Origin of the sequence: Gimibacter soli (assembly GCF_028463845.1) — a bacterium.
Taxonomy (GTDB): Bacteria; Pseudomonadota; Alphaproteobacteria; order Sphingomonadales; family Kordiimonadaceae; genus Gimibacter; species Gimibacter soli.
Genome location: NZ_CP116805.1, coordinates 3537502 through 3591784 on the forward strand (window position 1 = coordinate 3537502; position 54283 = coordinate 3591784).

The 54283-nt window shown below is 61.7% G+C and carries 39 protein-coding genes, 1 tRNA gene and 1 pseudogene (1 of these 41 cut by a window edge); 18 read left to right on the forward strand and 23 right to left on the reverse strand.

The window, feature by feature from the left end; genetic code table 11:
- The 6 genes and pseudogenes from PH603_RS16285 to PH603_RS16310 form a co-directional block, all read left to right on the forward strand.
- Positions 1-201: the final stretch of a glycosyltransferase family 2 protein gene (locus PH603_RS16285; protein WP_289503818.1), read on the forward strand. It extends 780 nt beyond the left edge of the window; 201 of the gene's 981 nt are visible here — the last part of the coding sequence; the start codon falls outside the window, past its left edge; its stop codon occupies positions 199-201.
- Between the two features lie 31 nt (positions 202-232).
- Positions 233-463 (forward strand): annotated as a pseudogene (locus PH603_RS16290) (acyl-CoA dehydrogenase C-terminal domain-containing protein); the annotation flags it as partial.
- 413 nt (positions 464-876) lie between these two features.
- On the forward strand, positions 877-1266 hold the full coding sequence (locus tag PH603_RS16295; protein WP_289503819.1) for a hypothetical protein: 390 nt from the start codon (positions 877-879) through the stop codon (positions 1264-1266).
- Between the two features lie 38 nt (positions 1267-1304).
- Positions 1305-2192, forward strand: coding sequence for a hypothetical protein (locus PH603_RS16300; protein ID WP_289503820.1), 888 nt, complete (start codon positions 1305-1307; stop codon positions 2190-2192).
- A gap of 101 nt (positions 2193-2293) precedes the next feature.
- Entirely contained in the window at positions 2294-2554 is a 261-nt protein-coding gene (locus PH603_RS16305; protein ID WP_289503821.1) for a DUF4212 domain-containing protein, read from the forward strand.
- Between the two features lie 4 nt (positions 2555-2558).
- Entirely contained in the window at positions 2559-4334 is a 1776-nt protein-coding gene (locus PH603_RS16310; RefSeq protein ID WP_289503822.1) for a sodium:solute symporter family protein, read from the forward strand.
- Between the two features lie 5 nt (positions 4335-4339).
- Here the strand turns inward: PH603_RS16310 and PH603_RS16315 are convergent, their stop codons facing one another.
- From PH603_RS16315 to PH603_RS16330, 4 genes are all read right to left on the reverse strand, one after another.
- Positions 4340-6931 carry a glycoside hydrolase family 3 protein gene (locus PH603_RS16315; RefSeq protein ID WP_289503823.1) on the reverse strand — a complete coding sequence of 864 codons (2592 nt, stop codon included), beginning with the start codon at positions 6929-6931 and terminating at the stop codon, positions 4340-4342.
- 92 nt (positions 6932-7023) lie between these two features.
- Entirely contained in the window at positions 7024-8040 is a 1017-nt protein-coding gene (locus PH603_RS16320; protein ID WP_289503824.1) for a LacI family DNA-binding transcriptional regulator, read from the reverse strand.
- 155 nt (positions 8041-8195) lie between these two features.
- Positions 8196-9494 carry a 4-aminobutyrate--2-oxoglutarate transaminase gene (gene gabT / locus PH603_RS16325; RefSeq protein ID WP_289503825.1) on the reverse strand — a complete coding sequence of 433 codons (1299 nt, stop codon included), beginning with the start codon at positions 9492-9494 and terminating at the stop codon, positions 8196-8198.
- Between the two features lie 136 nt (positions 9495-9630).
- A complete protein-coding gene (locus tag PH603_RS16330; protein WP_289503826.1) occupies positions 9631-11442 on the reverse strand; it encodes a tetratricopeptide repeat protein in 1812 nt (603 codons plus the stop codon).
- 189 nt (positions 11443-11631) lie between these two features.
- Here PH603_RS16330 and PH603_RS16335 point away from each other — a divergent pair, with 189 nt between their 5' ends.
- Together PH603_RS16335 and PH603_RS16340 are read left to right on the forward strand one after the other, a co-directional pair.
- The gene (locus tag PH603_RS16335) at positions 11632-12351 is read left to right on the forward strand and encodes a DUF502 domain-containing protein (protein ID WP_289503827.1); all 720 of its coding nucleotides are present in this window, start codon (positions 11632-11634) and stop codon (positions 12349-12351) included.
- Complete coding sequence (locus PH603_RS16340; RefSeq protein ID WP_289503828.1) at positions 12348-13748, forward strand: class II fumarate hydratase; 1401 nt, start codon at positions 12348-12350, stop codon at positions 13746-13748. Before PH603_RS16335 ends, PH603_RS16340 begins: the two co-directional genes overlap by 4 nt.
- Before the next feature lie 149 nt (positions 13749-13897).
- On the opposite strand, the gene PH603_RS16345 is transcribed toward PH603_RS16340, so the two are convergent.
- Both PH603_RS16345 and PH603_RS16350 read right to left on the reverse strand, forming a co-directional pair.
- A complete protein-coding gene (locus PH603_RS16345; protein ID WP_289503829.1) occupies positions 13898-14395 on the reverse strand; it encodes a DUF6998 domain-containing protein in 498 nt (165 codons plus the stop codon).
- A gap of 2 nt (positions 14396-14397) precedes the next feature.
- A complete protein-coding gene (locus tag PH603_RS16350; RefSeq protein WP_289503830.1) occupies positions 14398-15492 on the reverse strand; it encodes an aromatic ring-hydroxylating oxygenase subunit alpha in 1095 nt (364 codons plus the stop codon).
- 202 nt (positions 15493-15694) lie between these two features.
- Between PH603_RS16350 and PH603_RS16355 the strand changes: the two genes are divergently transcribed.
- The 3 genes from PH603_RS16355 to PH603_RS16365 all read left to right on the forward strand — a co-directional run bounded on the left by PH603_RS16355 (position 15695) and on the right by PH603_RS16365 (position 20090).
- Entirely contained in the window at positions 15695-16675 is a 981-nt protein-coding gene (locus PH603_RS16355) for a calcium/sodium antiporter (RefSeq protein ID WP_289503831.1), read from the forward strand.
- Between the two features lie 144 nt (positions 16676-16819).
- Positions 16820-18304, forward strand: a complete 1485-nt coding sequence (locus tag PH603_RS16360) for a high affinity choline transporter 1 (protein ID WP_289503832.1) — start codon at positions 16820-16822, stop codon at positions 18302-18304.
- A gap of 67 nt (positions 18305-18371) precedes the next feature.
- Positions 18372-20090, forward strand: coding sequence for a SulP family inorganic anion transporter (locus PH603_RS16365; protein WP_289503833.1), 1719 nt, complete (start codon positions 18372-18374; stop codon positions 20088-20090).
- Here PH603_RS16365 and PH603_RS16370 read toward each other — a convergent pair.
- On the reverse strand, positions 20080-21666 hold the full coding sequence (locus tag PH603_RS16370; protein WP_289503834.1) for an MBL fold metallo-hydrolase RNA specificity domain-containing protein: 1587 nt from the start codon (positions 21664-21666) through the stop codon (positions 20080-20082). The genes PH603_RS16365 and PH603_RS16370 overlap by 11 nt on opposite strands.
- Before the next feature lie 133 nt (positions 21667-21799).
- Here PH603_RS16370 and PH603_RS16375 point away from each other — a divergent pair, with 133 nt between their 5' ends.
- A complete protein-coding gene (locus tag PH603_RS16375; protein ID WP_289503835.1) occupies positions 21800-23338 on the forward strand; it encodes a Na/Pi cotransporter family protein in 1539 nt (512 codons plus the stop codon).
- Between the two features lie 70 nt (positions 23339-23408).
- Complete coding sequence (locus PH603_RS16380) at positions 23409-24251, forward strand: isopenicillin N synthase family dioxygenase (protein ID WP_289503836.1); 843 nt, start codon at positions 23409-23411, stop codon at positions 24249-24251.
- 46 nt (positions 24252-24297) lie between these two features.
- Here the strand turns inward: PH603_RS16380 and PH603_RS16385 are convergent, their stop codons facing one another.
- Complete coding sequence (locus PH603_RS16385) at positions 24298-26280, reverse strand: alpha/beta hydrolase family protein (protein WP_289503837.1); 1983 nt, start codon at positions 26278-26280, stop codon at positions 24298-24300.
- A gap of 256 nt (positions 26281-26536) precedes the next feature.
- Here PH603_RS16385 and PH603_RS16390 point away from each other — a divergent pair, with 256 nt between their 5' ends.
- Genes PH603_RS16390 through PH603_RS16400 form a run of 3 tightly spaced genes read left to right on the forward strand, consistent with a single transcriptional unit; the run spans position 26537 to position 30703 of the window.
- Positions 26537-28630: a TonB-dependent siderophore receptor gene (locus PH603_RS16390; RefSeq protein ID WP_289503838.1), complete on the forward strand. Its 2094-nt coding sequence runs from the start codon at positions 26537-26539 to the stop codon at positions 28628-28630.
- A 19-nt stretch (positions 28631-28649) separates the two neighbouring features.
- The gene (locus PH603_RS16395; protein WP_289503839.1) at positions 28650-29219 is read left to right on the forward strand and encodes a hypothetical protein; all 570 of its coding nucleotides are present in this window, start codon (positions 28650-28652) and stop codon (positions 29217-29219) included.
- Complete coding sequence (locus PH603_RS16400) at positions 29216-30703, forward strand: PepSY-associated TM helix domain-containing protein (protein WP_289503840.1); 1488 nt, start codon at positions 29216-29218, stop codon at positions 30701-30703. The genes PH603_RS16395 and PH603_RS16400 overlap by 4 nt, the downstream gene beginning before the upstream one ends.
- On the opposite strand, the gene PH603_RS16405 is transcribed toward PH603_RS16400, so the two are convergent.
- Positions 30687-32618 (reverse strand): ATP-binding protein, encoded by a 1932-nt coding sequence (locus PH603_RS16405; protein WP_289503841.1) that lies wholly within the window; start codon positions 32616-32618, stop codon positions 30687-30689. The genes PH603_RS16400 and PH603_RS16405 overlap by 17 nt on opposite strands.
- Positions 32619-32724: 106 nt before the next feature.
- Between PH603_RS16405 and PH603_RS16410 the strand changes: the two genes are divergently transcribed.
- Complete coding sequence (locus PH603_RS16410; protein WP_289503842.1) at positions 32725-33510, forward strand: type 2 periplasmic-binding domain-containing protein; 786 nt, start codon at positions 32725-32727, stop codon at positions 33508-33510.
- On the opposite strand, the gene PH603_RS16415 is transcribed toward PH603_RS16410, so the two are convergent.
- From PH603_RS16415 to PH603_RS16445, 7 genes are read right to left on the reverse strand one after another with little or no spacing between them, the layout of a single operon-like run.
- On the reverse strand, positions 33511-34689 hold the full coding sequence (locus tag PH603_RS16415) for an acyl-CoA dehydrogenase family protein (protein WP_289503843.1): 1179 nt from the start codon (positions 34687-34689) through the stop codon (positions 33511-33513).
- Between the two features lie 4 nt (positions 34690-34693).
- Entirely contained in the window at positions 34694-35569 is an 876-nt protein-coding gene (locus tag PH603_RS16420; RefSeq protein ID WP_289503844.1) for a beta-keto acid cleavage family enzyme, read from the reverse strand.
- 1 nt (position 35570) lies between these two features.
- Positions 35571-37487, reverse strand: a complete 1917-nt coding sequence (locus tag PH603_RS16425; RefSeq protein WP_289503845.1) for an acetyl/propionyl/methylcrotonyl-CoA carboxylase subunit alpha — start codon at positions 37485-37487, stop codon at positions 35571-35573.
- Positions 37484-38257, reverse strand: a complete 774-nt coding sequence (locus PH603_RS16430) for an enoyl-CoA hydratase-related protein (RefSeq protein ID WP_289503846.1) — start codon at positions 38255-38257, stop codon at positions 37484-37486. Before PH603_RS16430 ends, PH603_RS16425 begins: the two co-directional genes overlap by 4 nt.
- 4 nt (positions 38258-38261) lie before the next feature.
- On the reverse strand, positions 38262-39419 hold the full coding sequence (locus PH603_RS16435) for an acyl-CoA dehydrogenase family protein (protein ID WP_289503847.1): 1158 nt from the start codon (positions 39417-39419) through the stop codon (positions 38262-38264).
- Positions 39420-39435: 16 nt separating this feature from the next.
- On the reverse strand, positions 39436-41040 hold the full coding sequence (locus PH603_RS16440) for an acyl-CoA carboxylase subunit beta (protein ID WP_289503848.1): 1605 nt from the start codon (positions 41038-41040) through the stop codon (positions 39436-39438).
- A 4-nt stretch (positions 41041-41044) separates the two neighbouring features.
- Positions 41045-41911, reverse strand: a complete 867-nt coding sequence (locus PH603_RS16445) for an SDR family oxidoreductase (RefSeq protein ID WP_289503849.1) — start codon at positions 41909-41911, stop codon at positions 41045-41047.
- An 81-nt stretch (positions 41912-41992) separates the two neighbouring features.
- On the opposite strand from PH603_RS16445, the gene PH603_RS16450 reads away from it, so the two are divergent.
- Positions 41993-42604, forward strand: coding sequence for a TetR/AcrR family transcriptional regulator (locus PH603_RS16450; RefSeq protein ID WP_289503850.1), 612 nt, complete (start codon positions 41993-41995; stop codon positions 42602-42604).
- On the opposite strand, the gene PH603_RS16455 is transcribed toward PH603_RS16450, so the two are convergent.
- From PH603_RS16455 to PH603_RS16485, 7 genes are all read right to left on the reverse strand, one after another.
- The gene (locus PH603_RS16455; protein WP_289503851.1) at positions 42601-42948 is read right to left on the reverse strand and encodes a hypothetical protein; all 348 of its coding nucleotides are present in this window, start codon (positions 42946-42948) and stop codon (positions 42601-42603) included. The two genes, PH603_RS16450 and PH603_RS16455, sit on opposite strands and share 4 nt — an antisense overlap.
- Positions 42949-42951: 3 nt before the next feature.
- Complete coding sequence (locus tag PH603_RS16460) at positions 42952-43653, reverse strand: hypothetical protein (protein WP_289503852.1); 702 nt, start codon at positions 43651-43653, stop codon at positions 42952-42954.
- A 165-nt stretch (positions 43654-43818) separates the two neighbouring features.
- The gene (locus PH603_RS16465; protein ID WP_289503853.1) at positions 43819-50037 is read right to left on the reverse strand and encodes a DUF4347 domain-containing protein; all 6219 of its coding nucleotides are present in this window, start codon (positions 50035-50037) and stop codon (positions 43819-43821) included.
- 67 nt (positions 50038-50104) lie between these two features.
- Positions 50105-51013 (reverse strand): sulfotransferase family protein, encoded by a 909-nt coding sequence (locus PH603_RS16470; protein ID WP_289503854.1) that lies wholly within the window; start codon positions 51011-51013, stop codon positions 50105-50107.
- A gap of 175 nt (positions 51014-51188) precedes the next feature.
- Entirely contained in the window at positions 51189-53354 is a 2166-nt protein-coding gene (locus PH603_RS16475; RefSeq protein ID WP_289503855.1) for a xanthine dehydrogenase family protein molybdopterin-binding subunit, read from the reverse strand.
- 3 nt (positions 53355-53357) lie between these two features.
- The gene (locus tag PH603_RS16480) at positions 53358-53819 is read right to left on the reverse strand and encodes a (2Fe-2S)-binding protein (RefSeq protein WP_289503856.1); all 462 of its coding nucleotides are present in this window, start codon (positions 53817-53819) and stop codon (positions 53358-53360) included.
- A gap of 233 nt (positions 53820-54052) precedes the next feature.
- A tRNA-Met gene (locus PH603_RS16485) sits at positions 54053-54129 on the reverse strand.
- Between the last annotated feature and the right edge of the window lie 154 nt (positions 54130-54283).

Below are 54283 nucleotides of genomic sequence, written 5' to 3' on the forward strand. Positions count from 1 at the left end.
AATCGCGCAATCGAGCTTTGCGACGCGTTGGCCGATTGGGCGACAGAGCATCTTGGCGATGACAATGCTATTACCGCGTGCCTGCAGTCCGGGCTTGCTGATTGGGACGCCGGAGACCAGCGTGTGCTGGATGCCATGCGCGCCGGCATGCGCGGGCAGAGTTTACATACACTCGCGGTCGCCCGCAGAGGCGCCACCTGAATAGCCAAGACCCGACGTCGCCAACGCCAGCCTCTATCTCTATGCCCTTGGCCATATCACCGTCGGCTGGATCTGGCTGAAACAGGCACTGGTGGCGGAAAAAGCGTTGGCGGCCGGCGCCAGCGACGCCAGCTTCTACGAAGGCAGGCTCGCCGCCTGCCGCTATTTCTTCACCTACGAGCTGAACACCATCCCCGCCCAGTGCGACACACTGGCGATGGTGGACGATACGAACGTCGTGACGCAGGACGGGTGGTTCTGAGAACGAAATATCTAAATATAATATTCTATATTTTCATGATGTTATGATTTATTCATCATTTTAAATCATTGAAATATTGCGAAATATACAAAAATATCAAAGTCAATTCTTTAAATAAATTAAATAAACACGACCTTCATAACATCGGCATATTCATGTCGTTTTATGAAAGAAAAATAAATGACCTTCAAGGATCTGAATAAATCTACAAAATCATCGGGCAATCACGCCAGCAATGACACGGCACCGACGCCTGAGGCGCCTGCGGCACCGACGCCCGATACCCCCGAAGCCCCACCGGCAGAGACCTCTCCGTCGACAAAAAACTGACCGGGCATTTTGCCTGAACAATCGTCTTGAGGAAGGGCGACTGCCCTTCTTCTTCGCATCGCCCCTTGTCCAAGGAGGCAAGCATGACAACACGCACCATAACCCAAACAGTTTTTTTCCAGCGCCCCTTCACGCTGAAAGGGTATGCAAAAACCCTGGCCCCCGGGGTTTACGATATTGAGATCGAGGAACAGATTCTCGACACGATGACAGCTCGCGCTTACAGGCAAACGCAGGTCTCCATCCACCTGCCGCCGGACCCTGACCGCCCGGGCGTAGAGGAAACGCTCGTAATCGACCCTCAGGTTCTGGATGCCGCATTGCTTGACGATATTTCATCCCATCGTCCGCAACAGCGTGGTGGCAGAGACACGACCAAAAGGCGCACGGCCTCCGCAATAGAACGCGGAGAAAACGAGGGAATGGCGCTGGCAAATCAGCCAGGCTCGAACACTCTCAAGCTCCCTTTCTGAAACCCTGATGCTTAACCTGCACGGAAGAAAGCTCCACAATGAATGATACCTCATCCTTTACTGCTGCATTGCGGTGCTTCGCATTCCTTGCAGGCCTTGTTGTCGCGTCAACGGCTGTCGCAGCGCAGTCAAATGCAGCACCAATGCCGGACAACGCCCACCTCGACATCGAGACGCAAAGCTGGTCCTGCAACACCGGATTTCGGCGCGACGGCAACCGCTGCAACAAGATCTTCCTGCCCGAAAACGCCTATGCAACCGGTAAATCCTATGGAAATGGATGGGAGTGCAATCGCAATTATCGCAACGTCAACAACAGCTGTGTGCTGATTGTCGTACCGGTCAACGGCTATCTCAGCAGCGACATCCAGAACAAGGGCTGGGCCTGTAATCGCGGCTACCGGGCGACGGAAAATGACTGCGTTGCCATTGATGTGCCTGCCAATGCCTATCTGAGCGACAAGCATTTTGGCGACGGCTGGAAATGCGAGCGAGGCTACAAGGTAGCCGACAAGGCCTGTGTCGAAATCAAGGTCCCCGAGAATGGTTATCTTGTAGATGCAGAATTTGGCCCGGGATGGGAGTGCGACCGTGGATACCGTCCGGATGGTGATCGCTGCAGGGCAATCGCCGTACCCACCAACGGCTTTCTGATCAATTCAAGCTATGGCGACGGCTGGGAATGCAACCGGGGCTTCCGCCCGGACAATGGAAGCTGCGTGCAGATCAAGGTTCCCGCCAACGGCTACCTGACAAATGCGAATTATGGTTCAGGATGGAAATGCGAGCGCGGATATCTGCAAGAAGGTGACAGCTGTCGCCAGATTGAACTGCCTGAGAATGCCCATCTGGGCCGCAGCGGAACGGACTGGGACTGCACCGCACCCTACATCCGGCACGCGGACAAATGCGTCTTGGCTGACTGACACGCGTCTGCCCCTCGCACTGCAGCACTTTCCCCTTGCCGGAAAGGCGTCCCCTCCCCTAGCCTGAGGGCCAACCGGCCAGTCAACTCGGGGGAGGGATCATGGCAGCACAAAACGCGGGCAACGGCGCCTATTGGCGCGAGCATCTGAGGCTTCTGGGTGCCCTCCTTGTCATCTGGTTTGCGGTATCGTTCGGCGCCGGCATCCTGTTCGCCGAACAACTGAACGAATTCCATCTTTTCGGTTTCAAGCTCGGCTTCTGGTTCGCCCAGCAGGGCTCCATCTTCGTTTTCGTGGTGCTGATCTTTGTCTATGCGGCCCTCATGCGGCAGCTTGACCGCAAGCACGGCGTGGAGGACTGAGGCCGTGGACCAGCAATCGCTTACCTACCTTTTCGTCGGCCTTTCCTTCGCGCTTTATATCGGGATCGCCATCTGGTCCCGCGTGGGATCGACCCGCGAATTTTACGTGGCCGGGCGCGGCGTGCATCCGGTGCTGAATGGCATGGCGACCGCCGCCGACTGGATGAGTGCCGCGAGCTTCATCTCGATGGCCGGGATCATCGCCTTTGCGGGTTATGACGGCTCGGTTTACCTGATGGGATGGACGGGCGGTTTCGTGCTCCTCGCCCTCCTGCTTGCGCCGTATCTTCGCAAGTTCGGCAAGTTCACGGTGCCGGAATTCATCGGCGAACGCTATTATTCCGATGCCGCGCGGCTTGTGGCTGTGTTGTGCCTTGTTTTCATCAGCTTCACCTATGTGGCGGGGCAGATGCGGGGCGTGGGCATTGTCTTTTCGCGCTTTCTGGAAGTCGATATCGACACGGGCGTGCTGATCGGTATGGGGATCGTGTTCCTTTATGCCGTGATGGGCGGCATGAAGGGCATCACCTATACGCAGGTGGCGCAGTACTGCGTGCTCATTTTCGCCTACACCGTGCCCGCGCTGTTCATCTCGATGATGATGACCGGCAACCCTATCCCGCAGCTTGGCCTTGGCGCCACGCTCAGCGATGGCTCGGGGCTGAGTGTGCTTGAAAAGCTGGATGGCACGCTTGTCGATCTCGGCTTTGCCGCCTACACGGTCGGCGCCAAATCGACGATCGATGTGTTTGCCATCACCGCCGCGCTGATGCTGGGCACTGCCGGCCTGCCGCATGTGATCGTGCGCTTCTTCACGGTGCCGAAGGCATCGGACGCGCGCACCTCGGCCGGCTGGGCGCTTGTCTTCATCGCGCTTCTTTACACCACCGCCCCGGCGGTTGGTGCCTTCGCGCGGATGAACTATATCGACAGCCTGAACGAGAAGACCTACGCCGAAACGCCCGACTGGATGAAAAGCTGGGAAACGCTCGGCCTCATCGGCTGGGCGGACAAGAATGAAGATGGTCGCATCCAGGTACGTGCCGGTGCCCCGTTCGAGGGCGCACCCGCCTTTGACGACACGGCCCGTGGCCCCTCGGGCGAACGGACGGTGACAAACACGCCGACTGCCAACGGCGCCGAGCTTTATATCGACCGCGATATCATGGTGCTGGCGAACCCCGAAATCGCCGGCCTGCCGGACTGGGTAGTCGCCCTAGTTGCGGCCGGTTGCCTTGCAGCAGCACTTTCAACCGCTGCCGGGCTGTTACTCGTGATATCCACCGCCGTCAGCCATGACCTGCTGAAGCGCACGTGGATGCCCGACATCACCGATTATCAGGAACTTCGGGCCGCGCGGCTGGCGGCTGGCGTCGCCATCATCGTGGCCGGGTATCTTGGCATCAATCCGCCGGGCTTCGTGGCCGAGGTGGTGGCCTTCGCCTTTGGGCTCGCGGCCGCCTCCCTTTTCCCGGCGATCCTGATGGGCATTTTCGTGAAAAGCATGAACCGCGAAGGGGCGATTGCCGGCATGCTTGCCGGGCTTTTCTTCACCGCCGCCTATATCGTCTGGTTCAAGTTCATCGCGCCAGAGACAAACACTGCCGCCAACTGGCTGTTCGGGATCAGCCCCGAAGGCATCGGCTTTGTCGGCACGCTAGTGAATGTGGCGGTGGCCTTCACGGTTGCCCGCTTCACCGCCCAGCCGCCTGCCGAGGTTGGCGAACTGGTGGAAGCGATCCGGGTGCCGTCAGGCGCGGGGGGCGCCCACCATCATTGATGCCTTCAGGGGCATTCGAGTGTCGCCCCGGCTTCCGGCTTCACCAGCCGGACGTCGGCGAGCGACACGGCGAAGTCGCCGCTTGTCGATAGCATCAGGGGTGCGGTGAAGCGCGAAAGGTCGGCGCCTTTCTCAGCGAAGCAGGAAAGCGGCACCAGCGTGCGCTGCCATTCGCGCGCCGGAGCCTCAAGGAAGAAGCTGCTGATATCGACCCGGCCTGCGCACCCGACGCCGCAGCCAAGGCCGATTTCCACCTTGCCGAAGGGAATATTGTCGACCCGCCATTCAAACGCCATGGCATAGCCTGCGGCGAGTTCGCGGCTGAGGTCCACCGGCGTCGAAGAGGCCAGCATGATCGAGGTTGGCGACTGGCCGGAGAAGACGATGCCAAGCGCGTTGCCGTCGCCTTCTTCCTGATGGTCGGTCACGCGGGCAGAAATGCTGCCGTCGCGGCTGGCGACCCATTCCCCAATGAAGGGTGTACGCGTGCCGTCTGCGGCGAACAGGTCGAGGATATAAGGATAGGTCGGCCGCGCATCGAAGAAGACGCCGCGTGCCCCCGTGCCGCTCGCCGCCCCCACGCCTTCGTCCAGCAAGAGCACCGTGCGGCGCTCCTTGTAGCTGAGGCCGTAGCCGACAGGGAAAAGCGGATCATAGTCCGCATCAAACCGGTTCAGCCGGTACTGGTCCGCCCGTTTCGGCCACGAGAAAGTCAGCTTGCCACGGAAGTCATGCCGGATGCGGCTTTTCGGCCCCGCCACGATCACATCGGCGACCCCGGCCCCTTCCTGCCCCGGCAACCATGCCGCAACGAAAGCGTCGGACGCGTTGATTTCCGGGTTCACCCAAAGCGGACGACCAGACAGGAACACCGAGACTGTCGCAATGCCCCGCTGCCGCAGGCGGGCAAGCAGGTTGAGGATATGGTCGTCACCGGGGCTGTAATCGAGCGTCTCGATCTCGCCCTGGAACTCGGCATAGGGTTCCTCGCCGTAAACAACAATGGCCACATCGAACTTGCCAGTCGCACTGCCATCCACCGAGAGCGTCGCGGTACCGCCTGCAGCCTCGACCGCTGCCCTGATGCCTTCCCAGATGGTGGTGACGCCGGGGAGGTCGGCGCGGCTTGTTTCCATACCCTGCCACGTGCGGGTCCAGCCGCCCGTTTGCATGCGCGGATTGTTGGCGCCTTCACCGGCCACCAGCACCCGTGCACCGGCCCGAACAGGCAGGACAGCGCGGTTGTTTTTCAGAAGAACGAGCGATTTGCGGGCGGCTTCCCGCGCCAGTGCCCGATGTGCAGGGGCGCCGACGAGTGCGGGGTCCGCCCCGTCCCGTGCCGAAGGTTTGACGCCGGCCAAGAGCCCCGCCCGCGCCTTGACGGTGAGGATACGGCGCACGGCTTCATCGACCCGCGCTTCGGTGAGGCGGCCTTCAGCGTAGGCCGAGCGCATGTTGGCATAAAGCCGCCGCCAGTTATCGCCAGCCGCCAGCATATCGACACCCGCATTGATCGCGGTGACGCAGTCGTCCGCCATGCAGTTCGGTACGTCGGCAATCGCGTCCCAGTCACCCAGAAGGATGCCATCGAACCCGAGGCCCTGCCGCAACACGCCAGTCAGGAGCGGCGCAAAGCCATGCAGCGGAATACCCTGCCAGCGCGCGGGCGAGGCCAGCAACATCTGCGCCCCGTTGCCGACGCCGGAGGCAAAGCTCAGGCCGTCGCGGTCGATAAGCCCGTGCTCATCAAGGCTGATATTGCCGCGCTCCTGGCCCCCGTCCGCGAGCCCGTCGCCAAGGAAGGTGCGCGCCGCCGAAACGACACGGGGTCCCCGCAGGAATTCTCCGCTGCCCGGCTTGCCCTGCAGGCCGGTGACATAGGCCCCGCCAAGGCGGGCTGCAATTGCTGGCGCTTCGCTGAAGCTTTCATAGACCCGACCCGAACGGTCGTCTTCCGCCACATTGAGGCGCGGACTGATCACGCAGTCCGGTCCGCTGGCGCCTGTCTCTGCGGCCACCGCCATCGCAACGCGGCGCACCAGCACGGCTTCGCCCGCAGCCCCGAGCCCGATATTGTGCGGGAAGATCGTGCCGCCTTTCAGCGCCGTGTGGCCATGGGCCGTTTCAACGCACCAGAAAGCGGGTACGCGCCCGCCCCTGCCAGCCGGATCGGTTCCAGCCGCGTAAAAATCGTCAGCGAGCGACAGCCAGTCGACGACACCGGCGTTGCGGTCCCCGTTCGGATAGCTGCCGGCCTGCGCGCGGATCATCCCGAAAGGCACCTGCCGCAAATCGTCGGGCACGATATGGCGCATGTCGACCTGCAGCATCTGGGCAAGCTTGGCGTCCGGCGACATCCGGGCCAAGGCGGCATTCACCGCGCGCTCGACGGCCAGACTGTCCGCAGGACGGGCGGCGGGGGCCGGCCAGATATCCGGATGCAGCATCGGCGGCATCGGCGCCCCGCGCGCGCCAAACTGGCTGGCACTCGCTGCCGACTTGTCCTCGGGCAGCTTTTCCGGCCCCACGGGCTGCCAGTCGCACGCGGCAAGGCCGAAGGCGGCAGCAAGGATCGGCAGGGTCAGCAAACGGCGCATGGAGAAGCTTTTTCCCGGTTCAGGATCGGTCGTGTTGGACCGCGCCCCAAGAAAGCAAACCGGGCCCGAAAAGGGAAGCATCTTTATTGGCTTCAGGTGTCGCCAAGGCTCGATTGCCGCAGCCGCAATTCGTGCGGAAAGGCAAGATCGGCGGGATTGTCGGGCTCGGCTGCACCCGTCAGCCGGGCGATCACGCGGGCCGCTGCCTCGCGCGCCATATCGGCCACCGGCTGGCGCACGGTGGTGAGCGGCGGCCAGACCTGCCGCGACAGGGGGCTGTCATCGAACCCGACGATCACAAGATCGGTCGGGATATGCAGGCCCTTGTCATGCGCGACCTGCAGGGCGCCCGCCGCCATATCATCGTTCGCGGCGATGATGGAGGTGGGCGGATTAGAACGGGACAGCAGTTCCCGCGCCCCGTGGCGCCCGCTTTCGAAATCGAAATAACCCTGAACAACCATGGCCGGATCGATACCAAGCCCGTGCGTCCGCATGGCTGTTTCAAAACCGTCGCGGCGGCGGGCTGCCCCCTTGTGATCCGGGTGGCCGGCGATGAAGCCGATCCGCGTGTGACCAAGGCCGATCACATGCTCGGTCAGGTCTCGCATGGCGGCGCTTTCATCGATCGTCACGGCAAAGCCCGAGGGGCCGGCCTCATCGGAAATCACCGCGTAGGGTACGCCGCGCTCTTCCACCGCCGCCATCAGGGCCGGCACATTGCAGACGGGCGGCGTGATAATGAGACCATCGAGCCGCGCCTGCGCAAGCGCCGCCGAAACCGCCGCCGGCATGCCGGGGTCTTCATGGCGGCAGGGGTGCAGCGCGAGGCTATAATGGCTGGCTTCGCAGGCCTCCAGAAGGCCCGCCTGAATTTCGGCAAGATAAGCCGGGCTCGGGTTATCGTAAAGAAGCCCGATCAGATAGGAACGGCTGCCCGCCAGACCCCGCGCCGAAAGGCTCGGCCGGTAGTTCAGCTCCCGCGCGGCAGCAAGCACACGGTCGCGCGTGCGTTCGCTCACGTTCGGTTCGTTATTCATGACCCGCGAAACGGTCTTGATCGAAACCCCGGCGCGCGCCGCCACATCATCGATGATAACTTTGGACATCCAGCCCGTCCCCCGACCTCCAGAATGGTGCAGAGACTAGCCATTCTCTGACAGCGCTGTCAATCGAAGCTCGCGTCCAGCCCTCGAAAGCTGCGCTGAAAAAGGAAACGGCCGGGCAGTTACCCGGCCGCTCCGTTTCGTCGAATGCGGGTCTGTCAGGCCGCCTTGGCAGCCGCCGCCACATCCACGAGTGCTTTTTCCAGCATGTTGAGGCCTTCTTCCAGCTGCTCATCCGGCACGGTGACCGGGGCAAGCAGGCGGATCGTGTTCGCCCAGTAACCGCACGACAGGATGATCAGGCCGTGGCTCAGTGCCTTGGCGACGAGTGCCGATGTCGCCGCCGGGTTCGGCGTGTTGCCGCCCTTTTCGGTGACCAGCTCGAACGCCACCATGGCACCAAGGCCGCGGATGTCGCCGATGGGCGCGGTGTCGACACGGCCCTTCATGGCCTCGAGCCGTTCTTTCATGCGGGCACCGATCTTCTCGGCACGGGCACAGAGCTTTTCATCGGCGATCACATCCATAACGGCGTGGGCCGCTGCGATGCCGATGGGGCTGCCGCCATAGGTGCCCCCCATGCCGCCCGGCAGCGGCGTGTCGATGATCGACGCCTTGCCGATAAGGCCGGAAAGCGGGAAGCCACCGGCCAGCGCCTTGGCAACGGTGATGAGGTCGGGCTCGACATCATAATGTTCGGTCGCGAAAATCTTGCCGGTGCGGGCAAAGCCGGTCTGGATCTCGTCGCAGATGAGAAGGATGCCGTGGTCGTCACAGAGCTTCCTGAGGCGCACCATGAAATCCTTCGGCGCCACATAGAAGCCGCCTTCGCCCTGCACGGGTTCCACGATGATCGCGGCCACATCCTTGGCTTCGATTTCCACCTTGAAGATGGTCTCGAGGCCGTAGAAGGCGTCGTCAACACTCACCCCGTGGTGCGGCACCGGGAAGGGTGCGTGGTAGATTCCGGGCACAGCGGGGCCAGCGCCCATGCGGTAGGGCACAATCTTGCCGGTCAGCGCACCGGTCAGCGCGGTACGGCCGTGGAAGGCGCCACGGAAAGCGATCACGCCCTGACGGCCGGTTGCCACGCGGGCAACCTTGATGGCGTTTTCAACGGCTTCGGCGCCTGTGGTGAAGAAGATCGTCTTGGCGTCCTTGATGGGCGCCGCTTCATTCAGCCGTTCGGCAAGCGCAATATAGGGCTCATAAGCCGAAACCTGGAAGGCCGTGTGCGTGTAGCGCTTCAGCTGCTCTTCAACCGCACTGATCACCTTGGGGTGACGGTGGCCGGTGTTGCAGACCGCGATCCCGACCGCGAAATCAAGATAGCGGCGGCCGTCGGCGTCCCACAGTTCGGCATTTTCGGCGCGCTCGGTAAAGATCGGCGTGGCCGAGGCAACCCCGCGCGGCACGGCAGCCTGACGGCGAGCCAGAAGTTCGGCATTCTTCGACATGATACTCTCCATGAAAGCAGGCAAACGGCATGGCAGCCGGGCCCTGAGTCCCAGCCACCATAACCGTTCCGCGATTTCATCGCCAGCAAAATATGGAATTTAACTGGCGATAAATTTTACTTTTTGAGCATCAAGCCTAGAGTGTATCCAGCGGGATTTCCCCAAGCTGCCGGCTAGCTTTCGCAAGCAGGGCTTTGGTTTCAGCTGCTTCAGCTGCCTTGCCCATTGCTTCCTGCGCTTTCATCAGGCCGTAAAGCGACCAGGCGCTGTTCGGATGCTGCACAAGGCTTGCCATGAAGGCATCGGCCGCCTTGTCGGCATCCCCTGCCATCAGATGCACGGCACCGATCGTCTGGTCCACCGCCTGATACCAGAAGGGTGGCTCCATATAGGGGATCGATGCCTGCACCTTGCGGGCTTCTTCAAGGGTCGCAAGCGCGGCCTTGTAGTCGCCCGCCTTTGCAGCAGCGAGGCCCCGTACCATACGCGACGCGATGTCGAGAACTGCCCCGGCAGGCATGCCGCCGGCTTCAAGTGCCGGAATGCTGGCATGGCCGCGGGCAGCCTCAATCGCCGCCGCCTCGTCAGCCGCACGGGGGTCACCTGCGCGGGCGAGCGCCATGCCGCGTGCATAATGCCAGTGGGCGCGCACAAACGGCCCGACCGCGTCACCCGGATCGGGCAATGCCATGACTTCATCAAGCGACCCGAAATGCGCCCATGCGAAATAATGGGCCGCCTTCACGGGGGCGATCATCGGTGAAACGGCAAGCGTTTCGGGCGGCAGGATCGCGTCGAGCTTCTGGCCATACTCAAGCGCGGTTTTGCGGTCCGCTGCCATCTGCGCGGAGACGAGGACGAAATGGACGTTATGGGGATAATAGCCATAACGGTACATCGGGCTCGCATCCTTGTTGGTCTGCAGATAGGCCTCGTCCACCGCGGTCGCCTGCACATTGAGATCGAGCGAATCGAGATAGCGTCCGATGCGGAAATAGATGTGCGCCGGCATATGCACAAGGTGCCCCGAGCCCGGCACGAGCGCCGCGAGCTTGTCAGCAAACGGCTCGGCATTTCTCACCATCGGTGTCGCTTCCACCAGGTGGATGTAAAGATGGATCGCACCATAATGGTCGGGGCTGCGGGCGAGAACGTTTTCGATGGTCGCAACCGCCTTCTCGATACCCGGTCGCGGCGTGGTGAAATCGCGCTCCCAATAATACCAGGGGCTCAGGTCCATCACCGATTCCGCATAATGGGCGGCGATATCGTCGTCATCGGGGTAAGCCTTGTGAACCGCTTCCATCGCAGCCGAGTAGGCGGCATCAAGCGCGGCGCGGTCCGCATCCGGATCGGGGCTATAGCGCTTGGCCGCTGCGTCGATCAGGGCTGCTTCCTTCTCGTTCGCGTTCGATTTCAGGGCGAGCGCCTTTGAAATAGCAGCGAAAGCGGGTGCGACTGCCTCGGGCGGCATCGGCATGTTGATGTTCGGCCCCCAGGCCACTGCCTCGCCCCAGTAACACATGGCGCAATTGGGATCGAGCTCCTGCGCCTTCCGGAAGGCACGGATCGCCTCGCCGTGGTTGAAGCCATAAAGGAGCGCGTGGCCCTGATTGAAATAGGTTTGCGCGTTGCCGTTCTTGGTGCTGATCGGGAACTTGCGCTGGTCGAGCCCCGGATAGATCGGCACTTCAAGCCTCGGCTCGGCTGCCTGAACCGAGCTCGATAGCGCGTGCTGCAGGTCGGGCCGGAAGAAGAGGCCGCGCTGCTGCCCGGCCTTGCCGCAAAGGGTGCCGGTGATACGGCTCGGGTCTGTCAGCTCGTCAAGCTGGCGGAGGCCAGCCATACGGGCCTCTTTGGCCGGATCAACGACCGGGCCTGACAAGGCGGCGAGGGAAAGAAGGGCGGTCCCGCCGAAAAGGATCGCTGTGCGTCTATAGTTTTTCATGGGTTATCCAACCGGTCGCGTTGGCCTGATGAATGAAGGGAGGGCGCCATAGACGCCATAAAGGAACGCAAAACTGGGCTGACCGGTGGCTGCACCATATCAGAAAAGCTTTCGCATTTGAACCAAGCAGACTGGTAGCGCGTGCAGCTTTTCGCTAGGCTTGCCGCAAAACACATAAGGAGTAATCCCTTGACCGAGACGGCAGCCTCCCGCCCGCCTTTCCCGCAACGTGCCCGGCGCTATATCATCGTTGGCCTTTTCACGCTGGTGCCCCTGTGGCTGACCTTCTGGGCGCTTGGCTTCATCCTTGATTTCGTGCGCGATCTTGCCCAGCCGATGTTGAACCAGATTGTGGTCCATGTGCCGGCTGACAGCAGCATCATGGGCATGGTGACCCACCCCTGGTTCCAGACGGCGCTTTCGGTCGCGGTGCTCCTGTCGCTTTTCTATTTCACCGGCTGGCTGGCCTCGCGCTGGGTGGGGCAGAAGGCGATCCTTCTGGTCGATGGCATCATGGCCCGTATCCCGGTCGCCAAATCCATCTATAATGCCGTGAAGCGCCTGACCGACGCGATGAACATGACCCCGTCCGATTTCCAGCGCGTTGTGCTGATCGAGTTTCCGAACCCGGACATGAAAACCGTCGGGCTCGTCACCAAAACCTTCAAGGACGCCAACACGGGCCGCGAGCTCGCCGCCGTTTATGTGCCGACGACCCCGAACCCGACCTCCGGTTATCTGGAAATCGTGCCCGTCGAGAAACTGACCCCCACCAACTGGAAGATGGATGAAGCCATGAGCTTCGTGATCTCCGGCGGCGCCGACGTGCCGAAGAATGTGGTCTATGACATGCCGCCGAAGGCAGACCCCAAGGCAGGCAAGAAAAAGGAAACGGAGGACCAGCCATGACGCGCGCGCCCCTCACCCGGACGGAGAAGGATAGCCTCGGCGAGATCGAGGTCCCTGCAGACCGCTACTGGGGGGCGCAAACGGAACGCTGCCTTCGGAACTTCCCCATCGGGCGCGAGACGCTGTCGCCGGCTTTCTGGCGCGCGCTCGGCCTTGTCAAGCTTGCCGCCGCCCGCGTCAACAAGGCACGCGGGGCGCTGGACCCCAAACTTGCCGATGCCATCGAGGTGGCGGCAAACGAAGTCGCCGAAGGCAAGCTGGACGATCACTTCCCCCTGCCCGTATGGCAGTCGGGATCGGGCACCCAGTTCAACATGAATGCGAACGAAGTGATCGCCGGCCATGCCAACGAGCTGCTCACGAAAAAACGTGGCGGCACCAGCCCGGTGCACCCCAACGACCATGTGAATATGTCGCAGTCGTCGAACGACACGATCCCGACCGTGATGGACCTTTCAGCGCTTCTCCTGTGGCACGAGGCCACTCGCCCCGCGCTCGAACGCCTGATTGCTGCAACGGATGCGCGGGCCGACGAATTCAAGGACATTGTGAAGGTCGGCCGCACCCATTTGATGGACGCCGTGCCCATGACGCTCGGGGCCGAGTTCGCGGCCTTCGCAGGGCAAATGCGCGCCGCCCTCTGGTCGCTGGACGATGCCTTTGAAGGGCTTCTGGATCTGCCGCAGGGTGGCACGGCGGTGGGGTCGGGCCTCAATGCGCCTGCCGATTTCGGCGAACGGGTCGCGGCGGAGCTGGCATCGCTGACCGGGCTCAGCCTCACGAGCGCCCCCAACAAATATGTGAAGATGGCGGCCCACCATGATCTCTTCATGGCGTCGGCCGCACTTTCCGGGCTTGCGACGGTGCTTCATAAATATGCGAACGATGTGCGCATGCTCGGCTCCGGCCCCCGCGCCGGGCTGATGGAGCTGTCCTTGCCGAAAAACGAGCCCGGCTCGTCGATCATGGCCGGCAAGGTGAACCCCTCGCAGGCTGAGGCCATGGTGATGGTGTGCGCCCGCGTCTTTGGCAATCACACGGTGATCACCCACACGGCAGCGGGCGGCCAGTTCCAGCTGAATGCCAACAACCCGGTGATGGCCGATGCGCTGTTGCAAAGCCTGAAGCTGCTGGCCGACATGATGGACAGCTTCCGCGAACGCTGCATCGAAGGCCTGAAGGCAAACGAAGCGCGGCTAGAGGAACTCACCGCCCGCACACTGATGGTCGCCACCAGCCTCGTTCCCGTCATCGGCTATGACGCGACGGCCAAGCTGGTGTTCGAAGCCGAAAAGCAGAATGCCCCCTTGCGCGATGTGGCGCTGGCCTCAGGCGTTATCGACGCCGAGACCTACGACAAGCATGTCAATCCGGGGAAAATGGCGAAAGCCAAGTAGCCGTTCGTCCTGAGGAGCCCGAAAGGGCGTCTCGAAGGACGTGTCGCCGCTCAGTCATCCTGCCCTTCGAGACGAGGCTACGCCTCTCCTCAGGGCGAACGGTAACCCGAAACCGTCACCCCGGACTTGATCCGGGGTCCAGTGCCACATCAAGGGTTTCTGTATGCCGGATCAAGTCCGGCATGACTCTGGCGATGCCAAACTTTCGAACCAATTTGCCTGAACTTTGAAATTGCCAACGCCCCACGTTCATTGCGAGCCTTGCTTCCTGGGCGCATAATGGCATCTGTGACAGCCCCGCGCTCGGCCAACCAAATTTCTATGGTGTCCAATTGCTCGTCCATTAGCACAAACAAGACGGCATCCCAGTCGTGCTCCAGCTTGATCCCGCCTAAGCGCTGTCCACTTTTTTTCCGGGCTTCAGCGGACAAGGCTCTGGATTTTACCTGATACCTTCTCCCATCGGGTCCAATTGCGTCGTATCCCGGCACCCGGGCCTCCACGAGATCTAGCTTGAGGAGACGCGCGGCCTCATATTCTCCAACCTCGCCTGTCACACCAAGCGGCTTACCGGTCAGCCGATAATAGGCTGCAGCAAGTTCTTTGGCTTGCGCTAGAACTTTTCCGATCTCAGTCTGATCACCCACCCTCACCCCCGCCGGGCATAAGCCTTCCTCAGAAGGTTCTGGAAGTGCCACACGCCGCTTTCGCGTTTGGGGCACAGGCGGCCGGCGGTATAGACGCCGGACTGAAGGCCGATCTGCACATGTTCGCAGATTTCGATATCCTCGGCCTGCACCTCGTCTGAAAATTCCTGGTCGGCGGCGATACGGGACTGGGTTTCATCGTCCTGCGCATAATAATAATCGAATTCCACGATACAGCGGTCGTTACCGTTCGGCAGGATGCGGTTGGTTTGCATGCGGCCATCAACGATATTCAGCATGATGTTGGGGTAGATGAAATAATACCAGGCATTCTCGCCGCCATAGATGCCCTCGCCGCCCCTGAGGGGTGAATGCTGCAGCGAATACCAAGGGAACAGCTCGGTGTCATAGGCGCGGTAATCCAGCACCTTGGACAGGCCGGGGTGCACATACGGCAGGTGATAGCCTTCAAGGAAATTGTCGATATAGACCTTCCAGTTGCAGGCGATATCGTAGCTGTCCCGGCGGGTATATTTCATCTTCGACAGGTCAACCGGCGCGATGCGATCGGTGATGCCCGCATATACTTCGTCGAAGGGCGGCACGTCGTCCGAAAGCGCCACGAACACCAGTCCCTGCCATTCATGCACGCGGATACCGGTGAGGCGGATATCTTCCTTGTGGAAATCGCAGGCCTCGTTCATCTCGGGCGCCATTTTCAGCTGGCCATCCAGCTTGTAGGTCCAGCCGTGATAGGCGCAGCGCAGCGACGTAGCACCCGTGCCGCTTTTCATGGCAATCGGGCCGGCACGGTGGCGGCACACATTGTGGAAGCCCTTCAGGCTGCCATCTGCCTGCCGCACGATCAGCACCGATTTGCCCGCGATATCGGCCACCACATGGTCACCCGCATTCACAAGTTCGCCCTGATGCGCAGCCAATTGCCATGAAGCACCGAACACCTCGCGCTGCTCGAACGCCAGCCACGCCGGATCGGCATAAAACTCGGCATGCAGGGCAAGCGCGGTTTCAAGTGGGCGAACGGCAAGGGCATCGGCTTTGGTGGCATCGGTCAGGGGGGCGCGGGTATCGGGCATTTCGATCACTCAAGGCTAACGTCTCGCCAACGGCCCATCCGGTGGCGGTTTCAGGCACCAGACTGTGCCAAAGCCGCCCCTCGCGCAAGCGATCTTCTGTTCCGTACGGAATGCGGGCAAAGACGGCCTTGAAACCAGCGCGCCCTGCCCCCATGTGTTCACGAATGTCCGTGCCCCGTCATTAGCCAGCTTGAGCCCCGCCATGCTTTTACCCTTCGCTGCCCTGATTTTCGGCCTTGGCCTTCTTGTGTGGAGCGCCGACCGCTTCATCGATGGCGCCGCCGCCACTGCCAACCATTTCGGCATGCCGACGCTGCTTGTCGGGATGCTGGTCGTGGGCTTCGGCACCTCGGCGCCTGAAATGGTCGTGTCCGCCATGTCGGCCCTTGAAGGCAGCCCGGGCATCGCGCTTGGCAACGCTTATGGCTCCAACATCACCAATATCGCGCTGATCCTTGGCATCACCGCGCTTGTCGCGCCCGTGCAGGTCGATTCCGGTATCCTGAAAAAGGAACTGCCGGTGCTGATCGGCGTGACGGCCCTGTCGGCCATCCTGATCTATAATCTGGAGATCAGCCGTATGGATGCCGTCATCCTGCTGGCTGTTTTCACCATTGTGTTCGGCTGGACGATCATCAATGCGCTGAAAGCCAAGAAAGACGACCGGTTGGCGCAGGAAATGGAGGCCGAGGTTGCAAGCCACAAGCTGCCGTTCGGCAAGGCGCTTTTCTGGCTTATCGCCGGCCTCATACTCCTCGTCATCGCCTCGCAGCTGCTGGTGTGGGGGGCGGTGGCGCTCGCCAAGGCGTTCGGCGTCAGCGACCTGCTGATCGGCCTCACCATCGTGGCCATCGGCACCTCGCTCCCCGAGCTTGCCTCCAGCATCGCCGCCGCCCGCAAGGGCGAGCATGACATCGCCTTCGGCAACGTGATCGGCTCCAATATGTTCAACACCCTGATGGTGGTGGGCATTGCCGGTGCCCTGCATCCGATGGAAGTACCTGCCGAAGTGCTGACCCGCGACATGGTGGTGATGGGGCTTCTGACCATCGCGCTTGTTGTACTGGGCTACGACCGCCATAACCACAAGCAGGGCCGCATCTGCCGCCGGCGCGGCGGGCTTCTGCTTGCCACCTATGTGGCTTACACTGGCCTCCTTGTTGCCGAGGCCGTGGCGGCCTGACACGCCACAGGCGGCTTTCTCCTCCATTCTGCGCTTTACAGCGCCGTATCCCTTGTTCTATGCGGATTGGAGGGGGATTTACGGCGGCAGACCCTGCACGCCCTGTCCCGTCACTTTTCCTGAAGACGGAGTGAACGGCGCATCATGCTACTGGGTTTTGTCATTGCCTATTGGGTGGTCTCGGTCGGGATCGGCCTTTATGCCGCGATGCGGGTGAAAAACACCGCTGACTTTGCCATCGCAGGTCGCCACCTGCCCTTCTATATGGTCACCTGTACCGTGTTCGCCACCTGGTTCGGCGCGGAAGCGGTGCTTGGCATCCCCGCCACCTTCCTTGAGGAAGGGCTTTCGGGCATCGTGGCCGATCCCTTCGGCACCGCCGCCTGCCTTATCCTTGTGGGTATCCTGTTCGCCTCGCCGCTCTACCGGATGAAGCTCCTGACCATCGGTGACTTTTACAAGCGCCGCTTCGGCCGCGAGACCGAGGTCATCACTTCGCTCGCCATTGTGGTTTCCTACCTTGGCTGGGTGGCGGCGCAGATCACCGCGCTCGGCCTTGTGTTCAACGTGGTATCCGGCGGCGAAATCTCGACCCTCGCCGGCATGTGGATCGGTTCCGTTACGATCCTTATCTATACCTTCTTCGGCGGCATGTGGGCCGTTGCCATCACCGACCTGATCCAGATGGTCATCATCGTGATCGGCATGCTCTATATCGGCGGTGAAGTGACCGAACTGGTCGGCGGTGTTGACGTGGTGATCAACCATGCATCCGAGGCCGGCAAGTTCAGCTTCTGGCCGGACATGAATTTCGCCTCGATCCTCGCCTTTGTCGCCGCCTTCGTGACGATGGCTTTCGGCTCGATGCCGCAGCAGGATATTTTCCAGCGCGTGCAATCCGCCAAAACCGAAAAGATCGCCGTCTGGGCCACCATCGTCGGCGGCGCCATCTATTTCCTCTTTGCCTTCATCCCGATGTTCCTGGCCTATGCCGCCACGCTCATCGATCCCGAGATGGCCGCGAAATGGATGGAAGAAGACAGCCAGATGATCCTGCCGAGCCTCGTGCTGTCGCACGCCCCGCTCGTCGCGCAGATCCTGTTCTTCGGCGCGCTTCTCTCGGCGATCAAGAGCTGCGCGTCGGCAACGCTGCTGGCACCTTCCGTGACCTTCACCGAAAACATCCTTCGCCCCATGATGAAGCGCATGAGCGACAAGCAGCTCCTGTCCGCCATGCGGGCTGTGACCGCCGTCTTCACCCTGATGGTGACGATCTATGCGATCTATTCGGAATCGAGCATTTTTGAAATGGTCGAGGAAGCCTACCAGATTACCCTTGTTGTGGCCTTCGTCCCGCTCGTTTGCGGGGTTTACTGGAAAGGCGCCACCAAGCAGGGCGCACTCCTTTCCATGACCATGGGCTTCATCGTCTGGATCGGCGTGATGGTCCTCGGCCCCGAGGAGCCCCTGATCCCCGCGCAATTCGCCGGCCTGATCGCCGCCGCCATCGGGATGATTGTCGGCTCCTTCGCCCCGCAAATCCTGAAACATGACCACACGGTTCATGAACGGCTCAAAAAAGGCGAGATGGGCGACGAGATGATCACTGCCCACGAAAACGCGAAATAAGACACGACCCCGAAGGGCCGCTCCTCACAGAGCGGCCCTTCTTCCTTGAAAGACACCGAGTGACCCCATGCACCGCCACCTGCCCAAAGTAACCTTCGCCGACCTTTTTACCCCGAAGCTCGTGACCGTGCTGAGGGAAAGCTACGGGCGCGGTCACCTGCGGTCCGACCTCGTCGCCGGGCTCACCGTCGCCATCGTGGCACTTCCCCTTTCCATCGCCATCGCCATTGCTTCGGGCGTCTCGCCGGAGCGCGGGCTTTATGCCGCCATCTTCGGTGGCTTCTTCGTCTCGGCGCTTGGTGGCAGTCGCTTCCAGATCGGAGGGCCGGCCGGTGCCTTCATCGTGCTGGTGGCCGCGACCGCGACCCGGCACGGAATCGACGGGCTTTTGACCGCCACCTTCATGGCGGGACTGATGCTGATGGCCGGGGGCTTGCTGCGCCTCGGCAGTTATATCAAGTTCATTCCCTATCCGGTGACGGTGGGCTTCACCGGCGGCATTGCCGTGACCATCATGGCAAGCCAGATCAAGGATTTCCTTGGCCTGACATTGGCGGAGCCGGAGCCCGGCGCGCTTGCCGAAAAGCTGCCGGTGCTGGCAGCCGCCCTGCCGACCCTCAGCCCCGCCGCGTTCCTCATCGCCCTCATCGCGCTTCTGACCATCGTCGGCCTCAAAAAGCTGCGCCCGCACTGGCCGGGGATGCTGATCGCGGTGATCGTCGCAACGCTCATCGCCCTCGCCCTGCCGTGGCCGGTGGAGACGATCAACAGCCGCTTCGGCGGGCTGCCAACCGGCATCCCGATGCCGATGCTGCCGGACCTTTCGCCCGCGCGTGTGATGACCATGCTGCCCGATGCCACCGCCTTCGCGCTGCTCGGCGCCATCGAGTCGCTGCTCTCGGCAGTCGTCGCGGACGGGATGACCGGACGGCGGCACCGGTCGAACTGCGAACTGGTGGCACAGGGGGCGGCCAATATTGCGTCGTCCGTCATGGGCGGGCTTGTGGTTACCGGCACCATCGCACGGACAGCCACCAACGTTCGGGCCGGCGCGCATGGCCCCATCGCCGGCATGCTCCATAGCCTGTTCGTCCTCGGCTTCATGCTGATCGCAGCACCGCTTGCCGGCTATATCCCGCTCGCCGCGCTTTCGGGTGTGCTTGTCTTCGTCGCCTGGAACATGGCCGAGCGCCACGCCATCTTCACCCTCATCCGCGGGCAGAAGGGCGAGGCGCTTGTGCTTCTCGTCACCTTCGGGCTCACCATCTTCCGTGACCTCACCGAAGCCATCGTCGTCGGCTTCGCACTCGGCGCGCTTCTTTTCATCCACCGCATGTCGGAAAGCGTCGCCATCGAAACAGAAATGGCCCTCGTCCCCGAAGACCTGCCGGATAATCCCGATGGCACCCGCACGCCCTATGACGAGCATGAAGCCGCCGACCCCGATATCGTGATCTATCACATCACCGGCGCCTTCTTCTTCGGCGCGGCTGCCACTGTCGGCGCCGTACTGGATCGCATATCTGACGGTTACAAGGTACTGGTGCTGGATTTCAAAAGCGTGCCGCTTCTCGATTCCACCGGTGCCAACACGATTGCGGGGCTTGCAGCGAAGCTTGAACGCACCGGCACGCGGCTGATTATTGCGGGTGCAGCCCCCGCCCTTCGCCACGCACTTCTGGTGCACGGGGTGCGCCCGCCTGCCGTGAAATATACCCCTTCCGTAGACACCGGCGTCGCCATTGCCCGCCGCTGGCTTGCAGGAAAGCCTGACGCTAGGGCTTGAGGCCCGCTGCCAGCCGGTCGAGTATCTTGGCGCGCGCGTCGTCGTCCGGTGCGGCTTCAAGCTCCTGACGCAGCCTGATCGAAAGATCGGCAAAGCGATTGTGCCAGTCATCACCAAGGGCGGCACTTGCCGGCAGGCGGTGATGATCCCCGGCACACGCCGGGCAGCTGCCATCCAGCACATATTCGTCGTCAATCGCCGGCACCACGATCCGCTCGGGCGCGATGCCAAGGGCCAAGGCATCAGCCTTCAGGGCGGCCAGCGGTTCGGGCTCCCCGTGGGTGAGGAAAAGCCCCGCATTGATCGGCAGCCGGGCCTTGATCCAGTCGGCAAGCTCGGCGCCATCAGCATGCGCCGAATACCAATCCACCGGCTGGATATGCGCCCGCACCCGGATATCCTCGCCCTGGATTTTCACCATCTTCGCCCCGTCCATCAGGATGCGGCCAAGCGTGCCCGGCGCCTGGTAGCCGACCATCAGCACGGTGGTTTCCGACCGCCACAGGAAATGCTTCAGATGGTGGCGGATGCGCCCGGCTTCGCACATGCCGCTCGCCGCGATGATGATGGCACCACCGCTGTAGCGATCGATCGACCGGCTTTCGTGCACGGTCTCGGTGAAGTGGAAGGCGGGATGATTGAAATCGTCGGCGCCGTGGTCAAGATCATGCAGATGACCGGCGTGGCGACTGAAGACCTCGGTCGCGCGGATCGCCAGCGGGCTATCGAGGAAGACAGGCACCTGCCGCACCCGGCCACTGCTGATAAGCGCCGCGAGGTCCGCCAGCAGTTCCTGCGTGCGCTCCACCGCGAAGGCAGGGATCAGCAGCACGCCGCCCCGCCCGATGGCGTCTTCCACGACCGCAGCCAGTTTGGTGCGGCGCTCCTCTAGCCCCAGCCGTTCGCGCACCTTGCCGCCATAGGTCGATTCGCTGATCACATAATCGACGCCTGCCGGTGCGTCCGGGTCCGGGTGGAAAAGCTTGTTATCGGGGCCGATATCGCCCGAGAAGACGATCCGCACCTTCTCGTCCCGGCCTTCGCGGGTAAGGATTTCAACCTCCAGCGACGCCGAGCCGAGAATATGCCCGGCATTCCAGAAGCGCACCCGGATGCCCGGCGCAGGCTCGATCCAGTGCTCGTAAGGCACGCTGCGAATGCGCGACAGGGCATGTTCGCCGTCTTCGGCCGTATAGATGGGCTCCACCGGGTCCAGCCCGCGCTGGCGATTGCGGCGATTAAGGAACTCGACTTCCATTTCCTGGATATAGCCGCTGTCCGGCAGCATGTAGGCGAGGAGATCACGGGTCGCCCCGGTCGCCTGCACAAAGCCCCGGAAGCCCTTTTTGATGAGGCGCGGGATGAGGCCCGAATGATCGATATGCGCGTGGGTCAGCAGCACGAAATCAAGCGAGGCCGGATCGAACGGGAAGTCGCCATAGTTCAACTGCTTCAGGGTTTTCGTGCCCTGGAACATGCCGCAATCGACAAGGAAATTCACATCCCCCGCGGTTACAAGATAACAGGAGCCGGTCACTGTGCCGGCGGCACCACAGAAGCGGATACGCGGTTTCATCGATTTCTTCCCCGAAGTCGAACCTTCAACATGAAACCAGCCTAGCGGGCCACGCACATACGGCATTTGATTTCGATCAAGATGGCGGCATGATCGGCATGGCAATCACGCGGCAGGAACCTGGTGTGAACAGATGACGCTTGTATCCATTGGCCAACTGATCGGCGGGCTCGGCCTGTTTCTTCTCGCGCTGTCGATGATGACAAGCGGGCTCGAACTTGCCATGGGCGGACGGCTGAAGACCGTGCTCGCCGCCAGCCTGCGGCCTGCATGGAAAGCACTGTTCGCAGGCTTTGCCGCCACGGCGCTTGTGCAGTCCTCGTCTGCTGTTTCGGTCGTCACGCTTGGCTTTGTGAACGCCGGGCTTGTCACGCTTGCCGATGCTTTCCCGATCATGCTCGGCAGCAATGTCGGCACCACCGTCACCGGCTGGATCGTCGCCGCGCTCGGCTTCAAGGTCGATATCCATATGATCGCCCTGCCGATGATCGGCTTCGGCATGCTGTGGCGCATGGTGCGAACGGGCCGAGCCTCCGCCGGGATCGGCACAGCGGTTGCAGGCTTCGGGCTTTTCTTTCTGGGCCTTGATGCGCTGAAGGCAGGCTTCGATGCGCAGGCCGGCTTCTTTTCACTGAGCCTTGTCGAAGAATACGGCGAACGCGGCATCCTCATCGGGCTCGTGGCCGGTACATTCGTCACGATCCTCGCCCAGTCATCCAGCGCCACCATCGCGCTGGTGCTGACAGCTGCCGAAAGCGGGCTCATCGCCGTACCGACCGCCGCAGCCATGGTCGTCGGCGCCAATATCGGCACGTCGACCACCGCCCTCATCGCCAGCATTGGTGCCACCCCCGGCGCCCGGCGCACCGCACTGGCCCAGTTTTTCTTCAATCTGGCGACGGGGCTTCTGGCCGCGCTCCTCCTGATGCTGTTCCTGCCCTTCTGGGGGAACCGGCAGGTGGCGCACCCGGCCATCGCACTTGCCATTTTCGACACGCTTTTCAACATCGGTGGCGTCGCACTTGTCTGGCCTATCCGCCACCGGCTGACCAACTGGCTGGACCGCTGGTACAAAAGTGCCGCCGAGGACCGTCGCCGCCCCCAGCATATCGACCGCAGCCTGATTGCCACGCCGTCGCTTGCCGTTGTGGCCCTTCAGCATGAAGCCCGGCGGCTGATCGATTTCACAGTCCCCATCATCACCCGCCGCTTGCCGCCCTATGACCCGACAACAGACCTGACGCCGCACAGCGCCGATGTTGATATCCTCGCCGGCCACATTTTCGATTATGCCGCCCGGCTCGGGCAAACGGACATGAGCGCCGACAGCCAGCAGATGCTGCTTGATAGCGTGCATGCGACCCAGGATGCGCTGGAAGCCGCCACGCTTCTCAAGGGCTCTCCGCGCCTTGAAGGTTTCGGGCAGGCCGCGCCGCTTGCCCTTTTTGCCGACGCAATCCGGGCGGCCCTTGCCACTGGGCAGAATGGCGAAGCGCTTGAAGCAAGCTATCAGGCACTGCGGCGGACCCTGATCGACGCGATGATCAGCGGCCATGCCCCGCAGGATGCGGCAAGCGACGCGCTCGAACTCGTGGGTGACCTCTATCATGCCACAGGCCGGGTGCTGAAAGCCCGGGCGCTGACAGCGGATGCGGTGGCGGAGGCTCCATGAATCCGCTTCCCCCCCTTCGCCCCATCGGATAAAACACCGGCCAAAGAGCCGAATGACAAGGACCAGACATATGCCGACCCTTACCGCCGTGGATTTCACCGCCCCCGATGCCGCCCGCGAGTTTGCAAGCTCGCTGCGCGAAACCGGCTTCGGCGTGCTGAAGAACCATCCGATCGACAAGGCGCTTGTCAGCCGCATCTATGAGACCTGGGAAAACTGGTTCAAGACCGGCGACAAAACGGGCTTCGACTTCAGCCGCGACACGCAGGACGGCTTCTTCCCGGCCAGCATCTCGGAAAAGGCGCAGGGCTATGATGTGAAAGACATCAAGGAATATTTCCATTTCTACCCGTGGGGCCGCATCCCGGAAGACCTCCGCGCCGATGTGGAAGCCTATTATGCAGGCGCCAACAAACTCGCTGCCACGCTACTGTCGTGGGTCGAGGCCAACACGCCCGCCGATATCGCGAAGAATTACCGCGTGCCGCTGTCCTCGATGATCGCCGACAGCCAGAAAACGCTTCTGCGCATCCTCCATTATCCGCCGATGACCGGGTCGGAAGAGCCGGGTGCGGTGCGCGCTGCCGCCCACACCGATATCAATCTCCTGACCATCCTGCCCGCCGCCAACGAGCCCGGCCTGCAGGTACAGGCGAAGGACGGCAGCTGGATCGATGTGCCCTGCGAGTTCGGCACGCTGGTCGTCAACATCGGTGACATGCTGCAGGAAGCCTCGGGGCATTATTATCCCTCGACCAAGCACCGGGTGATCAACCCGACCGGCGAGCGCAGCGAAAAATCCCGCATCTCGATGCCCCTCTTCCTGCACCCGCGCCCCGATGTGGTGCTGTCGGACCGCTACACCGCCGACAGCTACCTGAAGGAGCGCCTGCGCGAACTGGGCGTGCTTTAAAAGCATATGCAAAAGGCGCCGAGGTCATCTCCCGGCGCCTTTTCTTTCAGTTCTTCAGATACTTGCCGATCATTTTTTCAGTTTCCCGCAAGAGCAGGGTCCTGCTTTTGGCCAGTACGATATTGTGGCCTTCATCCTCAAGCTCGATGAAGGTTGGCTTGTGCTTCTTTTTTTCAAGAGCAGCCACCATCTTCTGTGAATGCTTGATCGGCACCTGATAATCGTCGGTGCCGTGCAGGATCACCAGCGGGATCGTCAGCTCTTCGGCCCGGTGGATCGGGTTGTGGTCCTTGAACACGGACCGGCCGGTCTTGCCGAGGATACGGGTGCCAAAGTCCTTGCCGCTGCGGTCCTTCAGTGTCGAGTACCATTCTTTCAGGTCCGTCACCGGCGAAACGGCAAGGGCACATTTGAACATGTCGCCATAACGGATGGCCCCCATCAGCGCAGCGTAGCCGCCATATGAGCCCCCCATGATGCAAACACGCGAAGGATCGACCTTGCCCTGCTTCACAAGGTGGGAAACGCCGTCCGCGAGATCGTCGATCATGGCCCCGCCCCACTCGCCATAACCCTTTTGTTCAAAGGCACGGCCAAAGCCGTCACTACCCCGGAAATTGGGTTGCAACACCATCACGCCGCGGCTGGCAATGAACTGCGCCCAATAATCATACTGGAAGTTATCCTTCACCCACGGCCCGCCATGCGGCATCACCACCAGCGGCATTGGGCCTTCTGTCTTTTCCTTCGGCTCGGTGACATAGGCGGGAATGGCAAGGCCGTCCCGCGCCTGATATGAAATGGCGCTGACCTCCGACAGGTAATCGGGGTTGAGCGAGGCATTCACGAGGCCGAACTGGTCCAGATCTTTCGTCTGAGTGTCGTATCGGTAGTAGCCACCGGCATTCCGGGCGCTTTGGGCAAATACCATGAAGTGGCTGCCGTTGGGCGTTATCTGGACAATTCGGTTGTCCATATCCGGCAGCGCCTTGTCGAGCCCGCGGCTCTTGCTTTCGAAATCAGGGTTGAAATAGGCTTTTTCCAGCCGTTCACCGTTCGTATAGGCCGCCAGCATCTGATAGTTTCTGCCGCTGATCAACCAGCCGGCATCATATTTCGGATGCTCGAAAATGACCTCGCCAAGTGCGCCTGTCGCCAGATCAAAAGCATATATCTTATCGCGGTCAGTACCCGCCTTGGTGGCCCGGACACGGGCGATGGCGGGATTGTCCGGATCATATCCCATGAAGGCAAAACGTTCGATGTCGCCAACACCATCGGTTGGAAGCTCATGCCACGCACCCGAGGCTGTCGTGCGTGCGACCATATAGAATTTCTGCTTGTACCAGCCCATTCCGAAGCGAACGTTGCCGCGGCCATCCGGATACCAGTCGTCGATATAGCGGTAGCCATCAGAGACTTTCTCTGCGACCCCCGTATAGATATCGAGCTTGAAGATATCCGGCCATTCCCGACCGTTCTCGCTGTAGGTGACGAGAATGTTGTTAGGGTCGTCCGACAACGTGCTGAGGATCGTATCGACCGTATAGGTTTTGGAGCTTTTATAATCTGTCTTCAGAATCGATTCCGCGCTCCGGCCATCATGCTGGGCGGCATTGATTCCCCGGTGGGCGATCATGTTCCAGTTGCGATCATAGCTCCAGGCTTGCCCGACAATCAGCACGCGATTGTCGTTGCCCCAAAGGGCCGCCATGAACTGGTTCTTGGGCAGGAGTGTTGTGTAATACTGGCGTTTGTCGTTCGGATCGATCGGCACCACCGAGATACGGAACCGCGTATTTTCCGGCGTCACCATCAACAGAAACTTGCCATCGGGTGACAGATGCACGCGTTCCAGTTCACTGTCGCGCGCAAAAACGTGGGCAGGGATATCTGCCGCTCTATCATATGAAGGATAGGAATGCGCAGGGAGCACCGCAGGGTCTTCGCCAAAAGCGGGCACGTTGAAACCGGCAAGCGACACGACAAGGCTGACAAGGCCCCAACGGGACGAGAAAATTTGGCGCATAAATGAATTCCATCTAACCAATAGCAGAACGCAAACATTAGTTGAATTTTGCCCCTCCTCAACCGAATGTTCGCCTCCCCGAAAAATATCTTCCGACCGCGCCGCCCATCTGACGCATGGTTGCATTTTCTTATTTGCGAATGATTATCAGAATCGTTGACAATGTGTTAGCGCTCGCCTAGGAGAGGAGCCAATGCGTTGCGGCCACCCAGTCGGCTGACGACGCTCCCCGAATAAAAGACAAGGCTCAGAACCCATGAAATTTTCGCTGAAAGCACTTTTGATGACCGGCACGGCGCTCGCCGCCGCCTTCCCCTCCACCGCAATGGCCAATGAAGCCGGCGACGATGTGGAAACCATCCTTGTGGTGGCGGCGCGCGAAAGCCGCACCTCGAAAGGCGCCACCAACCTGCCGCTCGACCTGATGGAGACCCCGCAATCGGTGACCGTGATCGGCCGTGATTTCATGGAACGCTTCGGGCTGAAGGACGTCAACAAGCTTCTCAACCTTACGACCGGCGTGAATGTCGAGGAAGTCGAGACAGACCGGACCTATTACAACGCCCGCGGCTTCGACATCAAAAGCATGCAGGTGGATGGCATCGGCCTGCCCTTCAACTGGAACGTGGTCGGTGCGCTTGATACCGTCATCTACGAACGCGTTGAGGTGATCCGCGGCGCCAATGGCCTCCTCACCGGCACCGGCAATCCGTCGGGCACCATCAACTATGTGCGCAAGCGCCCGACCAACGACTTCCAGGCTTACGGCGAGGCGTCCTTTGGCTCGTGGGACCGCAAGCGGCTTGAGGTTGACGTATCCGGCCCGCTGACCGAGAGCGGCTCGTGGGCCGGTCGTTTTGTCGGCGCCGTCGAATCGGGTGACAGCTACCTGAACCTTTATGAAAACGACCGCACGGTCTTTTACGGCGTGATCGACGGCCAGCTTGGCGACAATGCCACGGTCACCTTCGGCTTCACCCAGCAGGACAACAAGTCGGACGGTGTGCTGTGGGGTGCGCTCCCCATGCTGGACGCGAGCGGCAAGCAGACCGAATTCGACGTGTCGTCCTCGACCTCGATGAACTGGACCTTCTGGAACACCAAGTCGAAAACGGCCTTTGCCGAACTGACCTACCTGCTGCCGGCAGGCTGGGAAGCCAAGGCCGTTGTCACCTGGAACCAGTATGACGAGCCGTCGGAGCTCTTCTACACCTATTCCTCGCCGGCTTATGACAGCGAAACCGGGCTCGGCCTTTATGGCTATCCGGGCAAATATTTCGCGGGGTCGGAGCGTTGGCTTCTGGACGCTACCCTGACCGGCGACCTGCAGATCGGCGGCCGCGCGCACGAGATGGTGTTCGGTATCAATGCCGCGCATTCGGACAGCATCTATGATCAGGAAGACGCCCCCTTCACGGATCCTGCATGGGGCGCACTGCCTTCCTTCCCCGGCTGGAGCGGGAACGAAATCGGCCGCCCGGACTTTGCCAACGAGACCCGTCAGGGCGACTGGACCGACAAGGTCGCCCGCTTCTACGGCGCCGGCAACTTCCATCTCAGCGATAGCCTCAGCCTGATCGCCGGCTTCAACGCCATCCATGTGAAAACAGAAGGCGTGAGCTTCGACGAGCCGATGGACCGCGAGGAAGACAAGATCAGCCCCTATGTGGGCGTCACCTGGTCGGTTCTTGAAAACGTGAACCTCTATGCCAGCTACAGCGATATCTACGAGGCGCAGTCGGAAACGGACGCTTTCCTGAAGCCGCTTGGTGCGGCTGTCGGCAAAAGCTATGAGGCCGGCGTGAAGGCGGAATGGTTCGACAAACGGCTCTATACCTCGTTCGCTATCTTCAAGGCGGATCAGGACAATTTCGCCGAATGGGTTGGCTATAACGACGATGGCATCGGCTATTACAAGGGCATCGATATCCGCTCGAAGGGCTTCGAGATCGAGGCCGCCGGCCGCATCTCCGAAGACTGGACCATTCAGGCCGGCTACACCGATTTCAGCCTGAAGGACCCGGACGGAAACCAGAGCCGCACCTTCATCCCGCGCAAGACCTTCAACCTCGGCACCAGCCTTGAAGTGCCGATGATCGAGGGTCTGAGCCTTGGCGGCACCCTGAAGTGGCAGGAGGCCATGCATCTGGAAGCAGCCGGCGGCACCATCCGCCAGAAAGCCTTCACGCTGATCTCGCTGACCGCCGCCTATGACGTGACCGAGAATGTCGAGATCGGCTTCAATGTCGATAACCTGACGGACGAGAAATATCTGACGAGCCTTTACTGGGATCAGGCCTTCTATGGCGCCCCCCGCAACGTGATGGCCCGCCTGAAAGTTCGTTACTGATCACCGGAGCGGCAGTGATATGAGCCTGACAACCATCCTCCCCATCGCTGCCGCCCTTGGCCTTTCTGCCGGTGGGCTTGTGCTCGCCCACCGTGCCTGGGCCGCCCGTCGCCGTGCGGCGGCGGGTGTCGCCGGCGCCATCGCCCTCTGGGCCGCCTCGACCGCCATCTGGGCCGAAACCTTCGGGGCCGAGATCGGCATCGCGCTGGCGCTTGAAACCGGTGCGCTTGTTGCCTTCGCCGGCATCCTCATGCGCGCCGAGCGCCGCCCGGACCGCGACCGCAAGGAACGCGTCCTGACCCCGCCGCCGGCAGAGCCGGGCGCACGCTGGCGCGGGCTTGCCCGCTTCATGGTCAGCGGGCCGCTCGCATTCGCGGCTGCCATGGCCGTATCCGTGCTGATGGCAACATCGGCCCCCACCGATCCGCAGACACGGCTGGTGATCGCCGGCCTCAGCGTACCGACGCTCTGGGCGATCCTCATGCTTTACAGCATGGCCGAGAAGCGTATGCTTCGCAGTAGCATGTACATGAGTATCATTATCGCCGGCGTCACCGCCTATTCCCTGCTGCCGAAGGACCCGACATGAAGATGCAGAATCCGATCACGCCCGTTCTTTCGAAGGCCATGCTCGACGCGCATTCGGCGATCGGGGTCTTTTTCGGTGCCGTCCTCTATCTTGTCTGCTTCTCGGGCACGCTCGCTGTCATGGTTGCCGAATTCAGCCTGTGGGAAGATCCGTCGGGGCCATTCCAGTCGAGCTACAGCCCGGCCCAGCATGAACGGCTGATGGAAAATGCCTATGCTGCCGCCAAGGCCGAAGGCTTCGATCACGCCATCTATGTGGTGGGGCCAAGTGCCGAGGAACCGCGCATCACGGTCACCGGCTATACCGATCTTGGCGACTATAAACAGTGGCAGGCCGATGCCGAGGGCAACCTGTTGCCGATGGCAAACACCGGCTGGTCCGAATTCATGCGCATCCACCATTATCAGCTCAGCATCCCGCGCCCCTTCGGCCTTTATGTCGTGGGGCTTGCGGGCGCCATCATGATCGCCAGCCTGTTTTCGGGCCTGATTGCGCACCGGCGTATCCTGAAGGACGCCTTCCGCCTGCGGATCGGCGGATCGGACCGGCTGACCAACGCCGATCTCCATAACCGTGTGGGCGTTTGGGCGCTGCCCTTCCACCTGATCGTGGCGCTGACCGGTTCGCTGCTTGGTCTTGCCAGCCTCTTCATCGGCATCGTTGGCTATGCCGCCTATGACGGGGACGAGGACAAGGTCTATGAAATCCTCTTCGGCACGCACCCCGAAGATGTGGAAACCGTGGCACCGCTGCCGGACGTGCGCGCCGTGCTTGCCTCGATCGAGAGCACCAAACCCGGCACCGAGATTGTGTGGATCGGCTATGACCATGTCGCCACCGCCGGCCAGATGGTGCATGTGGCAACGGCCGAGCCCGGCCACCTGTCGCGCGCCGAGATGTGGACCTTCGCACCGGACGGCACTTTCCACCACAAGGCGGGCTATACGGATGGCAGCGTCGGCATGCGCATCTATGGCATGCTTGCCCCCCTGCATTTCGGCACCTATGGCGGCCTGCCCCTGAAGCTGATCTATGTATTTCTCGGCAGCGGGCTGACGCTGATTGTGGCGACCGGGGTCAATATCTGGCTCGCCCGCAAGCGCACGCAGGGCTACCGCAAGCCGCGGCTTGAACGCGCGTGGACCGTCCTTGTATGGGGGCAGATTCCGGCCTTTGTCCTTGCAGCACTGACCGAACTTCTGGACGTGGCACCGGCCCTGCCGGTTTATTGGGCGATAACAATCCTGCCGCTGGCGCTTGCCTATACGAAGATCGAGGTATCCACACTCGCGACCGGCGCCCGGCTTATGGGCGGCATCCTGCTGGTCACGCTTGCTGTGCTGCACGGGTTGATCTGGCGCGAGCATGCCCTAATTGATTCAGTGGTCATCGATATCGCACTCGCCACCCTTGGCGCCCTGCTGCTGTGGCGCAGCGTGCCGCGCACCAAGACGGCGGAACTCAGCCTCAAGGCCGCTGAGTAAGCACCCTCTCTATCTCATATCGAAGCTGGTCGGGCTCCACCGGCTTCGATATGAACCCGTCGATCCCGGCCTTGAAGAAGGCGTCGCGTTCCTCGGGCAAGACACCCGCCGTCAGCGCAACAATCGGCAACCGTGATTTGCGGTCAGCGCGCGACCGGACCAGGCGGGTCGCCTCGATCCCGCTGATATGCGGCATCTGGTTGTCCATCAGGATAAGGTCGAATTCCGCCTCGCCCTCGCGGTCCAGCGCAGCGACGGCCTCGCGCCCATCCTTTGCCAGCACCACTGTATGGCCCATGCGTTCCAGCATGCGGCTGATCAGCATCTGATTGAGCTTCATGTCTTCCGCAAGCAGGATATTGAGGCCCGTGAGGGGCTCGCCTTTATTGCCGGAAAGAAGGGTTACCTGCTCGCTGGCACGGCGCACAGGGATGCTGAACAGGAAGGCGCTGCCCTCCCCCACGCTGCTGATCACGCTGATTTCACCGCCCATCAGCCCGACAAGCTGTTTGCAGATTGCAAGGCCAAGCCCCGTGCCCTTCGCCCGCGTACCATCTTCCTGCGAGACCTGGCTGAAACGCTGGAACAGCTTCACCTGGTCTGCCTCGGAAATGCCGGGGCCATTGTCTTCCACCCGCACGCTGAGGATCGGCGCTTCACCGCCCACGAGCCGGGCGACCAGCTTGATCTGGCCTGTTTCGGTGAATTTGATGGCATTGCCGACGAGATTATTGATCACCTGCCGGATCCGTGCGGCATCGGCCTCGATCCACGCTTGGCAGTCGGGTGTGATATCCAGGATCAGCTCGTTGCGCTTTTCGGCCGCCACATGCCGCATCAGCATGTAGATTTCCTGGAACAGGCGCCCGAGGTGGAAGGGCGCCGGATGCAGGTCCATCTTGGCGGCCTCAAGCTTCGAGAAATCGAGAATATCGTTGATGATATCGAGAAGCGACCGGGCGGAACTGAGGGCTGCATCGATCAGTTCATGCCGCTCCGCCGGATCACGCGAGCTTTGCAACAGGCTGAGGCCTCCGATCACGCCGTTCATGGGCGTACGGATTTCGTGGCTCATGTTCGAAAGGAAGGCCGACTTGGCGGTGTTGGCACGCTGGGCCTCGGCCACCGCCGCGCGAAGGTCCTTCCTGCTGGCCTCCAGCTTGTCCGCTGATTCCCGGATCAGGGTGGCCAGCTGGCCGAACTCGTCTGTGCCCCGTACATCAAGATCAATGGAGCCAGCTTCACCCTCGCCGAGCTTGCGTGCAGCCTTCAAGAGCTGCCTCGCCCGTTTTTCCACTTTCCAGAACAAGAGCCCGCCGATGGCAACAGCGATGATCAGCAGGGTCACCGTCAGAATGGTGATCGGCCTTTCTGCCACCGACTGGAAATTGGCGCGGATTTCATCGGCACTCAGCACATAGACGATGCAAAGCTGGGTCATTTGCCCGCTCTCGACAAACCCGAGCCCGGCATAGCCGGTCAGATGCCCGCTTTTTTCGTTGCGGTCGCTGACCTGCTGCCCGGTGAGAAGCGCGCGTTTCACAAGCGCCGGGTCGGCCACAAAAGGCAATTCGCTCGCCGGGCGCCCCTCATAAGAGGAATTGCTGGCGTAGCGCACCTTCATGTCCTGATCGACAAGCGCCAGCCCGACAACACCCGGTTTGTTGGCAAGGATGAAAATATCCTGATTGAGGGCGAGCGAGTTACCTTGCGCGAGGAGCGAGTTATAGCGCCCCTGCATATCCTCAAGCCGCGAATAGAAGTCCTCTTCCGTCAGCTCGAAGGCCTTGTTCTCGGCCTCCGGCAGGGCGATACCGACAAAGACGCCGAACGCGACGAGCGCTGCGACCAGAAAGCCGAGCGGCACGAAATAGCGGATCGGCAGGTCATCGATCAAAGACCTGAAAATGCGCACATAGCCCCCTTTCCCGGAAAGGCCCCGGTGCCCCAATCATGTCGAACCGTTAATCGATTGCCAATGATTATTGTCAATGTAACAGAGCCGGACTACCGTAAGGACTATGAAGCAATGGCTCCGTAACGCATTGATCCTGTTCGGGCTGACCCTTTGGTCGGCACAGGCCGGGGCACGGGATCTGAAAGTTGCCGTGCCGATCCTTTCCGGCCATTTCGATTCGGAAGGCCAAGGCCGCAGCCGCGCCGCCATTGACGCCATTTTCAAGGAATGCGGCATGACGGCCGACTATGTGCTGCATCGCTGGGGCCAGCACTGGGTCGCCTATGACGACGACGAAAGCTTCGATGCTGTCGCCATTGTCTGGGACAATGTTGAACTTGACGGCCACCGCACCGAAGCCTTCATCCATCAGGCAAACGGCGTGGCCTTCCGCGCCGACCGGCACCTGAAAATCGACACGGTCGAGGACCTGGCAGGCCTGAAAGTCCTTGGCTTTGGGGGGGCAACCCGCCTGTTCCCCTCGCTCGCCCGGGTGATGCCGACGATGCAAAGCTATTGGGAAGCGCCGTCGGGCTTTGCCACCACGCAGGCGCTCGTCAACGGGGACGTTGATGTGTTCCTCACCGACGGGCTCATTTTCGCCATCGATTATATGGACCGCACCCGTTTCACCGGTGCGCGCTACGGCGACACCCATTGGCCGGCCATGAGCTTTGTACGGCTTTTCCCCACCATCGGGGACCGCATGATGTTCCGCGATCAGGCGAAGGCCACGCGGTTCAACGGCTGCATCATCGCTGCCCGCGAAAAAGGCGCCATCGCCCTGGCGACTGCCCCCTTTGTGGCGCCTTACAAGGATATCGTCGGCGACCAGATTCCGGCCGACTGATTATTTCAGCAGCTCGCCCGCAATGATCGTCTGGCGCACCTGATTGGTGCCCGCGCCGATCTCCAGTATCTTGCCGCTCCTATAGAGCCGGTTCACTTCCGTCTCGCGCATGAAGCCCATGCCGCCATGCACCTGTACGGCACCGTCCAGAATGCGCATCACGGCCCGGCCGGTGTAAAGCGCGTTCATGGCGGTGCGCAGATGCACCTGCCCCCGGCCGCCGCCACCGGTTTCAAGATCGTTGATTTCCTTCATCACCTGATAACTGACGGCCCGGAAGGTCTCGAGGTCGGTATACATATCCGCGATGATACCCTGAATGAGCTGGAAGCCGGCGATAGGCTTGCCGAACTGCCGGCGCTCCTTCGCATAGTCGATGGTGAGGTCCAGCGCGCGGGCGGCGATGCCGACGGACGACGAACACAGGAACGAGCGCTCGATATTCAGCCCGCTCATCACCACCGCCACACCGCGGTTTTCGCCGCCAACCAGATTGGCCGCTGGCACTACGCAGTCCTCGAACACCAGTTCGCCCGTCGGGCTGCCGCGCCAGCCCATCTTGTCGAGCTTCTGGGCGACCGAAAAACCGGGTGTGTCCTTCTCCACAATGAAGGCGGAAATACCATGCGGCCCAGCAGATGGGTCGGTTTTGGCATAAACAAGCAGGATATCGGCGACCGGCCCGTTGGTGATGAACATCTTGCGGCCATTCAGCACATAGGTGTCACCCACCTTTTTGGCCGTTGTCGCCATCGAGCCAAGCGCGTCCGACCCGGCACCTGGTTCGGTCAGGCCAAGGGCCCCGATAGCGCCTTCCACGAAGCGCGGCAGATATTTCGCCTTCTGCTCCTCGCTCGCGTTCCGGACGATATTGTTGATGCACAGATTCTCGCTCGCCCCCCAGCTTGCCGAGAAACAATGGTTCCAGTAGCTCATGGCCTCGGCAATCAGCGCCGACGACACGAAATCGAGCCCGGCACCACCGAACTTTTCGGGGATGGTGAGGCCGAGGAGTCCCACATCCTTCAGCGCCTTGTAGGCGTCGTCGGGGAACCAGTCTTCATCATCCATCCGGGCCAATAAGGGATGCAGCTGATCCTGCGCATAGCGGAACGTGGTGTCGTAAAGCTGCTGGTGATCGTCTGTGAAGCCGAAGGCCTTGAGGCCGGTGCGCATCATGATTTCAGCTCCATGCCATGGCCGAGAGCGCGGCGCGGGTTTCTTCGGGGCTCGTGATGCTGCGCCCCACCTTCCGCGCGACACCCGCCAGCGCCGCAATCATCTGGCCGTTCGAGGTCGCCTTGGTGCCATCGGGGAGATAGAAGCAATCCTCAAGCCCCGTGCGCAGGTTGCCGCCAAGTTCGGCCACGCGCTGGTGCACCGGCCATACATCCTGACGGCCAATGAGTGTTGCCTGCCACGGATAATCCCCGCCCTTGTATTTGACGAGAAGCGACAACAGGTCGGCGTCACACGGCATGCCGGAAGCCACCCCCATCACGAAATTATAGTCGGCGTGGCCGACCATCCCGTTTTCGCGGTAAAGCCCGACCGACCGCACGATGCCCACATCGAAACATTCGAACTCGGGCACGATATCGTTTGCCTTCATGGTGGCGAGCATTTCGGAAACCTTGTCGACCGGATTAAGAAAAACCATCGGCGGCCACGCCCAGCTGCCATCCCGCCGCGTTTTCAGATAGTTCAACGAGCCTGCGTTCAGGGCTGCCATCTCGGGCTTGCAATGCGCCAGATACTTCAGCACATCGCCCTGCTCGCGCCCTACCACGCCAGTGGTCATATTGATCACCACACCGGGGCAGGCGGCGCGGATCGCTTCGTTGATTTCATGCGCCAAGGCCCCGTCCCAGCTGGGGAGATGCCCTTTGCCCGGCGCCTGCTGCCGGTAATGGCAATGCATGATCGTCGCCCCCTCGTCGAAGGCGCGCTTCGCTTCCGCTGCCATCTGCTCGGGGGTTACCGGCACATGATGCTCCGTCGGGTCAGTCAGCACGCCGGTAAGGGCGCAGGTGAGGATCACCTTGTCGGCAGCGAGCATGTCAGTCTCCTTCAGATTCAATGCGGGCGAGAAGGGCGCGGCCCTTCACCTGGGTGCCGGGCACGGCGATCAGTTCGGCAATCGTGCCGTCCCTATCGGCCTTCACGCTGTGTTCCATCTTCATGGCTTCGATGGTGCAAACGAGGTCACCCGCCTTCACCCGGTCGCCGGCCTTCACGGCCACCGCCACCACCTGCCCGTCCATCGGGGCGGTGAGGCGACCGTTGCCGGCTTTCGATGTTTTCTCGGGCGGCGCCAGCGTCACGTCGCGCGCGACCACATGGCCGGCCGGCGTGTCGATCCAGATCGTATCGCCCGAAATTGCTGCACCCCTCAGGCCGCCGATCTCGAAATCATGCTGCGCCTCGGTGCCCGTCACCACGATACGCCAACCGCCATTGGCGCGCATGGAAGCAAGCGTGAAGGGATAGCGTTTGCTATCCATCTCCATAGTGCGCCGTTCGGGCACATGATGCAGCGTCCGCCAGCCGGCGAGCGAGCGCATCGGCACAGCCTCAAGCGCAGCATAAAGTCGTAGCGCTGCAGCATACGCGGCCTCTGCCTCGCCACAAACTTCTGGTTTATAGGGGTTTTCATCCAGCGTGCCTGTATGGTGTGTGGCACCTGTAAATGTGTCACTTGCCAGAATATCCAGAAGGTATGCCTTGTTGGTGGTGACCCCGGCGATGACCGAGGCCCGCAACATGGCGGCAAGTTTGCGGATGGCGTCAGCGCGCGTGACCCCGTGCGCGATAACCTTGGCGAGCATCGGATCATAGAAGGGGCTGACGCTGGCGCCGCCTTCAAACCCACTATCGACACGGCCGGAAAATGCTGCAAGATCGAACCGTTCAAGCTGGCCCGTCTGCGGCAGGAAACCGGCAGAGGGGTCTTCCGCATAAAGGCGCGCCTCAATAGCGTGACCGGTGAAGGTGATGTCCTCTTGCGACAGCCCCAGCGCCTCGCCCGCTGCCACACGGAGCTGCAGTGCCACGAGGTCAAGCCCGGTGACCGCTTCCGTCACCGGATGCTCCACCTGCAGGCGGGTGTTCATCTCAAGGAAGAAGATATCGCCTTTGGACCCCACCAGAAATTCAACCGTGCCAGCACCCCGGTAGCCCACAGCCTTCGCGAGATCGACCGCTGCCGTATGGAGCCGCGCGCGCGTCTCGGTGCTGATCGTGCTGCAGGGGGCTTCCTCAACCACCTTCTGGTGCCGCCGCTGGGCCGAGCAGTCCCGCTCCCCCAGATGGACGACATTCCCGTGGGCGTCACCGAACACCTGCACTTCCACATGGCGAGCCGGCGCAATGACACGCTCAAGAAGCACATCGACCGACCCGAAAGCAGCGCCAGCCTCCCGCCGGGCCGACGCAAGCGCCGCATCGAAGTCATCAAGGTGCGCGACCCGCCGCAAGCCCCTGCCGCCGCCCCCGGCAGTTGCCTTGATCATCAACGGGAAACTGATCCGCCCGGCTTCGGCCTTCAAACGCTCGTCCGAGCGGTCGTCGCCGTCATATCCCGGCACACAGGGCACACCGGCGGCGGCTGCAATCAACCGCGCCTCGCGCTTGTCGCCCATCTTTTCGATCACATCCGCCGTCGGCCCCACGAAGATGAGGCCCGCATCTTCCACCGCTTTGGCGAAGGCCGCGTTTTCAGACAGGAAGCCATAGCCCGGATGGATGGCGTCGGCGCCCGTGTCTACGGCGGCCTTCATGACCGCCTCGATATTCAGGTAGGATTGCGCTGCCGGTGCCGCACCGATGCAAACCGCGCGGTCCGCCACGCGGGCATGCAGCGCGCCCCGGTCTGCTTCCGAATATACAGCAACCGTTTCGATCCCCATGGCCCTGGCCGTGCGGATGATACGCACCGCGATCTCGCCCCGGTTGGCAATCATCAGGCGGCGGATCATGCGTCTTCCTCCGCCCAGCCTGGCTTACGTTTCTCGGCAAAGGCTTTCATGCCTTCTGCCCCCTCGGCGCTCATCGCTGCTTCGGTGAACAGAAGAGCAGCGCGGTCCAGCATCGCCGCATCCACCCTCACCGCCATCTGCGCGAGGAGCGCCTTGGTGACGAATGCTGCATCGGGCGCCGCACCGCGCAGCTGCACGAGCACCGTGGCGAGCCGCGCTTCCACGGCCTCCGTGCCTGTTTCCACATGATGGACCAGCCCCAGCCGTTCGGCCTCGGCGCCGTCGATCATCTCGCCGGTCAGTGCCAGCCGCCGGGTTTGGGTATGGCCGATACGGGCCACCACGAAGGGCGCGATCTGGGCCGGGATCAGGCCGCGGGTAACCTCCGGCATGCCGAACTTGCAGCCTGCTTCGGCAATCGCCACATCGGCCGCACACAGAAGGCCGAAGCCCCCACCGAGCGCCGCGCCTTCAGCCACCACAACGAGCGGTTTCGGGAAGCGTTCGGCGGCCTCCACCATTTCCCCGAAGCGGCGATTGGTCTTGATGACACCATCCTTGCCACCCGCCCCCATGCTCTTCAGGTCAGCCCCTGCCGAGAGGAAACCGCCCCGCCCTCGGATCACCACGACCCGCACCGCGGCATCATCGGCGGCAGCCTTCAGGCCAGCCATCAGGCCGTCAACCATCTCGGCGGTCAGGGCGTTGCGGGCTTCGGGCCGGGCGAGCCAGAGGGTAAGGACACCGCGTTCAAGGCCTTGTTCGATCATGGCGTCAAAGCCCCTTCGATTTGTCCATGCCCATGATTTTGGAGAGGATGCGCAGCATGGTTTCGTCCGACCCGCCCCCGATGGAGGACAGGCGGCTGTCGCGGTAGCTGCGCGCAATCGGGTTATCCCACATGAAGCCCATGCCGCCCCAATACTGGAGGCAGGCATCCGATACCTCGCGGGCCAGCCGCCCGGCTTTCAACTTGGCCATACTGGCAAGCCGGGTGACATCGACACCGTTGATATAGTCTTCCGTCGCCCGGTAGATGAGCGAACGGAGGGCTTCCACTTCGGTTGCAAGCTCGGCCAGACGGTACTGGACGACCTGATTGTCGAGCACCGTGCTGCCGAACATCTCGCGCTCGCGGGCATAATCGATGGTCAGCTGGATCGAGCGTTCCATGCCCTTGGGCCCCAGCATCGCGGCACAAAGCCGCTCTTCCTGGAACTGCATCATCTGCATGCGGAAGCCATCCCCTTCCCGGCCGATCAGGTACCGCGCTGGCACGCGCACCTCATCGAGGAAGATCTGGGCAGTATCGGACGAGCGCATGCCAAGCTTGTTGAGACGCGGTGAGAAGCTGACGCCCTTGGTTTTGGTTGGCACCACAATCAGCGACTTGTTCTTGTGCGCGGGCGCGTCACCGGTGTTGGCCAAGAGGCACAGGAAATCGGCCTGCGTGGAATTGGTGATCCACATCTTGGTGCCGTTGATCACATAATCGTCGCCGTCCCGAACAGCCTTCGTGCGGATGGCGGCCACATCCGACCCCGCATGGGGTTCGGACACCGCGATCGAGGCGACCATATCACCGGCGATGGCAGGGGCGAGGAATTCGGCGCGCAGCTCATCGGACCCGAAGCGGGCGAGAGCCGGCGTCGCCATATTCGTCTGCACGCTGATACCCATCGGCACCCCGCCGCAGCGGATACCGCCAAGTTCCTCAGCCAGCACCATCTCGTAAGAATAGTCGAGCCCGAGGCCGCCATATTCTTCGGGCTTCGAGATGCCCAGAAGGCCAAGGTTCCCCATCTTTTTGAACAGCTCGTGTGCGGGGAAGATGCCGGCTTCCTCCCAATCATCCACATAGGGGTTCACTTCCTCTTCCACGAAGCGGGCGACGGTGCGGCGAAGCTCGTTATGCTGGTCGGTGAAAAGCACGGGGGTCTCTCCTTTGTCAGAAACGGCCAACGCCGAACGTGTTGGGGCGGGTGACGCGAGTGTCCGCATCGCGGCAGATATCAAGGATGAAAGCGAGAACCCGGCGGGTATCGCGCGGGTCGATGATGCCGTCGTCCCAAAGCCGGGCGCTGCCATAAAGCGCGGTGGAGCGGGCATCCATCTGCTCGGCGGTTGCCTTCTCCATCGCCTCGACCATTTCGATCTGCGGTTCGATCCCTTCGCGCGCGGCTTTTTCAAGCGCGACGATCTTGAGGACCATCCCGGCCTGCGCGCCGCCCATCACGGCGGTCTTCACATTGGGCCACGAGAAGACGAAGCGCGGGTCCACACCGCGCCCGCACATGGCATAGTTGCCGGCGCCGTAACTGCCGCCGATATGGATCGAGATACGCGGCACGCGGGCGTTGGTCACCGCCTGAATGAGCTTCGAACCATGCTTGATCACGCCGTCCGCTTCCGCCTGTTTGCCCACCATGAAGCCCGTCGTGTTGTGGAGGAACAGGAGCGGGATCCCGGCCTGATCGGCCAGCTGCACGAACTGCGCGGCCTTGGTTGCCCCCTTCGGCGTGATCGGGCCGTTGTTGCCGATGATGCCGATGGTCTGCCCTTCGATGGCGGCATGCCCGCACACGGTTTGCCCGTCATAATCCGGTTTGAAATCGAGGAAATCGGAGCCATCCACCAGCCGCGCGATCACCTCGCGCACGTCATAGGGCGTTTTGGCCTCGGCAGGCACCACGCCGATCAGCTCGTCCACCGGATATAGCGGCTCTATGAGACCCTCGCGTGCAGGGCCATTTTCCCACTGCAGTTTTGCCATTATTTCGCGAGCGTAACGAATACCGTCAGCATCATTCTCGGCCAGATAATCCGCGCTGCCTGTCACCTCGGCATGCAGCTCGGCGCCGCCCAGTTCCTCGTCCGTCGCGATCTCGCCGGTTGCAGCCTTCAATAGTGGCGGGCCGGCAAGGAAGACTTTCGAGCCTCCCCGCACCATGATCACATAGTCGGATAGCCCCGGCTGGTACGCCCCGCCAGCTGTAGAGCTGCCATGCACCACCGTGATCTGCGGGATACCGGCAGCCGACAGCCGCGCCTGATTGGCAAAGGACCGCGCACCTTCCACAAACATGTCGGACACATGGTTGAGGTTGGCGCCGCCGCCTTCCATCAGGCCGACGACAGGCAGCTTGTTCTCCAATGCGATATTCTGGAGCCGCAGGCTTTTCCAGAGACCCGAGGGGGCGACTGTGCCGCCCTTCACGGCCGAATTGGAGACAATCACAAGGCAGCGCTTGCCCGACACATAGCCGATCCCGGCGATGGAACCGCCAGCGCCCGAGCCGTCCTTGTCGTCATACATCAGGTATCCCGCAAGCGAGGCCAGCTCCAGGAACGGTGTCCCCGGATCAAGGAGCAGCGCGAGGCGTTCCTTGGGGAGTAGCTTGCCGCGCCTTTCAAAGAGGCCGCGTGCCTTTTCCTGTGCTGCGGCCTTCTTCGCCTCGATCCCCGCAATCACATCCAGTTCGGCCTGCATGGCAGCCGCATTCACCTTGAAGCTTTCAGAGGCCGGATCGATGGCGGAGACGATTGCGGGCACGATTTCAGCCTTTCAGCGCTTTGGGCGGAGTGTAACGGTGGAAGCCCTGATAGCTTTCGCTGTTCTTCGCGGGCTGCGGCGGCAACATGGGGCTGAAGAGACTGCCGCCCCCATCGACGCGCAAGCTGGCGCCGGAGACAAACCCTGCTCCTTCGGAAAGCAGAAACACAATCGCGCTCGAAATCTCGGCTTCGGTGGCGATACGGCCAAGCGGCACGAAATTCTTCAGTTGCGGCAGGATCGCCGTCACCATCGGGTCGGTGTAGGTATCGAAGCCCGAGGAAGCCACCCAGCCGGGCGCCACGCTGTTCACCCGGATGCCGAAACGCCCCCATTCGACCGCTGCCGTTTTGGTGAGATTGTCGCACGCCGCACGCGCCGCCCCCGAATGGCCCATGGTCGGCATGCCGGTCCAAAAGTCGGCGGTGATGTTGACGATGGCGCCGCCCGTATCCTTCATCGACTGGGTGACAAGCTCGCGCGAGACATTGAAGGCACCCACCACATTGGTGCGCAGCACGGTCTCGAACCCGTTTGTTGATATTTTCTCAAGGGGCGACGGGAACTGGCCGCCGGCATTGTTGACAAGCCCGGTAACCGCCCCACCCTTGAGGATGGCGTCGATCCCGTCCCGCACTGCGCCCTCGTCGCGGATATCGAAGGCGCGATAGCTGGCCTTGCCGCCATCCGCCGTGATCTCGGCAACCACCTTTTCAAGCTTCTCGACCTTGCGGCCAGTGATGATCACGTCCGCGCCGAGCGCGGCCAGCTCGTGCGCGGTGCAGCGCCCGATGCCGCTGCCGCCGCCCGTGACGATCACGCGGCGCCCGGCAAACATGTCCGACCGATAGATGGACCGATAGTCGCTCATGGTTCCCCTCCCGAAAGCTTTTCCATAAAAACAAGCAAGCGCTTGGTTGTCAACTGCTGCGCGACAGGCTAGTCTGGCGGCATGAGTGAAGCACTTGCCACTGCCGACCTGCCCGCCCTTCCGCTTGGCCCCATCAGCCCGGCGAAAGCCCGGATTCTAGCCGTTGCTGTCGATCTTTTTTATGAACGCGGCTATGAGCGCACGACAGTGAGGGACATTGCCGAGCGCGCGGGGATCCTGTCGGGCAGCCTCTTTCATCACTTCAAATCGAAGCAGGAAATCCTTTATACCGCGATGGCGGCAACGACTCAGGCGATGGGGGAAGCGGCAGTTGCAGCCACGGAAGGTGTAGGCGACCCGCGCGAGGCACTGCGCGCCCTGATGCTGGCCGAACTCAGCGCCATCCACCGGGAAGACGGACACGCGGCTTATGTGCTGGTGGATGAATGGCGGAGCCTTGACGAGGAACACCGCGCTGCGATCCTGAAGCTTCGGGATGGTGCCTACGAGCGCGCGTGGCGCGATACGCTGGATGCGCTCGGGGCCGCAGGGCGCCTGCGCAACAATCCCCGCATCGCCCGGCAGCTGATCCGCGGCGCGCTCGCCTGGAGCCGCCACTGGATGCGCGAGGATGGCCCCCTGGACCTCGCCTCGCTTGCCGATGAAGTGTTGAAAACCTTCGTGCGCGACTAGCGCTTTATTTTCCAACCCAGAAAATGCTGGATATCGCTTGCGGCATCGTCGGCATGCCCGCGCACATAGGCATCTTCATCCTTCAGGGCAGCCTCCACCAGCGGCACGACAATCTCCCTGTTCAGTTCGCCTGTGACGCGCGCCAGATGACCGAAGCCGAGGATCGCATTGCCCCGCACATTCGGATGCTCGTGATGGGCCAACCGCACGCACAGGGCTTCCACATCCACATCCTCCGGCGGATCGAGCGACAGCCATATCGGCAACATGCAGCGGTCTTCATGTGAAGGGCCCGCGATGATTGCCTCGATGGTGTCGTCGTCCAGATCGTTTTCAAATACCATCGGTCATTCTTTCTCTTCCGCAGGTCCGGCACACGCAACTTGCACACCTGCCACCATCTTTTCACGGAACTCACCGGCAAAGATCACGTCCTTTGCGAGGAACCGCAGGCTGTCGCGGTAGCGGCTTGCGACCTCCCCCCGAAGATAGGAAAGCACTTGCGCGTCTTCGGCAGTGATGCCGTCTGCCTTCGCGTCCAGAAGCTTGTTTTCATAGTCGTCGAACGCCTCAAGGAAAGCCGCCATCTTTGTCGCCGCCCCGTCCTCGGCCTGTATCAGCAGTCGGGTGAAGGCCACCCTCAGGATTTCGGTGTGATGGTCCGAAAGCGGTTGCCAGATTGCCCCGTCCTTCAGCTGCTTGATCATCGGCGGGATATCAAGCGGCCGGTTCATGCGCGGAAACAGCCGCCCCATGCGCGGGATCAGCCCCTGCACGCGGTCATGATCGAACGCGAGGCGTTCGGCCTGTTTCTCCTTCGGCAATGCCACGAGCCGGTCGTAACGGCTGCCGCCTGTGACGGCGAGCAGGTTCTTGTCGAGATCGTAATAGCTGTCCCTGAAATAGGTGAAAACGGCGGCGTCCTCGGCGCTCGTGCAAATATCGCGTTCGGCTTCCTCGAAAGTATCAAAAGTGTCAGCCGCTGCCGGCACAGCCACCAGAAGGCTGATCGCAACAAGCCCCATCACCCTTGCCCTGATACCGGTCATCACATCCTCCCTCACGCCGCTGCATACGTGCCTGCAGCTGCCAGCCTAACCGCGCACTTGGCCCGGACGAAACTATGATTTTCCATAGGGACTGAAACGGGGCGGCGCTGGAAATGAAAACGGCCCAGCCTTATCAGAGCCGGGCCGCTTTCAATATTTTGCGTGTCAGAACAGGGCCGTCACGTCATTCAGGTCAGCGAGATCGAGGCCCGCAAGGAAGACGCTGTTCTCCCCGCCCAGATCAATCAGCACGCCGGCGACGCCGTCCACCGATGTTTCGCTGGCCGCCGCGATCAGGTCATCAAGGACAGTGAAGCCGCTGCCGGACTGGCGGAAATCGAGGGCATCCTCATCCACATCGAAGTCGCTGATCACATCGTGGCCAACCAGCATGCCGAACAGGAAGGTATCCGCGCCGTCGCCGCCCGAAAGGATGTCATCCCCCGCGTTGGCCCACAGCGTGTCGTCCCCGGCACCGCCCACAACGGTGTCGTTACCATCACCATTGTAAATGAGGTCATCACCCTCGCCGCCGGCAAGATTGTCATCGCCTTCGCGGCCCCAAAGGAGGTCGTCACCGGCGCCGCCCATGACGGTGTCGTCACCGCGCCCGCCACCGAGCGTGTCGCTGCCTTCATCACCAAGTACCCGGTCATCGCCAAGATCGAAACGGCCTGCATAGATCAGGTCGTTGCCGGCATCGCCCCGCACACTGTCGTTGCCGACGCCACCCAGCAGCAAGTCGTCATCGTCGCCGCCATGGATGGTGTCGTCGCCCGTGCCGCCATTGATCGTGTCGCGGCCATTACCGGAATCGATACGGTCATTGCCGCCGCCCGGTTTGATGAAATCGTCAAAGTCGGTGCCGACCAGCGTGTCGTTGCCGTTACTGCCGGTCTGTTCAGCCGCGTCGCTGACCTGGATGTTGAAGCCACGGGAGGAGGTCAGGCCCAACGCATCGCGCGCCGTGACCAGGATGTTCACGGCCGGTTCCGTTTCAAAATCAAGCGATACACCGGCCTTCAGTTTCAGCGTGCTACCGATGACCTCGAACCGGCTGTCCGACACGGTGAAGGTAACGGCGCCACCTTCGGGGTCCACCGCCGTCAGGGTGCCGATGGTGGCACCGGCGGCATTTTCCGCCACTGTCTGGCCACTGAGCTGCGGGGCCGCGGGCGCCAGATTGCCGGCATTGACGAGTGATACCGTCATCGTTGCGGGTGCTGCTGCGAAGGTCGTGCCGTCATTGACGCTATAGGTGAAGGTATAGCTGCCAGCCGCATCGCCCGTATAGGTGAGCTGCGCGATATTGGCCGCCGTGATCACCTGGTTGAGCGTAACATCCACGCCGTTCAGCTTCAGTATGCCGGTTGCCGGCAGCGTATCGATCCGGATGCTGGCGAGCGTGTCGCCACTATCCACATCGGCGAAGGCGAAATTCGAGGCCGCGAAAGTGAGCGACTTGCCTGCCGTGCCCGAGGCAGTCCCCCCCGACGAGGTCGGCGCGTCATTCACCCCGGTGATATCGATATTGACCGTGCCGAGCGTGACATTGCCGCCCCCGCCCGAGCCCGTATTGCCGCCGTCGTTTGCGGTGATCGTCAGCGTCGCCGCGTCATTGCCCGCCGCATTCGATGCCCCGGTATATTGCACGTTCGATGCGGTGTTGAGCCATGTGTCGATGTCGGCAATCGTACCGGCAAGCGAAAGCGAACCGGTGCCGGAGCCCGTAACGGTGACCCCGCCACCCGATGATGCCGTCATGGTGCCGGCGTTCACAGCCAGCGTCACCGTTACCGATGCCACACCGCTGTCGTCACTGAGGCTGATTGCCGAGATATTGAGATTCGATGCCGTGTCCTCCGTGACCGTCACATCCGTCGGCACGCCTGTCGCCGACGGATTGTCGTTCACGGGATCCACATTGATCGTCACATCAGCCGAACCGGATGCGGCATTCGAGCCGGCATCGGTGACCGTGATCCGGATTTCGCGGTCGCCGTCGGTCGGCGTATCGCCGCCCACATTGTCATATTGCAGCGCCTGAACAAGCGTCTGCACACGGGCGACCGTTGCATCGGAATTGAAGGTGATGGTCAGGTCTTCGCCGGCCCCGCCGGTTGCCCCCACATTGATCGTGCCGATGGCCGTGCCGCCCACCGATACGGTGGAGCCTGCCGTCATGCCTGCAGAGAGCGTCACCGTGCCACTTGTGTTGAGCGTGATCCGGTCTTCATTCTGCTGGCCGGACTGATAGCTGACCGTCAGGTTACCGCCATCGAAATCGGACGAATCCGCATCGGTGATCGAGGCCGCGGTCCCGGTATCAAGCGCAACGGCACTGCCGCCTTCCGTCCAGGTGGCACTATCGCCATCCATGTTGCTGATCACCGGCGGGTTCGGCGTCATGGTGATCGTGAAGGCGCCGGAGGCATCCTGATCGCCACCGTTCGCCGTGCCGTCCCCATCATTGAGGGTGAGGGTAAAGTCCCGTGCCCCAAGCCCGCTCGGGCCCGAATAATTCAGATTCTGGATCAGCGTCTGGATATTCGCGGATGTGGCGTTCGCCGTATCGAAATCGATTTCGAGCGTGTTGCCGCCCTGCCCGTCGTTCGTGGCATGGACCGTGCCGACCGAAACACCGCCGACCATGATTGTCTCACCCGCTGAAATGACACCATCCCCGCCCGAGGTGACATTGGCGCCATCGACAGACCAGCTGCCATTCGCTGTGCCGGAATCCTGGGCAATCGTCAGGAACCCGCCATTATAGTCGGCGGAATCAGCATTGGTGACAGTCGCGTCATCAAGATCGGTCACATTTTCCGCACCTGTGCCCGCCACAATCTCGCTGGCGCTATCGCCAAATACGTTACCCACGGACGGCGCGTCATTCACTGGCGTCAGCGACACGGTCGACGAGATCGCCAGCGATGCCGTGTCGTCACCACCGTTCGCGGTACCGCCGCTATCAGCCATGCTGGTGATGGTGACCACACGGCTCGAGCCTGTCGTCGGATCGTCGCTCGTGTTCTGATACCCGAGGCCATCGACCAGTGTGGTGACAGCCGCTTCGCTCATGGTGCCGCCGGACAGCGTCACCGTCGCCGTGCCGCCGGTGACGGAGACACTGTAGGACAGGCTGTTGGTTGCGGTAGTGCCGCTGTTGCCGTTCGTCAGTGCGATGGACGTGCCATCGGCAGCGAGGATCTCAGACGCTCCGTCCGACAGGTTGGTCACGGTCAGCGTCAGGCCGCTCACCGTCTGCCCGCTTTCCACGGTCGACGCCGAGACGGTGTTGAAGAGATCAGCGGCACCTGCCCCTTCCACATAGGTCGGGTCACCGCCTGTTGCCGTCAGCGTCGGTTCATCATTCACACCGGTGATCGAAACGGTCGTCGAGCCCGTCACCGTACCCGGATTGTCGCCCGTGCCTTGCGCGCTGGCGCTGTTGCCGTCGCTGAAGGTCCAGTCCATCTGGGCCGTGGCCGGTGGCGTGTTGGACGTGTTCTGGTAGGTGATGGCCTGCAACACGGCATCAACAAGCGCGCCCGTCGCAGTGGTGCCCGAGGATGTGAAATTGATGGTCAGCGTGCCGTTCACATCCGTGAAGGTTGCAAACGTCAGGCCGCCGGCCTGCAGGTCGCCGCCCGAAACTGCAAAGCTTCCGCTTGCCCCGAAGCCGAAAGTATCGGTCGTATCGGCGCCGCCGTTCCGCGCGATGGTGAGCGAGGCGCCAGCGAAATCGGCGGCCGCATCAAGCTCAAGGTCCGCCACCGTCACATCGCTGTCGAGCGTGACGGCGCTGCCCCCTTCCGTGAAGGAGGGCGTGCCGTCCAGCCCTGCAAAGGTCGGGGCATCGTTCACTGCGGCGCTATCAACATTCACGGTGCCAACGGCAATATCGCCGCCGCCGTTGCCATCGTTGATGGTGACCGCAATGGTCGTGACATCATTGCCGGTCACGTTCGAGGCCGTCGCATAGGTTACGTTCGACGGCGTATCGAAATAGCTTTCGATATCGGCGATCGTTCCGGTCAGCGTGAAAGTGCCAGTTCCGTTGCCGCTCGCCGCCAGGGAATAAGGCGCCGGATTGGCAAGCCCGAAGGTGCCAGCCCCTGCCGATACCTTCACGGTGACCGTGTCGCCGTCCACATCCGTAAAGCTGATACCACTGAAATCGACAGACGAAGCGGTGTCTTCTGCCACCGTGATATCGCTCGGCGCGCCGGCGCCGGACGGATCGTCATTCACACCGGTGATATCGATATTCACCACAGCCGGGGTGCCATCATCCGTCCCGTCATTCGGCGTGATCGTCAGCGTCGTCGCATCATTGCCGGCAGCGTTGGATGCACCCGTGTACTGGATGTTGGAGGCCGTATCGAGATAGGTGTTGATGTTGGCGACAGTGCCCGTCAGCGTCATCGTGCCCGTGCCAGAGCCACCGATGGTGACCCCGCCGCCCGAAGAGGCCGCCATCGTGCCGGCCCCTGCCGCCAGCGTTACGGTCAGGCTGTCGCCTTCCACGTCCGCGAAGGTAACGGCAGAAAGATCAAGGTCGCTGGCGGTATCTTCAGTGACCGTAACATCACTCGGCGCGCCCGAAATGGTCGGCGCGTCATTCACGGCGGTGATGTCGATATTCACAACAGCAGGCGTGCCATTCACTGTGCCATCGTTCGGTGTGATGGTCACGGTCGTCGCGTCGTTGCCGTTCGCATTGGACGCACCCGTGTACTGGATGTTCGACGCCGTATCGAGGAAGGTGTTGATATTGGCGACCGTGCCCGACAGCGTCATCGTGCCGGTGCCCGAGCCACCCACAGTGACCCCGCCGCCAGACGAAGCCGCCATCGTGCCGGCACCTGCCGCCAGCGTTACGGTAAGGCTGTCGCCTTCCACATCCGCCAGGGTGATAGCGGAAAGATCGAGGTTGCTGGCCGTATCCTCGGTGACCGTCACATCGCTCGGCGCGCCCGAAATGGTCGGGGCATCGTTCACGGCGGTGATATCGATATTCACATTGGCCGGAGTGCCATCAACGGTACCGTCGTTCGGTGTGATGGTCAGCGTTGTGGCATCGTCACCATTCGCATTGGACGCGCCGGTATACTGGATGTTGGAGGCCGTATCGAGGAAGGTATTGATATTGGCGGCCGTGCCCGACAGTGTCATCGTGCCGGTGCCGGAACCGCCCACAGTCACGCTGCCACCCGAAGAGGCTGCCATCGTGCCGGCCCCGACCGCCAGCGTCACCGTCAGGCTGTCGCCGTCAGCATCGGCAAAGGTAACAGCAGAAAGATCAAGGTTGCTGGCGGTGTCTTCAGTGACCGTCACATCGCTCGGCGCGCCGGATACAGTTGGCGCATTGTTCGGCGCACTGATCGAACTGATCGCCAGATTATCGATACTGAAATAGCCGCTATTGTCGACGGCATAGATATAAAGCTTCGTGATATTGTCGAAGCCGGTAAGGTTGATCGTGCCACCTGCGGAATCGGCATAGGTTCCGGTTGTGACAGAATCTCCCTGGTCGGAAGTGATCTTGAACGAATCGTTGGTCCCGGAAACATTGTAAAGATAGATCGAGGTTGCCGAAAACTGGTAGCCGCCATTGAAGGACAGCGTGAGCATGGTTTCCCCAGAGCTCGTGTATCCCCGTCCGAAGCCCATATATGTACTGGCACTGGCGCCGTCCAAGGTCAGCGTGTAACCGCTGTCGGTCGCACTGGCATTGACGCTGTTGGCACCACCCAACGAACCGGCTGTACCAATACTGCTGAAGTTGATCGTGCCCGGGATCGCCAGCACGCCCGAAAAATCGGCGAGCGCTGCATCCGAGAAAGGCGTTTCGGCCTCGATATCACCGGTACGAATTTCAAGATCCCAGTCGCCGCCTGCTGCAACCGAACCGGTCAGGTCATCGGACGCCGCCACATCAGCGCCCGTTGCCTTGGCAACCGCGTCGATGAAGGCCTGTCCGGTGCCACCGCCCCCCACTTCGCAGCCATAGAGAAGGAGGTCGCCACCTTCGCCGAGCGCTTTGCCGATCGTCGCCAGAGCATCACTATGATCTTCAATATTGTCAGCCGTCACCGTATCGGTGCCGAAAACGAGAGCGCCTTCGCCGCCGTGGGAAACGATCTGGATCGAGGAAAGCCCAGCGCGCCCCCCAAGGGCAGTCGCTAGGTCCGCGAGACCGCCATTCGCGCCGTCGAACAACAGCACTTCCGCGTCCGGCGACAGGCCATCGAGGAGCTTTTCAAAACCGGCAACGGATGTATCGACAACAATCAGTGTCCCACCGCCCGAAACAAGCTGGGGCTCCAGCGCGTCTGTTGCTTCGCGTGTCGAGAATTTCAGATCGATATCGTCCGGCATGATGCCTCCCAACAAATCCGGGCAGCACATGTGCTGCCCCGGTTACTCGAACGTCTGTTCCTGCGGCCTACTCCGCCACGGCCTCTTCCAGCGTCGCAGCCTTGCGGGCCGCTGGCGCCGTTTGCTGCGCCACAATCACGCTGGCGCTAGTGCCCGCCGTATCCTTCCAGAAATCCATCCCCTCGAACTTCCGGAAAAGATCGGGCGGCAGCACCGTTTTGCGTGCCTTGAATTCGACCTTGGGCCGCACCTTGTGCAAGCCCTTGACGCCAAGCGCCTCATCGAAGCGTTCCGCATCAAATTCCACATGGTCGAAATCATGACCCTTGTACCAGCTCTCGCCCATAAACTGATAAACCAGCTTCAGCGTCTTTTCGGGCGCCCGGGTCAGGATTTCATAATCGACGATCAGCAGGCGCTTCGAATGCTCGCCGTAGAAGGCTTCCTTAAGCGATGTCCAGGCGAGACCCACAAGCCGGTTATGGCGGGCGAGCGCTTCAGTCCGACTGTAGACAGTCGCCCGCTCGCCGTCGTTGCCGAACATGCGCGTATTTTCGTAAGGGTCCTTGCGGAACATGCGCTCCAGACTGTCCATCACCCAGGGCACATCGCGCACGCAGGCGATCACTTTCGATTCCGGAAACATGTCGGCCAGAAGCGGCATCCGTGCCGTCCATTGGCGATTGGTATCGAAGAATATCTCGCGGTCAGTGGTCGTACGACAGAAGGCCGCCACCACTGCTTTCAGGATCGCCGGACGCTGGCTTTCTTCAAGAAGGAGCGACACCTCGGTGCCCGACCCCATGATGTTGAGATTGGCAGCGACAAGGGGCGCGAGTGCGCTCGACATCGAGGCATGAAAGCGCGGGTTCTGCCGAAGGAGCGCCGACAGGAGCGTCGATCCCGACCGCGGCAGGCCGGAAATAAAATGCAACTTTTGCGGCGCGAGCTTTCCCCGTTGCGCGACTAGCGACACTACCTACCCCTTTTAATTCTTCCAAAACTCAGCCTACACGTGGTGGCGCTGGACGGAAAGCCCCTATCGTTAACCCGCTCCGGCCACAGCTCCTTCAAGGGAAACAGAAAAAACGGCCCGGAGCCTCCGCCCCGAGCCGTTCTTTCAATGGTTGCTGCGACCGTCGACTTCTCGGTCAGACGAACTCGAACCCCGCCTTGGTCATGGGCAGGTCCATGATGCGCTTGCCGGTTTTCGCGAAGATCGCGTTGGCGACTGCCGGGCCGGTCGGCGGCACGCCGGGTTCGCCGACGCCGGTGGGCGCATTGTTCGACGGCACGATGGCCACGTCCACGGCCGGCATCTCCTTGTTCCGGAGAAGCTCATAGTCCGGGAAGTTATACTGGTCGACCTCGCCGTCCGTCAGCGTGATGGCATCGCGGAAAATGGCCGTCAGCGCGAAGCCCGCCCCGCCTTCCATCTGGGCGCGGATCACATCGGGATTGACCGCCACGCCGCATTCGACTGCCATATGGAGCTTGTCGACATGGACGCTGGTGCCATCCGCCGCCACATCCGCCACAACGGCAACGCAGGTGTTGAAGGAATAATGGCAGGCAAAGCCGCGCTGGTCGCCCTTCTTCCAGCCCGAGGTCTCCCGGACCAGCTTGATCGCTTCGATCATGCGGGCCTGATTGGGCTTTGCAGGGTCCAGCATCGACAGGCGCATCTCGATCGGGTCCTGCCCGCTTTCGCGCGCCACCATATCGAGAAGGCTTTCCATCACGAAGGCAGTGTGGGTATGCCCCACCGAGCGCCACCAGAGGATCGGCACCGGTGTCTCGAAATCGCTGAGACCAATGGCCAGATTCGGCAGGGTATAAAGGCTCTCCGCCACACCCTCCACCGAGGTCGGGTCCACCCCGTTCTGCACCATGCCTTCGAAGGGCGAGCCCTTCATGATCGACTTGGTGGCGATCCGGTGATCCCAGCCGACGATCTTGCCGCCCCCATCGAGCCCCACTTTCGCACGATGTGCCGCGACAGAACGGTAATAGCCACCGCGAATGTCGTCTTCCCGGCTCCACACCAGTTTCACCGGCGCCTTGCGGTCCGACACGGCAAAGGCCATCGCGGCTTCGACATTATAGTCGGAATCCTTGTTGGCCCGCCGCCCGAAAGACCCACCAGCATAATAGGTTTTGATCTCCACCTTTTCAGGCGCAAGGCCAAGGGCGGCGGCCACCATCGGCCGGGTGAAGGTCGGGAACTGGCACCCGTCATGAACCCGCACGCCGCCACCGGCGACCGGCTCGATGATGCAGTTCTCGGGCTCCAGCGGCGCATGGGCAAGGAAGGGGAAATCAAACTCCGCCTCGATGGTTTTGGCGGCACCGGCGAGTGCCGGAGCAACGGAGGCCAGCGATACTTCGTGGCTTGCCTCGAACTGCGGCTTGTCCAGAAGCGCATGCAGGTCTGCCGTCATGGCATCGGTGCTGCGGCCTTCGGCCTTGGTGAAATCCCATTCGACCGAGAGCGCATCACGGGCCTGGAACGCCGCCCAGGTGTTTTTCCCGAAGGCCACAACACCCGCGTTATTCGGCAGGGCCTTGGCCGCGATGAAGCCCGGCACGCCTTTCGCGCCGCTGTCATCGAACGAGGTAACGGTGCCGCCAAACCTGGGCGCCCGCATGATGGCGGCATAGATCATACCCGGCAGATGCACATCCATGGCGAACATGGCGGTGCCGTCGGTTTTGCCATCATTGTCCTTGCGGTGCAGCTTGGCATTACCGATCAACTTGAACTGGTCGGGCGTCTTGATTGTCGGCTTCTCGGCCGGCTGCAGCTTGGCCGCTGCCGATACGAACTTGCCGAAATGGCCCGATTTGCTGCCGGATTTCAGGATGCCTTTTTCAACGGTGATCGATGCCGGGTCAACCTTCCAGCTGGCGGCAGCCGCCCGCACGAGCAGGTCGCGCGCGGCGGCACCCGCCTCGCGGTACTGCAGGAAGGAATTGGCGATCGAGGTGGAGCCGCCGGTGCCCTGCGCCCCGAAAAAGAGGTTCGCATAAAGCTTGTCATTGGCAGCGGCAAACTCGGGCTTCACGCGGTCCCAGTCCGCATCCAGCTCTTCAGCGACAAGGGTCGTGAGGCCGGTCGTGGTGCCCTGCCCCATTTCGAAATGCTTGATGATCACGGTGACCATGCCGTCGGCGTCAATCCGGACGAACGGGTTGATGTCAGCGCTCAGGCTGCCGGCAGCCGCCAGCACACCGCGCGCGTTAAGGCCGATGAGGAGGGCGGCAGCACCGGCAGCCGAGCCTCTCAGGAAGCCGCGACGGGAAACACTGATATTCATGGCTTAGCCCTCCAGCTTTTCCGAGGCGAGCTTAACGGCCTCGTTGATGCGGACATAGGTGACGCAGCGGCAGGCGTTGCCGTCCATATAGTCGCGGATCTCGGCGTCACTGGGTTTCGGATTTTCCGACAGGAGCCCGATGGCCGACATGATCTGGCCGGACTGGCACCAGCCGCACTGCACCACGTCCTTTTCGCGCCACGCCGCCTGTACTGCCTCGGCAATCCGGCCTTTGGCACCTTCGATGGTGGTGATGTCGGTCTCTACGGCGTCCTCGACGAAGGTCTGGCAGGACCGGGACGGCGTGCCATCCAGATGCACGGTGCAGGCGCCGCAATAGGCAACCCCGCAGCCAAATTTGGTGCCCGTGAGCTTCATCTCGTCGCGCAGCACCCACAAAAGGGGCGTGCCGGGTTCGGCTTCAACGGTGCGCTTCTGACCATTGATCTTGAGTTCATATTGCATGGCTTTTCCTCTCTGTGACGCCGTTGGGTCATAGATGCGGCTCTGGGATGGGGGAGGGAGAAATCCTCGGCGCCAGTATTTCCCACAATCGCCCCGCCGTCTCGCACTTAGCGCGCCGGGGCCGGTAAACTTGTGGTGAGGGCGGGCCCGTGACCCGCATGCGCGCCGCGTCCGCATTGCTTCCGCACAAACAAAAACGGCTCAGACATTTCTGTCTAAGCCGTTCTGATTATTGGTTGCGGGGGCCGGATTTGAACCGACGACCTTCAGGTTATGAGCCTGACGAGCTACCGGGCTGCTCCACCCCGCGTCAAGAAAGTCTGATCCTGATTTGAACAAAAAGCCGCACGGGCATCGTGCGGCTCGTGTGTCCAATGAGATTGTGTCGATGTTTATCGCTATTTTGTAGATCTGGCGGCGACCTACTCTTCCGCAGCTTGAGCTGAAGTACCATTGGCACGAGG

What these genes read in the sequence shown, in the direction of transcription:
- PH603_RS16455 (WP_289503851.1), bottom strand. Translation starts at nt 42,948, where the DNA reads ATGGTATTTGAAAACGATCTGGACGACGACACCATCGAGGCAATCATC.
- PH603_RS16460 (WP_289503852.1), bottom strand. Translation starts at nt 43,653, where the DNA reads ATGACCGGTATCAGGGCAAGGGTGATGGGGCTTGTTGCGATCAGCCTT.
- PH603_RS16450 (WP_289503850.1), top strand. Translation starts at nt 41,993, where the DNA reads ATGAGTGAAGCACTTGCCACTGCCGACCTGCCCGCCCTTCCGCTTGGC.
- PH603_RS16355 (WP_289503831.1), top strand. Translation starts at nt 15,695, where the DNA reads ATGCTTTTACCCTTCGCTGCCCTGATTTTCGGCCTTGGCCTTCTTGTG.
- PH603_RS16360 (WP_289503832.1), top strand. Translation starts at nt 16,820, where the DNA reads ATGCTACTGGGTTTTGTCATTGCCTATTGGGTGGTCTCGGTCGGGATC.
- PH603_RS16295 (WP_289503819.1), top strand. Translation starts at nt 877, where the DNA reads ATGACAACACGCACCATAACCCAAACAGTTTTTTTCCAGCGCCCCTTC.
- PH603_RS16350 (WP_289503830.1), bottom strand. Translation starts at nt 15,492, where the DNA reads ATGCCCGATACCCGCGCCCCCCTGACCGATGCCACCAAAGCCGATGCC.
- PH603_RS16400 (WP_289503840.1), top strand. Translation starts at nt 29,216, where the DNA reads ATGAAGATGCAGAATCCGATCACGCCCGTTCTTTCGAAGGCCATGCTC.
- PH603_RS16315 (WP_289503823.1), bottom strand. Translation starts at nt 6,931, where the DNA reads ATGCGCCGTTTGCTGACCCTGCCGATCCTTGCTGCCGCCTTCGGCCTT.
- PH603_RS16415 (WP_289503843.1), bottom strand. Translation starts at nt 34,689, where the DNA reads ATGATGCGCACCGGCCTCAAGGCCTTCGGCTTCACAGACGATCACCAG.
- PH603_RS16410 (WP_289503842.1), top strand. Translation starts at nt 32,725, where the DNA reads ATGAAGCAATGGCTCCGTAACGCATTGATCCTGTTCGGGCTGACCCTT.
- PH603_RS16375 (WP_289503835.1), top strand. Translation starts at nt 21,800, where the DNA reads ATGACGCTTGTATCCATTGGCCAACTGATCGGCGGGCTCGGCCTGTTT.
- PH603_RS16425 (WP_289503845.1), bottom strand. Translation starts at nt 37,487, where the DNA reads ATGATCCGCCGCCTGATGATTGCCAACCGGGGCGAGATCGCGGTGCGT.
- PH603_RS16305 (WP_289503821.1), top strand. Translation starts at nt 2,294, where the DNA reads ATGGCAGCACAAAACGCGGGCAACGGCGCCTATTGGCGCGAGCATCTG.
- gabT (WP_289503825.1), bottom strand. Translation starts at nt 9,494, where the DNA reads ATGTCGAAGAATGCCGAACTTCTGGCTCGCCGTCAGGCTGCCGTGCCG.
- PH603_RS16365 (WP_289503833.1), top strand. Translation starts at nt 18,372, where the DNA reads ATGCACCGCCACCTGCCCAAAGTAACCTTCGCCGACCTTTTTACCCCG.
- PH603_RS16340 (WP_289503828.1), top strand. Translation starts at nt 12,348, where the DNA reads ATGACGCGCGCGCCCCTCACCCGGACGGAGAAGGATAGCCTCGGCGAG.
- PH603_RS16420 (WP_289503844.1), bottom strand. Translation starts at nt 35,569, where the DNA reads ATGCTCGCTGCCGACAAGGTGATCCTCACCTGCGCCCTTACCGGCGTG.
- PH603_RS16480 (WP_289503856.1), bottom strand. Translation starts at nt 53,819, where the DNA reads ATGCAATATGAACTCAAGATCAATGGTCAGAAGCGCACCGTTGAAGCC.
- PH603_RS16380 (WP_289503836.1), top strand. Translation starts at nt 23,409, where the DNA reads ATGCCGACCCTTACCGCCGTGGATTTCACCGCCCCCGATGCCGCCCGC.
- PH603_RS16320 (WP_289503824.1), bottom strand. Translation starts at nt 8,040, where the DNA reads ATGTCCAAAGTTATCATCGATGATGTGGCGGCGCGCGCCGGGGTTTCG.
- PH603_RS16465 (WP_289503853.1), bottom strand. Translation starts at nt 50,037, where the DNA reads ATGCCGGACGATATCGATCTGAAATTCTCGACACGCGAAGCAACAGAC.
- PH603_RS16370 (WP_289503834.1), bottom strand. Translation starts at nt 21,666, where the DNA reads ATGAAACCGCGTATCCGCTTCTGTGGTGCCGCCGGCACAGTGACCGGC.
- PH603_RS16395 (WP_289503839.1), top strand. Translation starts at nt 28,650, where the DNA reads ATGAGCCTGACAACCATCCTCCCCATCGCTGCCGCCCTTGGCCTTTCT.
- PH603_RS16330 (WP_289503826.1), bottom strand. Translation starts at nt 11,442, where the DNA reads ATGAAAAACTATAGACGCACAGCGATCCTTTTCGGCGGGACCGCCCTT.
- PH603_RS16390 (WP_289503838.1), top strand. Translation starts at nt 26,537, where the DNA reads ATGAAATTTTCGCTGAAAGCACTTTTGATGACCGGCACGGCGCTCGCC.
- PH603_RS16430 (WP_289503846.1), bottom strand. Translation starts at nt 38,257, where the DNA reads ATGATCGAACAAGGCCTTGAACGCGGTGTCCTTACCCTCTGGCTCGCC.
- PH603_RS16475 (WP_289503855.1), bottom strand. Translation starts at nt 53,354, where the DNA reads ATGAATATCAGTGTTTCCCGTCGCGGCTTCCTGAGAGGCTCGGCTGCC.
- PH603_RS16300 (WP_289503820.1), top strand. Translation starts at nt 1,305, where the DNA reads ATGAATGATACCTCATCCTTTACTGCTGCATTGCGGTGCTTCGCATTC.
- PH603_RS16445 (WP_289503849.1), bottom strand. Translation starts at nt 41,911, where the DNA reads ATGAGCGACTATCGGTCCATCTATCGGTCGGACATGTTTGCCGGGCGC.
- PH603_RS16385 (WP_289503837.1), bottom strand. Translation starts at nt 26,280, where the DNA reads ATGCGCCAAATTTTCTCGTCCCGTTGGGGCCTTGTCAGCCTTGTCGTG.